This window comes from Lacinutrix sp. (genome assembly GCF_023299985.1).
GTDB lineage: Bacteria > Bacteroidota > Bacteroidia > Flavobacteriales > Flavobacteriaceae > Lacinutrix.
Window position 1 is genome coordinate 1 of record NZ_JALZVX010000080.1, and the last position, 43,881, is coordinate 43,881.

At 31.3% G+C, this 43,881-nt stretch carries 37 protein-coding genes, 1 tRNA gene and 2 rRNA genes; 13 read left to right on the forward strand and 27 right to left on the reverse strand.

Annotated features, from left to right (window positions below; genetic code table 11):
* Positions 1–50 precede the first annotated feature (50 nt).
* The 4 genes from Q0C58_RS04015 to Q0C58_RS04030 form a co-directional block, all read right to left on the reverse strand.
* Entirely contained in the window at positions 51–443 is a 393-nt protein-coding gene (locus tag Q0C58_RS04015) for a rhodanese-like domain-containing protein (RefSeq protein ID WP_290697853.1), read from the reverse strand.
* Positions 444–467: 24 nt separating this feature from the next.
* Complete coding sequence (locus Q0C58_RS04020; protein WP_290697856.1) at positions 468–779, reverse strand: rhodanese-like domain-containing protein; 312 nt, start codon at positions 777–779, stop codon at positions 468–470.
* A 114-nt stretch (positions 780–893) separates the two neighbouring features.
* A complete protein-coding gene (locus tag Q0C58_RS04025; protein ID WP_290697859.1) occupies positions 894–1,514 on the reverse strand; it encodes a thioredoxin family protein in 621 nt (206 codons plus the stop codon).
* A 6-nt stretch (positions 1,515–1,520) separates the two neighbouring features.
* Entirely contained in the window at positions 1,521–2,054 is a 534-nt protein-coding gene (locus Q0C58_RS04030) for a TlpA disulfide reductase family protein (RefSeq protein ID WP_290697862.1), read from the reverse strand.
* A 330-nt stretch (positions 2,055–2,384) separates the two neighbouring features.
* Here Q0C58_RS04030 and Q0C58_RS04035 point away from each other — a divergent pair, with 330 nt between their 5' ends.
* From Q0C58_RS04035 to Q0C58_RS04075, 9 genes are all read left to right on the forward strand, one after another.
* The gene (locus Q0C58_RS04035) at positions 2,385–3,782 is read left to right on the forward strand and encodes an anthranilate synthase component I family protein (protein ID WP_290697865.1); all 1,398 of its coding nucleotides are present in this window, start codon (positions 2,385–2,387) and stop codon (positions 3,780–3,782) included.
* A 294-nt stretch (positions 3,783–4,076) separates the two neighbouring features.
* Positions 4,077–4,640: an aminodeoxychorismate/anthranilate synthase component II gene (locus Q0C58_RS04040; protein ID WP_290697868.1), complete on the forward strand. Its 564-nt coding sequence runs from the start codon at positions 4,077–4,079 to the stop codon at positions 4,638–4,640.
* A 300-nt stretch (positions 4,641–4,940) separates the two neighbouring features.
* A complete protein-coding gene (gene trpD / locus Q0C58_RS04045; RefSeq protein WP_290697871.1) occupies positions 4,941–5,933 on the forward strand; it encodes an anthranilate phosphoribosyltransferase in 993 nt (330 codons plus the stop codon).
* Between the two features lie 79 nt (positions 5,934–6,012).
* Positions 6,013–6,798, forward strand: a complete 786-nt coding sequence (trpC, locus tag Q0C58_RS04050) for an indole-3-glycerol phosphate synthase TrpC (protein ID WP_290697873.1) — start codon at positions 6,013–6,015, stop codon at positions 6,796–6,798.
* 124 nt (positions 6,799–6,922) lie between these two features.
* A complete protein-coding gene (locus Q0C58_RS04055) occupies positions 6,923–7,561 on the forward strand; it encodes a phosphoribosylanthranilate isomerase (RefSeq protein ID WP_290697877.1) in 639 nt (212 codons plus the stop codon).
* Positions 7,554–8,732, forward strand: a complete 1,179-nt coding sequence (gene trpB / locus Q0C58_RS04060; protein ID WP_290697880.1) for a tryptophan synthase subunit beta — start codon at positions 7,554–7,556, stop codon at positions 8,730–8,732. Before Q0C58_RS04055 ends, trpB begins: the two co-directional genes overlap by 8 nt.
* A gap of 456 nt (positions 8,733–9,188) precedes the next feature.
* Positions 9,189–9,953 carry a tryptophan synthase subunit alpha gene (gene trpA, locus Q0C58_RS04065; protein WP_290697883.1) on the forward strand — a complete coding sequence of 255 codons (765 nt, stop codon included), beginning with the start codon at positions 9,189–9,191 and terminating at the stop codon, positions 9,951–9,953.
* 44 nt (positions 9,954–9,997) lie between these two features.
* The gene (locus Q0C58_RS04070) at positions 9,998–10,384 is read left to right on the forward strand and encodes a DUF805 domain-containing protein (protein WP_290697886.1); all 387 of its coding nucleotides are present in this window, start codon (positions 9,998–10,000) and stop codon (positions 10,382–10,384) included.
* Between the two features lie 109 nt (positions 10,385–10,493).
* Positions 10,494–10,949 carry a tRNA (cytidine(34)-2'-O)-methyltransferase gene (locus Q0C58_RS04075; protein WP_290697889.1) on the forward strand — a complete coding sequence of 152 codons (456 nt, stop codon included), beginning with the start codon at positions 10,494–10,496 and terminating at the stop codon, positions 10,947–10,949.
* A 59-nt stretch (positions 10,950–11,008) separates the two neighbouring features.
* On the opposite strand, the gene Q0C58_RS04080 is transcribed toward Q0C58_RS04075, so the two are convergent.
* The 3 genes from Q0C58_RS04080 to Q0C58_RS04090 all read right to left on the reverse strand — a co-directional run bounded on the left by Q0C58_RS04080 (position 11,009) and on the right by Q0C58_RS04090 (position 12,977).
* Positions 11,009–11,236 carry a VF530 family protein gene (locus Q0C58_RS04080; RefSeq protein ID WP_290697891.1) on the reverse strand — a complete coding sequence of 76 codons (228 nt, stop codon included), beginning with the start codon at positions 11,234–11,236 and terminating at the stop codon, positions 11,009–11,011.
* 125 nt (positions 11,237–11,361) lie between these two features.
* Entirely contained in the window at positions 11,362–11,568 is a 207-nt protein-coding gene (locus Q0C58_RS04085; protein ID WP_290697894.1) for a DUF6500 family protein, read from the reverse strand.
* A gap of 95 nt (positions 11,569–11,663) precedes the next feature.
* Positions 11,664–12,977, reverse strand: coding sequence for a DEAD/DEAH box helicase (locus tag Q0C58_RS04090; protein WP_290697897.1), 1,314 nt, complete (start codon positions 12,975–12,977; stop codon positions 11,664–11,666).
* Between the two features lie 229 nt (positions 12,978–13,206).
* Between Q0C58_RS04090 and Q0C58_RS04095 the strand changes: the two genes are divergently transcribed.
* Entirely contained in the window at positions 13,207–16,083 is a 2,877-nt protein-coding gene (locus Q0C58_RS04095) for a hypothetical protein (protein ID WP_290697900.1), read from the forward strand.
* 162 nt (positions 16,084–16,245) lie between these two features.
* Here the strand turns inward: Q0C58_RS04095 and Q0C58_RS04100 are convergent, their stop codons facing one another.
* The 7 genes from Q0C58_RS04100 to porU all read right to left on the reverse strand — a co-directional run bounded on the left by Q0C58_RS04100 (position 16,246) and on the right by porU (position 26,733).
* A complete protein-coding gene (locus Q0C58_RS04100; protein WP_290697902.1) occupies positions 16,246–16,941 on the reverse strand; it encodes an SDR family oxidoreductase in 696 nt (231 codons plus the stop codon).
* A 26-nt stretch (positions 16,942–16,967) separates the two neighbouring features.
* The gene (locus tag Q0C58_RS04105; RefSeq protein ID WP_290697905.1) at positions 16,968–17,981 is read right to left on the reverse strand and encodes a M20/M25/M40 family metallo-hydrolase; all 1,014 of its coding nucleotides are present in this window, start codon (positions 17,979–17,981) and stop codon (positions 16,968–16,970) included.
* Positions 17,982–18,099: 118 nt separating this feature from the next.
* A complete protein-coding gene (locus tag Q0C58_RS04110) occupies positions 18,100–19,716 on the reverse strand; it encodes a pyruvate dehydrogenase complex dihydrolipoamide acetyltransferase (protein ID WP_290697908.1) in 1,617 nt (538 codons plus the stop codon).
* Between the two features lie 3 nt (positions 19,717–19,719).
* Positions 19,720–20,721, reverse strand: coding sequence for a pyruvate dehydrogenase (acetyl-transferring) E1 component subunit alpha (gene pdhA / locus Q0C58_RS04115; protein ID WP_290697911.1), 1,002 nt, complete (start codon positions 20,719–20,721; stop codon positions 19,720–19,722).
* A gap of 178 nt (positions 20,722–20,899) precedes the next feature.
* Positions 20,900–21,382 carry a cytidine deaminase gene (cdd, locus tag Q0C58_RS04120; RefSeq protein ID WP_290697913.1) on the reverse strand — a complete coding sequence of 161 codons (483 nt, stop codon included), beginning with the start codon at positions 21,380–21,382 and terminating at the stop codon, positions 20,900–20,902.
* Between the two features lie 92 nt (positions 21,383–21,474).
* Positions 21,475–22,734 carry a type IX secretion system outer membrane channel protein PorV gene (gene porV / locus Q0C58_RS04125; protein WP_290697915.1) on the reverse strand — a complete coding sequence of 420 codons (1,260 nt, stop codon included), beginning with the start codon at positions 22,732–22,734 and terminating at the stop codon, positions 21,475–21,477.
* A gap of 126 nt (positions 22,735–22,860) precedes the next feature.
* Positions 22,861–26,733, reverse strand: a complete 3,873-nt coding sequence (gene porU, locus Q0C58_RS04130) for a type IX secretion system sortase PorU (protein WP_290697917.1) — start codon at positions 26,731–26,733, stop codon at positions 22,861–22,863.
* A 272-nt stretch (positions 26,734–27,005) separates the two neighbouring features.
* On the opposite strand from porU, the gene gldJ reads away from it, so the two are divergent.
* A complete protein-coding gene (gene gldJ, locus Q0C58_RS04135) occupies positions 27,006–28,670 on the forward strand; it encodes a gliding motility lipoprotein GldJ (protein ID WP_290697920.1) in 1,665 nt (554 codons plus the stop codon).
* Positions 28,671–28,776: 106 nt separating this feature from the next.
* Positions 28,777–30,060, forward strand: a complete 1,284-nt coding sequence (gene murF / locus Q0C58_RS04140) for a UDP-N-acetylmuramoyl-tripeptide--D-alanyl-D-alanine ligase (RefSeq protein WP_290697923.1) — start codon at positions 28,777–28,779, stop codon at positions 30,058–30,060.
* Positions 30,061–30,064: 4 nt separating this feature from the next.
* Here murF and Q0C58_RS04145 read toward each other — a convergent pair whose 3' ends face one another.
* The 10 genes from Q0C58_RS04145 to Q0C58_RS04190 all read right to left on the reverse strand — a co-directional run bounded on the left by Q0C58_RS04145 (position 30,065) and on the right by Q0C58_RS04190 (position 39,543).
* Entirely contained in the window at positions 30,065–30,877 is an 813-nt protein-coding gene (locus tag Q0C58_RS04145) for an alpha/beta hydrolase (protein WP_290697926.1), read from the reverse strand.
* Positions 30,878–30,978: 101 nt separating this feature from the next.
* Positions 30,979–31,053, reverse strand: a tRNA-Val gene (locus Q0C58_RS04150).
* Between the two features lie 64 nt (positions 31,054–31,117).
* Positions 31,118–32,335, reverse strand: coding sequence for a folylpolyglutamate synthase/dihydrofolate synthase family protein (locus tag Q0C58_RS04155; protein WP_290697928.1), 1,218 nt, complete (start codon positions 32,333–32,335; stop codon positions 31,118–31,120).
* 2 nt (positions 32,336–32,337) lie between these two features.
* A complete protein-coding gene (locus Q0C58_RS04160) occupies positions 32,338–33,216 on the reverse strand; it encodes an energy transducer TonB (RefSeq protein ID WP_290697930.1) in 879 nt (292 codons plus the stop codon).
* A 31-nt stretch (positions 33,217–33,247) separates the two neighbouring features.
* A complete protein-coding gene (locus Q0C58_RS04165) occupies positions 33,248–34,414 on the reverse strand; it encodes a hypothetical protein (protein ID WP_290697932.1) in 1,167 nt (388 codons plus the stop codon).
* Between the two features lie 88 nt (positions 34,415–34,502).
* On the reverse strand, positions 34,503–34,895 hold the full coding sequence (locus Q0C58_RS04170; RefSeq protein ID WP_290697935.1) for a biopolymer transporter ExbD: 393 nt from the start codon (positions 34,893–34,895) through the stop codon (positions 34,503–34,505).
* Positions 34,896–34,905: 10 nt separating this feature from the next.
* Positions 34,906–35,607: a MotA/TolQ/ExbB proton channel family protein gene (locus tag Q0C58_RS04175; RefSeq protein WP_290697938.1), complete on the reverse strand. Its 702-nt coding sequence runs from the start codon at positions 35,605–35,607 to the stop codon at positions 34,906–34,908.
* A 50-nt stretch (positions 35,608–35,657) separates the two neighbouring features.
* A complete protein-coding gene (nhaD, locus tag Q0C58_RS04180) occupies positions 35,658–37,085 on the reverse strand; it encodes a sodium:proton antiporter NhaD (RefSeq protein ID WP_290697940.1) in 1,428 nt (475 codons plus the stop codon).
* Between the two features lie 16 nt (positions 37,086–37,101).
* Entirely contained in the window at positions 37,102–38,328 is a 1,227-nt protein-coding gene (locus tag Q0C58_RS04185) for a Glu/Leu/Phe/Val dehydrogenase dimerization domain-containing protein (RefSeq protein ID WP_290697943.1), read from the reverse strand.
* Positions 38,329–38,478: 150 nt separating this feature from the next.
* On the reverse strand, positions 38,479–39,543 hold the full coding sequence (locus Q0C58_RS04190) for an anhydro-N-acetylmuramic acid kinase (protein ID WP_290697946.1): 1,065 nt from the start codon (positions 39,541–39,543) through the stop codon (positions 38,479–38,481).
* Positions 39,544–39,634: 91 nt separating this feature from the next.
* Here Q0C58_RS04190 and Q0C58_RS04195 point away from each other — a divergent pair, with 91 nt between their 5' ends.
* Complete coding sequence (locus Q0C58_RS04195; protein ID WP_290697949.1) at positions 39,635–40,774, forward strand: acyl-CoA dehydrogenase; 1,140 nt, start codon at positions 39,635–39,637, stop codon at positions 40,772–40,774.
* Positions 40,775–40,827: 53 nt separating this feature from the next.
* On the opposite strand, the gene Q0C58_RS04200 is transcribed toward Q0C58_RS04195, so the two are convergent.
* The 3 genes from Q0C58_RS04200 to Q0C58_RS04210 all read right to left on the reverse strand — a co-directional run.
* Positions 40,828–43,266, reverse strand: coding sequence for a helix-turn-helix domain-containing protein (locus Q0C58_RS04200; RefSeq protein WP_290697952.1), 2,439 nt, complete (start codon positions 43,264–43,266; stop codon positions 40,828–40,830).
* 213 nt (positions 43,267–43,479) lie between these two features.
* Positions 43,480–43,587, reverse strand: a 5S ribosomal RNA gene (rrf, locus tag Q0C58_RS04205).
* A gap of 132 nt (positions 43,588–43,719) precedes the next feature.
* Positions 43,720–43,881 (reverse strand): 23S ribosomal RNA (locus tag Q0C58_RS04210); the annotation flags it as partial.

The following is a 43,881-nucleotide window of genomic DNA, read 5'->3' on the forward strand; positions in this document are numbered from 1 at the left end:
CTAGAAATTAATTTCTAGAGGTGTTTTTTGTTTGAATTACATTAAGGTAATTATAACTTTAAATCTAAATTAATATGTTCCCATTTTGAAAAACCGCCTTCAAGATCGTAAATTAATTTGAAACCAGCTTTAGCCATTTCGTTTGCACATTTAGCACTCCTAGTACCTTTTTGACAATATAAAATGACTGGCTTTTCTTTATCTAAAGCTGCAATATCATCTTGAAAGCTTGGTGAATTAAAATCAATGTTTTGAGAATTTGCAATATGTCCTGCTTTATACTCTGCTGAAGTTCTAACATCTACTAACTGCACTTTATCTAAGTCTAATAATATTTTCTTTTCTTCTGTAGACACAACTGTAATACCTTGCTGTCTTTTTGGAATGCAATTAAACATGCTTATCACCATGAATAAAACTACTATAGTTACTGATTTTTTCATATTAAATTATTTTAATTGATTCAATTACTCCTCAATATCTCCAGTCCACTCAGAAAATCCACCCATTAAATTATAGGCATTATCAAATCCCATTTGATTCATAATTACACAAGCTTGACCACTTCTTACTCCTGCTTTACAATACACATAATAGTTTTTATTTTTATCTAAAGCTTCTAATTCATAGATAAAGGCTTGACCTTTAAAAATATTTAGATTTTTAGCATTAGGTATAAAGCCATCGGCTACTTCTTCTTCTGTTCTTACATCTAATATAAAAGCATTCTCATCTGCTTTAAGTTGTTGAGCCCATTGCTCTTGTGATAAATCTGACATTCTTAGTTTTTAAGGTGCAAAGTTAATTTATTTAACGTTTCCTTAAGATATAGACGTAAAAAAACCTGAAATGTTACAACTTCAGGTTTTTTTATTTAAATAATGTCTCTAATACTATACTTTTATAGAGCAACCAATCGCTTTTGTTTCGGTTACATCTATAGCTTTTCCATTTAACAATGCATTAACTGCATCTTCAACATATTTGTGTTTTACTTCATCTGCATTCTGAAAATTATCGTCTATTGCACCAACATACTTTACAACATTACCTTTATCTGTTTTTTCTACAACGTAGATATGTGGTGTTTTTGTGGCTCCAAATTGTGGATAAACACGTTGTCCTTTATCCATTAAATATGGAAAAGTAAATCCTTTTTCTTTAGCACGTTCTTGCATATATTTCATACCATCTTCTGGTTTCGCTTTAACGCTATTAGGCATTATTGCAATTACTGGATAACCTTTTTCAGCATACATTTTATTTAATGCTTCTACTCTATCTTCATATGCGACTGCATATGGGCAAGTGTTACAAGTAAACGTAATAATAAAGCCTTTAGCTTCATTAAATGAAGCCATAGAAACCATTTTACCATCTATATTCTCTAATTTAAAATCTGAAACAACGTCTCCTACTTTATATCCATCTTCTAATTTATTTTCTACTTTAGTGAATGACCATACACCAAAAACGATTGCTGTTAACAGCATTAATTTTACTACTTTTTTCATATTTATTTAATTTAAAAATTTATTAACTTCTGTTTTTAATTCTTCTAAGTTAAACGATTTCTCGTAAAACGCTCTTTTTTCGTTCTTATAAATAACTGTTGCAGGTATCGCTCCAGACCATTCTTTATCTACTTTAGGAATCCAAGTATTAGAATCTACATCATTTAAAGCTACCATTTTAGATTTCAATTGGCGTTTAATAATAAAAGGCTTCAATTTTGTTTCGTATTGCTTAGGAAAATCTAAACTCACTAAAACAACTTCAACGTTTTTAGACTTGTATTCATTGTTTAAAGCTTCAAAATACGGTAACTCTTTAACACAAGGTGCGCACCAAGTGGCCCAAAAATTTACAACATAAATTTTATCGTCCATTTTATTTAAAAGCGGTTCAAGTTCGTTAAAATTATATACGATTAAATCTAGACTTTCACCTTTTTCGACCTTGACTTCAACAATTTCAATATTTTTATTATCAACAACTACATCTTGTTTGCAAGCAGAAAACAAGACAATAAGTAATATTAAATATATTTTCATTTTATAAAAGTAATAACAGAATTCTGTTTGCAATATACATTTAACAAATATTTACATTAAAATTAATTTGTTTGTAGTTATTTGATTTCTATCTTTGATTTTTATAATAATATTACCGCTTTCGCGGAAAAACTATGAACAAAAATTTAAATCATACTTGGTGGTGGAACTTTCGAAACACAATTCGTGAATAAACTCTTAGTATATTTAATTAAAATATAAAAGGCTTGTCATTCACGACAAGCCTTTTTTTTATTCTGAACTTGTTTTAGAATCTTTACATAAAATAACATCTCTACAATAAGAGACACTGAAATAAATTGAGCACTAATGAAGACTTTTAGCCTTTACACAAATTATAAAAAAATACTAGCAGATACTATTACGCCTGTAAGCATCTATTTGAAAATTCGCGATAAATTCCCGAATAGCATCTTATTAGAAAGTAGCGATTATCATGCAAACGATAATAGTTTCTCGTATATCTGCTTTAATCCTATTGCTTCTATTAAAGTTTCTGGAGATACAATCGAGCAAACATTTCCAGATGGAAGCTCTCATAGAAACCGCACCAAAGATGTACCAAAAATGATTCACAAGTTTACTAAGCGTTTTAAAGTAAACTCAGAAAAAGATTTCAAATTTATAAATAATGGGATTTTTGGTTACACATCTTACGATGCTGTAAAGTATTTTGAAGATATTGACATTTCAAAAAAACCAAATTCTTTAGACATTCCAGATATATATTATGCAGTCTATCAAAATATTATAGCTATTAATCACTTTAAAAATGAAGCTTATATTTTTGCTCATTGCTTTAATGATAATGCCAGTAATATCGACGAGATTCTACATTTAATAAGATCAAATAATTTTGCTTCATATCAATTTTCTACAGATTCTGATATTGATTCTAATTTAACAGACAATGAATATAAAGAACATGTAGAATTAGCAAAACAGCACTGTGCAAGAGGTGATGTTTTTCAACTGGTACTCTCTAAAAAGTTTTCTCAAAAATTTAAAGGAGACGAGTTTAATGTCTATCGTGCTTTACGTAGCATTAATCCTTCACCTTACTTATTTTATTTTGATTATGGTGATTTTAAAATCTTTGGTAGTTCTCCTGAAGCACAATTAGTGGTTAACGAAGGTATTGCTGAAATTCATCCTATTGCTGGAACTTTTAAGCGTACAGGAAACGACGAAAAAGATGCAGAACTAGCAAAACAATTAGCAAGAGACGAAAAAGAAAATGCAGAGCATGTAATGTTAGTAGATTTAGCTAGAAACGATTTAAGCAGACATGGAAGCCAAGTAAAAGTAGAAACCTATAGGGAAGCACAATTTTTCTCGCATGTTATACATTTAGTAAGCAAAGTAACTGGAAAAATACATGACAACACTCCTACAATGCAAGTTGTAGCAGACACATTTCCTGCAGGAACTTTAAGTGGTGCACCAAAACATAAGGCTATGCAACTTATAGAAAAATACGAAAAAACAAGCCGTGCTTTTTATGGAGGAGCAATAGGTTTTATGGATTTTAGTGGTAACTATAATCATGCGATTATGATTAGAACATTCCTAAGTAAAAACCATGAATTGCATTGGCAAGCTGGAGCTGGATTAGTATCAAAATCTAATCCTGAAAACGAATTACAAGAAGTTTACAATAAATTAGGAGCATTAACAAAGGCTATCGAACTAGCTAAAGATATATGAAGTTAGTATTTAGTAAAAATTAAAAAAATAGGACGAAACACTAATTTTATAAAAATGTAAGTCCTTAAAATCAATTCATAAAATTGAATATCAAAAATTAAGAAATAATAAGCGGAGGAATGGAGATGCAAAGCGAAGCTTTAAGCACGTAATTCCGAAAGCAAATGGTGCTTTAGCAATTTCCTAAGTTTGATCGTGATTTTTTGGTTCGTTTTTCATCAAGGAAAAATGATCGGAAAGAACGAAAGAAAGAACGTTTAATTAATAAGATTCCCATTTACATGGGAAATAAACATGAAAGTATTAGTAATAGACAACTACGACAGTTTTACTTACAACTTAGTACATTATTTAGAAGATTTAAATTGTGATGTAACCGTAAAACGAAACGATAAATTAACTTTAGAAGAAGTTGATGCTTTCGAGAAAATAGTACTATCTCCTGGACCAGGTATTCCAGACGAAGCTGGACTATTAAAAGCCATTATTAAGCAGTATGCACCAACAAAAAGCATTCTTGGTGTTTGTCTAGGTCAACAAGCTATTGGTGAAGTTTTTGGTGGAAAATTAATAAACTTAGACACTGTTTTTCATGGTGTAGCAACCAAAGTAAATATTACTGTTAATGACGAAGCCTTATTTAATAATATGAACAAAACAATAGAAGTTGGCCGATACCACTCTTGGGTTGTAGATCCTAATTTACCTGAGCAATTAGAAGCCACTTCTTTTGATGAAAACGAACAAGTTATGTCTCTAAGACATAAAGTTTACGATGTAAGAGGCGTACAATACCATCCTGAAAGTGTGTTAACGCCTAATGGAAAACAAATTTTAGAAAACTGGATTAAAAATTAGCTAGCAATTAGCAAAAATTAAAAAAAACATAACGAAACACTAATTTTATAAAAATGAAAATCCTTAAAATCAATTCATAGAATTGAATATCAAAAATTAAGAAATAATAAGCGTAGGAATGGAGATGCAAAGCGAAGCTTTAAGCATGTAATTCCGAAAGCGAATGGTGCTTTAGCAATTTCCTAAGTTTGATTGTAATTTTTTGGTTCGTTTTTCATCAAGGAAAAATGAACAGAAAGAATTACATTAAGAAAAAAAGAAGTATAACTTAAAAGATTCCCATTGTCATGGGAAGTAAATATGAAACAAATACTAAATAGATTAATAAACCACGAAAACATCTCAAGCGAAGAAGCAAGAAATGTTTTGATAAATATTTCCGAAGGAAAATATAACCTAAGCCAAATAGCATCATTTCTAACTGTTTTTATGATGCGCAGTATCACCTTAGAAGAACTTCAAGGTTTTCGTGATGCACTTTTAGAGTTATGTATTCCTATAAATTTATCAGACTTTAACGCTATTGATTTATGTGGCACTGGAGGAGATGGCAAAGACACATTTAACATTTCGACCTTATCGTCTTTTGTAACTGCTGGTGCAGGAATAAAAGTTGCTAAACATGGTAATTATGGAGTATCTTCTGCTTCTGGATCTTCAAATGTTATGGAGGCTTTGGGTATTCACTTTTCTAATAAATCAGACTTTTTAAAATACGCCATAGATCAAGCTGGAATATGTGTGTTACATGCACCATTATTTCATCCTGCTATGAAACATGTTGCTCCTATTCGTAAAGAACTAGGTATTAAAACCTTTTTCAATATGCTAGGTCCAATGGTAAATCCAGCATTTCCAAAAAACCAGATGGTTGGCGTATTTAACTTAGAACTACAAAGATTGTATGGTTATTTATACCAAAATACAGATAAAAATTACAGCATAGTTCATGCATTAGATGGTTATGATGAAATTTCTCTAACAGGAAAAACTAAGATTATTTCTAACCGTTCTGAAACAATATTAAAACCTTCAGATTTAAATGTTCAACAAATAGAGCAATCAGATATTTTTGGTGGTTCATCTGTAAAAGAAGCTGCTAAAATTTTCAAAAATATTATTGAAGGCAAAGGAACAGAAGCTCAAAACAACGTTGTTTATGCCAATGCAGGATTAGCAATAGCGACAGTAAATAACACTTCGCATATAGAAGGATTTAATTTAGCAAAAGAAAGTTTAGAAAGCGGAAGAGCAAAAGAAAGTTTAGAACGATTAATAGAATTGAGTAAATAAAAAAGTCGACAGTATTCAGTAAACAGTCTTCAGTATTTATTCAAACTGTTACTGAAAGCTGCTAACCGAAGATTAAAACATGGATATTTTAACCAAAATAGTAAACGATAAACGCATCGAAGTTAACCTTCGCAAGCAACTCATTCCTACAAAACAACTAGAGCAATCTATTTTGTTTGAAAGAGAAACAGTTTCTTTAGCTAATAAATTAAAAAACAGTACAACAGGAATTATTGCAGAACACAAACGTCGTTCTCCCTCAAAACAAGTTATCAATCACGATCTAAATGTTTTTGATGTTGCCAAAGGTTATGAAGAAGCTGGAGTTTGCGGCATGTCTGTTTTAACAGATGGCAAATATTTTGGTGGCTCTCTGGACGACTTACTTACTGCGCGATCAAGCTGTAATTTACCTTTATTACGCAAAGAATTTATAATAGACCAATACCAGATAATAGAAGCTAAAGCTTATGGAGCTGATGTTATTTTATTAATAGCTGCAATACTAACTAAAGCCGAAATAAAGCAGTTTTCAGAATTAGCAAAAAGTTTAAATTTAGAGGTGCTTTTAGAAATCCATAATGAAGAAGAGTTAAACAAATCAATAATGCCTAGCTTAGATATGCTTGGTGTAAATAATAGAAATTTAAAAACGTTTGAAGTAAGTTTAGAAACCAGCAAACAGCTAAGCTCATTAATTCCAAACGATTTTGTAAAAGTATCTGAAAGTGGAATTAGTAATATTGAAGCTATCAAAACATTAAAACCTTATGGTTATAAAGGCTTTTTAATAGGTGAAAATTTCATGAAAACAGATAATGCTGGAAAAAGCGCAAAACAATTTATTGAAAGATTAAATAATTAAAAATAACTTTGTCACTTCGAGTGGTTTTTGAGGTATGAAAAAATTGTATCGAGAAGTCTCTAAAACTTCTCGATACAATTTCAAAAAAACTAAAATCACTCGAACTGACAGCAATTAAAACACTATGAAACTAAAAATATGCGGAATGAAAAATGAAAACAACATCCTTGATGTTGCTGAACTTAAGCCAAGTTATATGGGTTTCATTTTTTACGAAAAATCACCACGTTACTTCAATGGCGTAATTCCTGAAATCTCTAAAGACATTAATAAAATTGGAGTCTTTGTAAATGCTACTTTCGATTATATAAGAGGCAAAGTGGAAAAACACGATTTACAAGGCGTACAATTACATGGTGAAGAATCTCCAGAATTATGCGAGCGATTAAAAGCATTAGAGCTTACCGTTATAAAAGTGTTTTCTATTAAAAACCAGTTCAATTTTAAAGTTCTAGAACCTTTTGAAGACGTTTGCGACTATTATTTGTTCGATACTAAAGGCAAAGAACCTGGTGGAAACGGTTATACTTTTAACTGGAACGTTTTAAAAAAATACCCATCCATTAAACCTTACTTTTTAAGTGGTGGTATTGGTCCAAAAGAGATGGATTCAATATTACTATTCTTAAAGAGACCAGAATCACAACTGTGCTGCACATTAGACCTAAACAGCAAGTTTGAAACCGCTTCTAAAGTAAAAGACACAGCAAAAATTAAAGCATTTAAACAAGTACTTATAGACAAAAATTATTACTATGTATAATATTAATGATAAAGGCTATTATGGCGAATTTGGAGGAGCATACATTCCAGAAATGCTTTATCCTAATGTAGAGGAGTTACGTCAAAATTATCTAAAAATAATGGCAGAACCTTCGTTTAAGGAAGAGTTCGATCAATTATTAAAAGATTACGTTGGACGTCCTTCTCCACTTTATTTAGCTAAAAGATTAAGTGAAAAATATAATACAAAAATCTACTTAAAACGAGAAGATTTAAACCATACAGGAGCACATAAAATCAACAATACTATTGGCCAAATTTTAATGGCACAACGCTTAGGTAAAAAACGCATTATTGCCGAAACTGGTGCTGGACAACATGGTGTTGCAACTGCAACCGTTTGCGCATTAATGGGAATGGAGTGTATTGTTTATATGGGAGAAATTGATATTGCTCGTCAAGCTCCAAACGTTGCTAGAATGAAAATGTTAGGCGCTAAAGTTTTACCTGCATTATCTGGAAGTCGTACATTAAAAGATGCAACAAACGAAGCTATTAGAGATTGGATTAATAATCCTGTAAACACACATTATATTATAGGTAGTGTGGTTGGACCACATCCATATCCAGATATGGTTGCGCGTTTTCAAGCTGTAGTATCAGAGGAAATACAATGGCAACTACAAGAAAAAGAAGGCAAAAGCACACCAGATTATGTAGTAGCTTGTGTTGGTGGAGGAAGTAATGCAGCTGGTGCTTTTTATCATTATTTAGAAAACACAGATGTTAAGCTAATTGCTGTTGAAGCAGCAGGAAAAGGAATCCATTCTGGAGAAAGCGCAGCAACTTCTATACTAGGAAAAGAAGGGATTATTCATGGTAGCAAAACATTACTAATGCAAACAGACGATGGGCAAATTACTGAGCCTTACTCGATTTCTGCTGGATTAGATTATCCAGGTGTTGGACCAATGCATGCACACTTATATAAAACTGGACGTGCAGAATTCATATCCATTACAGATGATGAGGCAATGACTGCTGGTTTAGAATTAAGCCAATTAGAAGGTATTATTCCTGCTATTGAAACGGCTCATTCTTTAGCAATTTTTGATCATAAAAAATTTAAAGAAGACGACGTTGTCGTTATAAATTTATCTGGTCGTGGTGATAAAGATTTACAGAATTATATTGATTATTTTAAATTATAATCTTTTTTAGGCGTTACAATAAATGGTCAGGCTTACAAACCTCGGTATCAAAGATGAGCTCAAACAAACCTTTTAACTACGAAGTAATCACGATTTCTTCCAAAATAAAAATGAATGAGTAATCTTTAATGCAGTAAACGAAAATTAAAAAACTGAGGTTAAAAAACCATAATAAGTAAAAGAATCTCTAAATCAATTCGCAGAATTGAACGTCAAGGCGAAGAATAGACGAAGAAAAGCTCCGAAAACAGAAGTTCAGACATTTTTAGTCTGGACGACGCGGAGTTTTCAAATCGGTTTTCAGTTTTTACTGAAAAATTCCTTGACTTGGCCGTGATTTTTTGGTTCGTTTTTCATCAAGGAAAAATGAACGTGAATAAAAACATGGATTTCTGTACAAGTAAAAACAAAATTTAAGTTTAATTAATAAGATTCTCATTTTCGTGAGAAATGAATATGAACAGAATAAACCAAAAATTAAAAGAAAAGAAAAAGCTTCTTAGCATATATTTTTCAGCAGGATATCCAAGTTTAAACGACACCGTTTCAATAATAGAAAACCTAGAAAAAAACGGAGTTGACATAATTGAAATAGGCTTACCATTTAGCGATCCATTAGCAGATGGACCAACAATACAAGCTAGTTCTACCGAAGCTCTAAAAAACGGAATGACAACCGACGTGCTGTTTAACCAACTAAAAGACATCAGGAAAACAGTTTCTATTCCGTTAATTATCATGGGTTATTTTAATCCTATGTTACAATATGGAGTGGAAGACTTTTGCAAAAGATGTCAAGATATTGGTGTTGATGGCTTGATTATTCCAGATTTACCTGTAGATGTTTATAACGACCAATACAAAGCAATTTTCGAAAAACACGGATTAATAAATGTGCTTTTAATTACACCACAAACAAGTGTTGAGCGTATTAATTTTATAGATTCCATTTCTACCGGATTTATATACATGGTAAGTAGCGCAAGTGTAACAGGAAGCAATTCTGGTTTTGGAGAAGAACAAACTGAATATTTTAAACGTATTGCAGACATGAAATTAAAAAACCCACAAATTGTTGGTTTTGGAATTAGTGATAACGAAACATTTAGTCAAGCCACTGCACGTGCAAAAGGTGCAATTATTGGTTCTGCATTTATTAAACATTTAACCAAAAATGGTGTTAATAAAATTGATGCTTTTGTAAATTCAATACTAAAATAATAGAATATATTGCCCAAAAATTAATCAACTAAAAAACTAAATTTATGAAATGGTATTTAAAAGTCATTAAAGACAATTATGCGAATTTTGAAGGTAGAGCAAGACGTAAAGAATATTGGATGTTTGCTCTTTTTCATATAATATTCACTTATGCATGTTTAATTTTATTAGGCGTAGTAGCTTATGCAATAGAAAGTCCAGCCGTAGTTATAATAGTATATATTTATATTTTTGCAACATTAATTCCAGCAATAGCTGTTAATTGTAGAAGAATGCATGATGTTGGAAAAAGTGGATGGTATCAACTAATCCCAATTTACAGCCTTATCTTAACATTAACTGAAGGCGACAGAGGCTCAAACGAATATGGAGAAGACCCAAAAGGAAACTTAGAAGAAATAAATGAAATTGGAATAAAAGAGATTGAGTAATCTCAAACTTTAAAAGTAATTTTCAATTAGCAAATAAAAAACCTATTCTATATCGAATAGGTTTTTTACATTAGAAGAATATATTTTATAAAAAAATTACTAAAAAAAAATGACACTAAACATCGTTTTAATAGAACCCGAAATACCAAACAATACTGGAAACATTGGCAGATTAGCTTTAGCTTCTGGCTCTAACTTACATCTAGTAAAACCTTTTGGATTCGAAATTACAGATGCTAGATTAAAACGTGCAGGTTTAGATTATTGGCAACACCTCAACTTACACTATTACGAAAATATCGAAGAATTCTTCAGTAAAAATGAAGATAAAAAAATGGTGTTTCTTTCTAGTCATGGCACAAAAAAACATTGGGATATTAAGTATGAAGACGATTTATTTCTAGTCTTCGGAAAAGAATCTAAAGGCTTACCAAAATCGATAACTGAGCACTATTCTGATAAACTATTTAAAATTCCATTGTATAGCGAACATGTTAGAAGTTTAAATTTAGCAAACGCAGTAAGTATAATTGTTTATGAAGGTTTAAGACAGTTAGATGTATAAATTTTAGTCCTAAATCTTATAAAACAAACGTTATTTAAAAAGAATACTCTTAATTATAATTATTTAGAATTCTTCTTTAAATACTGTAAATACATATTCTCTACCTTAGTTCGAGCCCAAGGCATTCTACGTAAAAACTTTAAGCTTGACTTAATTGTAGGATTCTCGTTAAAGCATTTAATATTTACAACAGTTCCCATGTATTCCCAACCATAGTGTTCTTGCAAATCGGTAACGATTTTTTCAAGTTTTATACCATGAAGTGGATTGTTTGGTTGTGATTCCATTATAAACTCTTTTATTTTGTTGTCACTTCGAGTGATTTTTGGCAAAAAATTGTATCGAGAAGTTTTATAGGTTCTCGATACAAAATGCTTTTCAAGCATTTCACTCGAACTGACGAATTGTTTTATTACACCATGTTTTTAATTTTCACTGCTTTTTCAAAATGATCTAGTTGTTGTGTTTCAATCCACCAAGTAGCAGCTTCCATTAGTAATTTTGGATTATCATTTTTATTTTTAAAAAATGCGTAAAAAGACAATCCAACATTAGTTCCTTTTTGTGCGATTTTAGTATCGCATACTTGTATTATTTTATCTTTTAATTCTTGAGTCATTTTTTAAAGCACTTCTACAGGCTTGGTGAAGCATTGGTTTTCATAGTTGTAAATCGAAAAACGATACTGATTCGGTCTTCGTAATAACGTACTATTTAACTTCTAGAATTGTTCGAACGTCTATCGTTACCACCAGAATTTCTACTTTTATTTCTGTTACGGTTTCTTCCACCATTTCCAGAACCAGAATTACTCTTCGGTTTATCTCCAGAACCTTTTGATTTATTTCTAGGCTGTCTGTTTTGACCTGGTTTAATTGGTGCTGTTGATGCATTTGGATCTGGCTCGAAACCTTCCATAATTTCAACTGGTAATTTTTCGCCAATTAACTTTTGTATATCACGTAAAAAACTAGTTTCGTCTGCACTTACTAAAGAAATTGCTACTCCATTTGCTCCTGCTCTTCCTGTTCTACCAATTCTATGTACATAATCTTCAGAGATGTTAGGAATCTCGAAATTAATAACGTGTGGCAATAATGGTATATCTAATCCACGTGCTGCAATATCTGTTGCAACCATTACGCGAACCGTTCCATCCTTAAAACCTTTTAAGGCTTTAGTTCTTGCGCCTTGACTTTTATTACCATGAATAGCTGCTGCTGTAATACCAGAAGCAATCATTTTTTTTGTTAAATTATTAGCACCATGTTTAGTACGTGTAAACACTAATACTTGTTTCCAGTTACCTTCAGAGATTAATTTAATAATTAATCCTGTTTTTAAGCCTTTAGCAACACGATATACTTTTTGCGAAATCGCTTCCACTGCAGTATTTTCTGGAGTTGCTTCAACTTGTACTGGATTTTTAAGTATAGTAAAAGCTAGTTTTTTAATCTCTTTAGAAAACGTTGCCGAGAACATTAAGTTTTGTCTTTTCTCTGGCATAAGCTTCATTACACGCTCTATATCACGTAAAAAGCCCATATCTAACATTCTGTCTGCTTCATCTAAAACAAACATTTCTACGCGCTTTAATGAAATTGCTCCTTGATTACATAAATCTAACAAACGTCCTGGAGTTGCTACTAAAATATCGACACCGTTTCTAATGTTTGCTACTTGTGGTTTTTGGTTTACACCACCAAAAATAACTGTACTACGTAAATTTAAAAACTCGCTATATTCCTTAACATTAGCATACACTTGTGCAGCTAATTCTCGTGTTGGTGTTAATACCAACGCACGAATAGGTCTAAATTTTTCTTTTGGGTTTTCGCTTAATATATGAAGCATTGGCAAGGTAAAACCTGCTGTTTTTCCTGTTCCTGTTTGTGCAGATGCTAAAACATCGTAACCATCTAAAACTGGTGGAATTGCTTTTGCTTGAATTGGTGAAGGTGTTGTATATCCTTTTTTGGCAATAGCCTTAAGTATAGGCTCAGAAAGGCCTAGTAATTTGAATGACATAAATAAAGTTTATGAGATAAACTCTAATTAATTTTAGGTCATCTCTTTTTAATAAGCTGCAAAGGTAGTGCTATTTTATAGGTTATTGGTGTGTTTGGGGAATGTTTGTGTTTTCTAGGTTTGGGTTTGTGGGAAAAATAGGCGAACTTCGAATTTAAATTAATTACGAATATGAAACATTATTAACGATTTCATATCAACAAATAAGATCAGTACAAGCTAAAAAAATATGATAATTGAAACAACAGCACTAATATCAATTGGGACATGGTTAGGAAGTAAACTTTTAGATAAGGGTTTTGACTCAATACATGACAGAGTAACTTCTGAGAGTTTTAATGATAAATTTTATCAAAAAGTTAACAATGCATCAACCACATTACAAACTAAACACCCAGATGCATTAGGTGGTAACATCGAATTTTTTTTTAAGCACGAAGATGTATTTAATGAACTAATCAAATTACTATTCGTTAACTCAAAAGTTGATTTGAAAGTTATTGAAGAAAAGTTTGATATAAAAACATTACCTGACAACTTTATTCTAGAATTCATAAACCTTCTAAAAGAAGAACTTTATAAAGACAAGTACTTTTACCAAATATTATCCAACAAAGAAATCTATTTATTAAGTATCGGTATTAATAAAAAAATCGAAGATGTGCTAAAAATTTCTTCCTTATCATACGAGGAAATTAAAAAGTTAAAAAAGATAATTGAGTCTAAATTTAGAAGTGTTTTTTCTTTTACGGATTTTATCAATAAATATAAAATATGCTTAATAAATAATTATTCGCAATTAAACTTCATCGGTCTAGGATTAGACTTAAGTATAAAAAAAGGTAAAAGAAAAAAGCTTGAAGACCTATTTGTTAAACCAACATTCTCTACAGATGAGGCTAACTCAAAAATTCTACGTAAAATCAATCCTGATTATAATACTGAAGGCAAAATTTCACTTGCTGAAATATTCAATTTTGAAAAAAATTTAATAATACTTGGTAATCCAGGTAGCGGAAAATCAATTTTCACGAAGTTCGTATCATTAAAATTAATACAAAGTGAAAAATTAGTTTTCGAAAACAAAAAAATAACGGAAAGCATTCCTTTTAGAATAGAACTAAGAAAGTACCATGCTTTTAAAAAAGAACAAAACGAAGGCTTAATTAAATATTTAAGGTTCCTATTAGAAATTGAATATGGTTTTACTAGCCTCATTACTGAAGATATTCAAAAAATATTAAAAGAAAGAAAGACTGTTATAATATTCGATGGTTTGGATGAAATATTTGATCTTAATGATAAATTATTAATCAAAAACGACATTGAAAACTTTATTACGCAACATAAAAATGTTAGAACAATAGTAACCTCAAGAATAATAGGATATGATGATACAGCTTTAAAAGAAGCAGAAATGCTAAAATTAATAATAAATAATTTTGACGATAACCAAATTGAAAAATATATTAAGAATTGGTATTTAGTTGAAGAAGAAGATGAGCAAGTTCGTCAAAAGGAAATTAATGACTTTTTGACTAAAAGAAAACTAATTGATGATGAATTAATTTCTAACCCATTGCTGTTATCACTTATCGTTATTTTATATAGAAACAATCTAAAAGTTCCTGAATCAAAGCTTGAAATATATCAATCGTGTACTAAAACTTTAGTAGATAAATGGGATCAAAGTAAAGGAATGGAAATTAATATTTCTGATGATATTTACAAACGGAAAGACACCGTTTTTGCAGATTTAGCGTATTGGCAGTATAAGGAGTTAAGTAAAAAGGATGGTAAAGTAACATATCAAAGAGCAAAAAACACTGTTGCCAGCAGTTTAACTGAAAAACTAAAAATTGCTGATGACTTCACTTCAGACCTATATTCAGAACAATTTTTATTATATGCACAAAAACGATCATTATATTTTGACAACAATTTTACACATAAAACATTCCTTGAATATTTTACAGCTTTTTGGATATTTTCAAATATTGAAAAGAAACATAAAAAAAATGAAAGAGATAATTTAATAAAAGAATATATTATCAGCCCTTACTGGCATATAGTATTGGAGTTATTAATCAATTTAATAGATAAAGATCAAGCAGACAATGAGATAATTGATGATTTAATAAAACACCAATTGAAAGAGAATGTAGAATCTGCCACCTTTTTTCTACAAATTTATAATACCATTCAAAATGTTAGTATTTCTATATTTGAAGATATAGTAAAAGAATCAATTTATAGTCTTTTGAAAAAGCAATCAAAGACAGGTAATAATCAACGCTATAAAAACCAACTAAACTCTCCATTTTACTTGTTAACACAACATTTTGGAAACAATTCTTTAAAGGAATCAATTAAAAAGTGTATAACAGAAATTCAGTTAGATAAAAACAGTTTCTACGACGCAAGCCTTCTACTTTCTTTATATTTAGAAATAGGTGTCGAAAGTCGTGATTATAACAATAAGGAGGTTTTCAGTAAGCAAGATACTGTATATGAATTATTTTCTAAAAAAGTAAGAATTGAAGACCCAATAAACTATTTGATGCAAGAATTTCTATTTAACGAGACTAATTTTGATATTAATCCTGTACCATTTGCAGCTATATTTTTAGAAACATTCTCAAAAGAAGAATTTAATAATAATTTACAATCTAAGTTTGGAGAGTTTACATACATTCCTGTGAAAAACATATGTTTGAAGAACGTACTATTCAATTTAAATCAAAATATACTTAATGAATATATTTTATTAATTGAAAAACACAATATTTCAAAAGATGATTTAGTCAAAGATCTTTTTTTACAAAATTTTTACATGAAAAAGAAAGAAAGTTTTAAAAATTTAATAAACAACATAAATCACTTAAAGAACAAGAACTACTCGATATTATTAGTTCCAATTATTTATAAGTTAAGGTTTTACAGATCAAACAGAGATAAACCCGATTTTATTGAATTATTAGACAGGTTAGAAAACCTAAGACTTTCTACAAAATTAAAATTTATTGTAAATAATGCTAACAACAAGAAAAAAGTAAAATCTTATATTTGTGAAAATTTTAAAATTGACAAATTGTTAATCAAATAAAATCAATTTAAATTTATATTAAATATTACATTACTCTTAATCAACTTATTATTTTCAGGCTCATTAATAGAACTTTGGGATATATTAATTACAGAATTAATCTTACTTAAGAAAACTACTAATTGCAAGAACTTTTCTACTAAATTCTAACTCTAAAAAAAACTAAGGCGTAGAATTAGAAACCTGTAACATTTTCCCATTATAAAACTTATTACCATTCAAAGAAAAGTCCGCAATATATTCTGCCATTTCTAAAGCTGTTGTTGGTGCTTGATAACCAGGAAACGCTTCTTCTAGCATTTCAGTCTGTACAGCACCTAAAGCCAATACATTAAAGCTTGGTCCAGTTTCTTTATATTCTTCGGCTAAGAGCTCTGTAAGCGTTACTACAGCACCTTTACTAGAACTGTAAGCAGATAATCCTGGAAACTTAACGCTACCTTGTACTCCACCCATTGAGCTGATGGTAATAACATGACTTTCTTTTTTCATGAAAGGCAATACACGACGCGTCATTTCGGCAACACCAAAAACGTTAGTTTTATAAACGTGTTCAAAATCGTCCATTGTGGTTTCGGCAAATGGTTTGTTTAATAATGCACCTGCATTATTAATTAAAACATCTACTTGCTTCCACTCTTTAGTAACGTAAGCTTCTACTTTTTTATAGTCTTCTTCTTTACATAAATCGAAAGCAAAAGATTCTATATTATCAAAATGTAAATTACTAACAGGCTGTGCGTTTCTAGATAATGCTAATACATTGTGACCTTGATTGGCAAATAAATGTACCAACTCGAAACCTATACCTCTACTTGTTCCTGTAATGATTATGTTTTTTTTTACTGTATTACTCATATAATTATTGATGCCAATGGCATTTATTAATTCATTTTAATATCTCGTGTTGGCGCATTTACCATTTGTTCTAAAACTGGTGCTAACTTGTTTATTAATCTCGCCATAAAAGGATAGTCTAATTTATCGATCTCATCATCCACATGATGGTAGAAATCGAAGTTTGATAAATCGCAAGAGGATACTGTATGGCAAGGTGTTTTAAACGCTTGGTAAAACGCATAATTATCTGAACGTTTAAACAGTCCATATTTTTTAGCCACATCTGAAGCACCTATTAGTTTTTCGCCTGCATAACCATTCATTACTTCGGCTAAATTTGATAATTCGTGACCAGTAATAAAAGCTTCGTAATCTCTTCCTACAAATGGCACACCTATCATTTCTAGGTTTATCATGGTGTATAAATCTATGTTCTTTTCTTTTAGTTTTTCAGCTAAATGCTTTGAGCCTAACAATCCTTTTTCTTCAGCAGTAAAGGTTGCAAATATGATGCTTCTCTTATTACTTTTATTTTTAGAAAAATACTTTGCTAAAGATAATACACCACTTGTTCCTGCTGCATTATCGTTTGCACCATTAGCAATCGTGTCTCCATTAACGTCTTTGGCTGTACCAATATGATCGTAATGTGCACCAATAAGTATAAACTCGTCTTTTAATTTTGGGTCTGTACCTTCAAGGTAACCTACTACATTGTAGGCATCTATTTCTCCAATTGCAAAATTATCGCGATAGGTTTCAAAATATGGTTTTAAGCCATAGCCTTTAAACTTCGTCTCTATGTAATTTGCAGCTTCGTTTATACCTTCGCTTCCTGTGTCGCGACCTTTCAACTCGTCTGAAGCCAAGAAAGAAATAATGCCTTTTAATTCGTCTGGAGTTACTACTTCTTTTACTTCTATTGTTTTAGAAGTTGTTACCTCTTTTACTGCTTCTTTTGCTGCTGGTTGTGTACCAAGAGTTTCGGTTGTAGTTGTTTTGTTAGAATCGCAACCTATAAATAAGGCTAAAAGACTTAGTGTTGTTATTATTTTCATATAAAATATATTTGAGTTTAAAGATAAAAAAAACCTACTTCATTATAGTGAAATAGGTTTTAGTTTTATGAGATTCTTCGCTGCGCTCTGCATGACAGACTAGACTATTAATGACAGATTAAACTAACATTGTTACAGGATTTTCAATAAATCCTTTTAAGGTTTGTAAAAACTGTGCTCCAGTTGCACCATCTACTGTTCTATGATCACAAGCAAGAGTTAATTTCATTGTATTTCCTGCTACTACTTGTCCGTTTTTAACAACCGGTTTTGAAACAATTGCACCTACAGATAATATTGCTGAGTTTGGTTGATTTATAATAGACGTAAAACTTTCTATACCAAACATGCCTAAGTTAGAAATAGTAAACGTACTACCTTCCATCTCGTCTAAAGCTAGTTTTTTGTTTCTTGCTTTTCCAGCATACTCTCTAACAGCTGCACCAATTTGTGGTAAACTTTGCTCGTTGGCAAATTTAACTACTGGTACTAAAAGTCCGTCTTGTACAGCTACAGCAACACCAATATGTACATGGTTGTTTAATTTCATTCTATCGTCAAACCACTGAGAGTTAACTTGTGGATGTATACGTAATGCTAAAGCACATGCTTTAACAATCATATCATTATAAGAAATTTTTACATCTGGAATAGAGTTGTACTGCACTCTAAATGCCATAGCATTCTCCATATCAAACTCTACATTTAAGTAATAATGTGGTGCTGTAAATTTAGACTTCGCTAAATTTTTAGCAATTGCTTTACGCATGTTTGAGTTTGGAGTCTCGTCGAAATCTTCTTGACCTGTTGCTATAAACTTTGCTATTGATGCAGAAGATGTTACAGATGGTGTAAAGTTTTCGATATCACGCTTTACAATACGTCCATTCTCTCCAGAACCTTTTACTTGGTTTAGTTGAATGCCTTTTTCTTCAGCCATTTTCTTAGCTAAAGGCGAAATAAACAATCTACTTGAGTCTGAATTTGTATTTGATACTACTACCGCTGTTTTTGTTTTAGATTCTTCACTTACGCTCTGAATGACAGCTTTTGTTTCTTGTTTAGGTACTTCTTCTTTTTTAGCTGAATTTCCTCCAACTGCAAAGTTTTTAGCTATTGCTGAAACATCTGCTCCTGCAGGACCAATAATTGCTAAAAGCGCATCTACCTTAGCAGAATCTCCTTCGTCTAAACCTACATGTAGTAACGTTCCAGATTGAAAAGATTCGAATTCCATAGTCGCTTTATCTGTTTCAATTTCAGCAAGAATATCGCCTTCCTCAACAGTATCACCTATTTTTTTTAACCATGTTGCTACAGTTCCTTCTTCCATTGTATCACTTAAACGTGGCATAGTTACAACTACAACACCTTCTGGTAATGCTTCTGCTTCTTGAGGAGTTTCGCTTTCTGGAGCTGCTTCTACTTTATCTTCTGTAGAAGTTTCTGGTTCCTCTTTAGTATCACTTACGTTTAATAATCCAGAAATATCTTCACCTTCCTCTCCAATAATTGCTAAAAGGGTATCTACCTTAGCGGTATCTCCTTCTTGAATGCCTATATGAAGTAAAGTACCTTCGTTGAAAGACTCAAATTCCATAGTGGCTTTATCTGTCTCGATTTCTGCTAGAATATCGCCTTCCTCTATTTTATCACCTACTTTTTTAAGCCAACTTGCTACAGTGCCTTCTTCCATTGTGTCGCTTAAACGCGGCATGTTTATTACTTCAGCCATAGCTTATTTTATTTTATGCTCTATAAATGGATAATCTTCTTGTTCGTATACAACATCGTACATAACATTTTTATCGGGATATGGAGATTCATCTGCAAATTTCTCACATTCAGCTACTAATGCTTTAACGCGTTTATCTATAATTTTTAAATCGTCTTCGTTAGCATACTTCTTTTCAAGGATAATATCTTTTACTTGCTTGATAGGATCAATTTTCTTGTACTCTTCTACCTCAGATTTCGTTCTATAATGCTGTGCATCAGACATTGAATGCCCTCTATAACGGTATGTTTTAACCTCTAAAAATGTTGGTCCTCCACCTGTTCTTGCTCTAGTTATAGCTTCATCAAAAGCTTCTGCAACTTTAATAGGATTCATTCCATCTACAGGTCCAGAAGGCATTTCGTATCCACGGCCTAACTTCCATATATCTGTATGGTTTGCTGTACGTTCTACTGATGTTCCCATTGCATAACCATTATTCTCGCAAACAAATACTACAGGTAATTTCCAAAGCATTGCCATGTTAAATGTTTCATGTAAAGAACCTTGTCTTGCTGCACCATCTCCAAAACAACAAATAGATACAGCTCCTGTTTCATGATATTTATCTCCAAAAGCCATTCCTGCTCCTAAAGGTATTTGACCACCAACAATACCGTGTCCTCCGTAAAATCCTTTTTCTTTAGAAAAAATATGCATCGAGCCACCTAAACCTTGAGAAGTTCCTGTTGCTTTACCAAATAATTCTGCCATAACACGTTTAGGATCGACTCCCATACCAATAGGCTGAACGTGATTACGATATGCAGTAATCATTTTATCTTTTGTTAAATCCATTGCGTGTAAAGCTCCTGCTAACACTGCTTCTTGACCATTATATAAGTGAAGGAACCCTCTAACTTTTTGTTGGATATAAACTGCAGCAAGTTTGTCTTCAAACTTTCTCCAGAAATACATGTCTTCATACCATTTAAGGTAAACTTCTTTAGTTATTTTCTGCATTTTTGGTGTTTCTTTACGGTAAATTAAAAACCATTTTATTCAATAAATTTCAAATTATTAATAAGACACTAATCTTTCAAAAAAAATTGCAATAACAAAAGTAACACATTCATTTGGTATTGCAAAAGTGAAAATTGACTAAAATTACATGAATTTAGTCTTTTATTTTTCGAAAACGTTATAGATTAGAAGAATCGAAGCCAAAAGGCAATAAGTTTGCCAAAGAATTAGATTTCATTACTTTTCCTACTTCACCCATAAAATAAATTTCTATAGGTAAATTTTGTTTTGTTTCGTATTCTGCAATAGATTGCCTGCAGGCTCCACAAGGCGGTATTGGTGTTTTTGTTTTTTGATTTTGAGAAGCTGCAGTAATTGCTATTTTAACAATTTTAGCATTTGGATATTTAGCACCAGCATAAAAAATAGCAGTCCGTTCTGCGCACAGACCTGAAGGATAAGAAGCATTTTCTTGATTATTACCAGAAATAATTTCTCCGTTATCAAGTAATAATGCAGCACCAACATGAAACCTAGAATAAGGTGCATAAGCTTTATCCCTTGCCTCTATTGCATCTTGCATTAATTTCTGGATGTCTTTTGGTGTGTCTTCTAAATTATCGAAAACATAAAGTTTCGATTCTATTTTCAATTCTTTCATATCTATTGAAATACGGTAATACAGATTAATTTAGACAAAAAAACTACTGCTTTTTACGCAATAGTTTTTGTTTTTATAATTTTTAAAAAAAATTAATATTCTGTGTATTCTCCTTCACCTAAGTTAAACGTTAAAGAGAAACGCAATGTACTTTCTAATGGACTTTGAACTTGCGATGCTGAGAATAAGTAGGATAAATCTATATTAAGAACATTATATTTAAAACCAGCTCCTAATGCAAAGAATTTACGTGCTCCTTTTGTTTCGTGCTCATTAAAATAACCTGCTCTAAAAGCAAAGGAATCTTGATATAAGTATTCTAATCCTACTGCATAAGTAAACTCTTGAAGCTCTTCTGCTCCTCCTCCTGGCGCATCACCAAAAGATTGAAATACACCTGAAACAAAATCGACATTATTATCTTGACCATCTATAATAAAATTTTGTTCTGTATTTACTATTTCATCATCTAGAGTTGCTGGATCTCCATCAGGATCATCAAGCTGTCCGTTTCCATTATTATCAACAAACTCAACTCTATCACCTAAAACTGGTGGTGTTGGTACTAGTAACTTTGCAAATTCTACAGTCACACCCAATTTGTTATATTGATCGAAAATAAAGTCGAAACCACCTCCTAAACGCAACATTGTTGGTTGAAAATTTTCTTGTCCTCCTTCATCGTACACGAATTTAGGACCTAGATTTTGAATTGCAAATCCACCTCGCCAACGACCATTAAAGTCGTTATAAGCCTCTTCTTCTCCTTGATAATAACCTGTAATATCTACACCAAAAGTATTAGCTGTAGTAACATCATTATCTCCAAAATTTAATTTTAAATCTGAACGCAAATAACGCATTGCTACTGCCATACCAAACTGGTCGCTTAAACGTAAAGTATAAGATATATCTAATGTTAATTCGTTTGGAGACTGGATAAGTGGTGTTGAGTTTTCGTCTTCAACAAATTCAATATCTCCTAATGAGAAATATTTAAAACTAGCAGCAAATGCACTTTGTTCATTTATTCTATTGAAATACGTTACACTACCTAAGAAAATATCGTTTACCAACTGACTTAAATATGGTGTGTAACTTACTGCAACTCCAGATTTAACTGTCGAAAACACATATTTAGAAGGATTCCATTGTTGCGAAAAAGCATCTGGCGATGTTGCAACTCCCATATCTCCCATTGCAGCAGCTCTAGCATCTGGTGCTATTAAAAGAAACGGCACTCCTGTTGTTATTACTCGAGTATCCTGAGAAGGTTGGATTTCGAATAAATTTTGTGCAGTACTATTTAAGGCAAAAATTAGTACAATTACTATTAAAACATTCTTTTTCATGAGGTTTTTTTTATTGTTTTTTAACGATCGCATGTTAGTAGCAATTAGTCGTTTTTTTTTTAAGAGGCAATATCTTTATGGTGTTCGTTTTTTAATACTATTTTATTAGACAAATATAATTTTTTATTACAGGATAACAAGTTTCTCTATTTTTTCTACTGTTTTATTTGTAGCACTAGAATGTACTTTTAGCTTATAGACGTAGGTTCCTTTTCCTATTTTGTCTCCAAAGTCGTCTCTACCGTCCCAAACTATATCGCGAGATGTTGAGCTACTAGACTTAGAGCCTACTCCTGTAGTTTGCCCATTTAATGTTCTTACTAACTTTCCAGAAACTGTGAAAATTTGTACAGAGATATCTAAAACCTCTGAACTATTATGACTAAACCAAAACTCTGTATAATTTACAAATGGATTTGGATAGTTAAGTACATTTTCTATCACTAAATTTTCTTTTTCATCAAAAACTCTAAACTGTAACTCGCTTGTAGAAGAATTATTATAAACGTCCCAAGCTTTAAGTGTTAATGTATGTAATCCAGGTTCTAAGTCTCTATAAGGAAAACTTAAACTACCTCTAGTAAAGTCGTCTAATTCTGTTACATAAAAACTATTAAGCACAAATGGATTTACTTCATCTCCATCTAACAAAGCAACTATATCATGCCCTATTCCACTTGCAGTATTAATTCCATTTTCGTCTTGTAATTTAACTAATAATGTTGGAGAATCGTTTGTGATTCCTCCAGAAGCAAAGTTTTCGTCGTTCATGAATAAACTTATGTTTGGTCCTTGGTTATCTTCGGCTGCATTTTCATTTACACCACCTATTTGAAGCGTACTTGTTGTTGCTCCAGATTGATCTAATAGAGAATTTTCTGTAGAAGTATAGAAACTTACTTTTCCAAAACCAACAGGAACTCCTATATCTCTTGGCACAATAAAATCAAATTCAAACTCACCATTAGTTACTGTAGATTGACCTCTAAAAATAACCTCTCCTAAAGTTTCATATTGCAACTTAATTACAGATCCTCCAGAAAAAACATTATCGTTTGCTAGTGTTTCTCTTTGTATTGGTTTATCGTAAATTGTTGTCTCTACTGTTCCATTATAATTAGTTAAAAGGTTTCCTGCAACATCTGTAACTTCTCCAGATAGCTTAGCATAACTCAACGCTTCTAAAACCTCTGTATTTCCAGCAACAGGTGAGTCGTTTATTTTAGTTAATCTTACATTAGGCTGAGGAAAAGCTAATTTTAAAGCAGGATCTCCAATATAAAATACTAAGTATTTTTGAGAAATATTAGCTACACTGTTACTGTTTTTTGTAAGTCTTAAAGCTTCTGCCATTGATGGATATTCATTATCTTCATAAATATCTGTATCATTAAAAGAGAACAAGAATTCTTCTAATTTAATATTGAATTCTACTCCTACAGTTACAAAAATTTGACGCGTTGTAGATATTAACGAAATTGCACCACCATTTTTATTCCAGTACGCTAATTCACCAGCAGTAACACGTAAAGGATTATCAAACCTTGTATATTCACAAGTTACTGTAACAAAACAAGTTAATTTACAATCATTTCTTAGGTTTTGTACATCAGGCTTTTGAAACAATCTCTCGAATGACCAACCGTCTTCTCCTCCATGTCCAAAATAATTAACTACTAATGCTCCATTTTCAATAGCATTAGCAATAGCAGTATTGACTTCGGGATAACGCTCTCCTCCAGCTGATGCTTGTTGTTGAAATGCATCTGCATGAATTTTAACTGCGTTTAAAAATGGTTTTTCTGTTGTAATTTGATCGGCAATTTGATCTGTAGTAGCTTGAAGTACTGCTTCATAAGCTTCATCTACATCATCTGACACAGCAATAAAATTATTCCTCCAACTACCTAACGCTTCTTTAGAATAATAAACAGCCACTTTATCAACCATTTGATTAGCACGTTCTGGAGAATCTGCAAGAATTCTACCTACTGCAATGTCTAACCTGTCAGAAGAAACCATTGTACCTTCATTTATATCCATCATGCCATAAAAATCGTCTGACACAAATGAATTGGTTAAATTAAAACTATCATAAGCATGCCATGAAGGCGTGTTATAGGTGTTTGAAGAAATTCTGCCTTTATAATCGAATGAACTATCTCCAAAAAGACATAAGTATTTTACTCTATTTTCTGGAGCACTTGCGTTATCATATACATACTTTACCATATTTCTAATTGCCGAAATATCTCTGTTTCCAGTATTAAATTCCCTATATATAGATTCTAAAGTTACTACCTTAACATTAAAGTTATTTTGATTTCTATTTATTTGCGCTAAACGATTTGCTTGACCTACAAGAGAGTTAGGAGTTACAATAATATAATCTACATCTTGAAAATCTCCCTGACTATTATTAAAAATTGTTCCTTTAATATTTTGATTTGGCACAAAAGAACTCCCTGTGTTTATTGGTTGGTATAAATCTGATGCTGTAAATGCTACATATTCTTTTAAGCTACCTAAATTTGATTTAAAACTAAGTGTTGCTTCAGTATTTAATTTATTAGTAACATTATTTATATCTGTTACCTCCCAAACTTCTGAAACATTTGCAGCATTAGTTATAGTGTACATTCCAATGCCTGAAGTCTCCGCAGTAGCCCGATTAAAAAACAAAAACTGACTACCACTGTAGCTTAAATTCCTAGTTGCTTCTATTGAGATATAATCTATATATCCTGCAGCACTTGGGACTCCTAACTTATCGTAATCAACTTTTACACTAATATTTTCTGATGCAACAGCTATGTCTCCGGTGAAATTAGCACTTGATCCAAAATTATCGCCTTCTACACCTGCAGTTGTTAAGGATGCAACTTCACTATTATTTACACTAACAGTAAAATTAGCGGTATTACTAGATGTAGATGCTCCTTTAAATTCAAATTTCAAAGGCTCTGTTGTTATTATGTTTGGAAAATTAAAATCGAATATTTTTGTTGTTTCAATATCCAGTTCATCTCCAAACCATCTTCTACCTACAAAAGCAAGATTAAACTCATCTAATTCATGATATTGATAATCTTGAAACGTTGAGATATTGGTAGTAGCGTTTCCAGTTGGCTCAACCATATTTTGAATTCTTTTACCATTTCCAAATCCAATATTAACATAATAATTGGTTACACTATTATATGGGTTAACATTTGTGTTTACTAAGGGATCCTCTACAATACCTTTTGGTCCTACTCCATAAAATATAACATAATCACCGTCATTAAATATCCCGTCTTCTTCTCCAACTACTTTTATGGCATTCTCAATCGGATCAATTGGATAGTTATCATTATTTAAATAAGGAATCATTTGTCCTCCATTACCATAAATTCGTATTGTTCTTGGATCTAAAGCGTTAGTATTAACACCTAGACTATTAAGAAAACTCTTAGAAAGTCTAAAAACACCTGTTTTATCTATTCCAAATCTATACCATGAACCAGAACTTAAAATAGAATTAGTTATTGGTTGCCTATTACTTGTTCTAGAAGACACATTAGAGTTCTCGTAATCAACAGTAAAAGAAGTTACTTTTTTGTATGAATTATTTCCTGCTTTTACAATTGCAGAAACTATTAATAATACATATTTATTCTCTCGTGCTTGAGTGTTTTTTAAATTATATGTAATCGAAGATGGAATAGTTTTTAAATCTAAATCTTTTAAATCTGATTTAGAAACAGGAGCATATTTAACATTTGTTAGTCTTACACTACCTTCTTTAATACTAGAATTAGTATCCCACTGCGAAACAAAATTAATTCCAGTTTTTAAATTAAAATTAAAATTCTCTTTAGGTGAAAAATTTGGCACAGTTATACTGTGACTTCCTGTATTTAATGTTTTAGCATCATTCCAGGTAAGATTAAATTTCTTTTGTTGCGAATAGGCTATAGTACATAACAGCACTGTAATACCAAATAATATCTTTTTCATTGTTTTAAATAACGTGAATATTTCAATGTTATTATTACATTTTTAACATTTTCATAAAAACGTTTCAAAATTACAATAATAAATTAAAATAACCTGCGTTATATACGCTCTAAACGTCGTAAAAAAACAATTAATTTATCGATGTAAAGTAAATAAATAGGTTGAAATGCAATTTTTTTTAAGTTAATTTTACGAAATAACTTGTAGAGTTATGTAGAATCATTATATTGCGTCACCAAAAAAAAATAATTAGTTTACATAAACGTATCAATATGAAAAAAGTAATTGTATCAAGGGTTTTAATGCTATTAGCAGTTTCTTTAACCTTGGTTGGATGTGGTAGATCTGGAGGATCTAACGTAGATAGTGCCACTGGTTGGGAAATTAATGCTAAAGAAGGCGGTTTTCAATACAACACAAAATTTCAAGAACAAGAAACGCCTCCAGGAACCGTATTTATAGAAGGAGGTACTTTTACTAAAGGTAAAGTTCAAGATGATGTAATGCATGACTGGAACAATACGCCTAACCAACAACATGTACAATCTTACTATTTGGATGAGACTGAAGTAACTAATCAAAATTACTTAATGTATTTAGATTGGATTAAACAAGTTTATCCACCAGAAGATGAGAACTTTAGAAAAATATACGAAGGTGTTGTGCCTGATACTTTAGTTTGGAGAAACCGTTTAGGTTATAACGAGGTAATGACAGAAAATTATTTACGCCATCCTGGTTATGGTCAATATCCTGTAGTTGGTGTAAGCTGGATACAAGCTGTTGAATATGCTAATTGGAGATCAGACCGTGTTCAAGAAAAAGCATTACAAAAAGGAGGGTATTTAAAACAAAATAGTCAATACGAAGCTACTGCTGATGCAAACTTTAGTACAGATACTTACATTAACGCACCAACTCAAACTTTTGGTGGTAATGAGGATATATTAAGAGGTGGTAAATTAAAACCACAAACTGACGCTAATGGTGAAGAAATTAACGTATATGCTTCAAGACAAACTGGTATTATTTCTCCTAAATATAGACTTCCAACTGAGACGGAATGGGAATATGCAGCTTTAGGTTTATCTGAAATTAGAAGCTATAACGTATACAGAGGACGTAAAAAATATCCTTGGGATGGACAATATACTCGTTCTGGAAAGCGTAAAATTAAAGGAGATCAATTAGCTAATTTCAAACAAGGAAAAGGTGATTACGGTGGAATTGCTGGGTGGTCTGACGATGGTGCAGACATTACAGCTCAAGTAAAATCTTACGCAGCAAACGATTATGGCTTATACGATATGGCTGGAAATGTAGCGGAATGGGTTGCTGATGTATACAGACCTATTGTAGATGATGAATTTAATGACTTCAACTATTTTAGAGGAAATGTATACACTAAAAATGCAATTACAGAAGATGGTACAGTTAAAATTGTAACTACAGACGAGATTGTTTTTGATACACTTCCAAACGGAAAAGTTATAGCAAGAGATTTACCTGGTGAAATTGCTCAAGTCCCTGTTGACGAAGACGAAACTTATTTAAGAACAAACTTCGATAGAAGTGATAACCGTAACTTTAGAGATGGAGATAGACGCTCTTCTCGTGGTTATGATGATTTTGATGAAACAGAAAGTGACGAAAAGTCTACAACAGGAAAAATGTACAATTCGCCTAAGCATTCAACAGAAGTTGATTCTTTAGGAAACATGGTTAGAGAATGGGATAAGAGCACAAAAAGAACATCTTTAATTAACGATGAGGCACGTGTATTTAAAGGAGGTTCTTGGAGAGACAGAGAGTATTGGTTAGATCCAGCTCAAAGACGTTATTTTCCTCAAAATATGGCAACAGACTACATTGGCTTTAGATGCGCAATGTCTAGAGTAGGTTCTAAATCTAAGTCTAAAAACAAAACTAAGAACTAGAAATAGTTTTAAATAATATTTAAAGTCCTAACGTTTAGTTAGGACTTTTTTTATACTTTTATTTTATTATACGAGCCTATTAATAAGAGTTAAGAAAATATAATACATGAAAATACAAGAACTTCACACTTTGTTTTTAAACTGTAATGGTGTTTCTACAGATACCAGAAAGGTATCTAAAGACAATATGTTTTTTGCACTAAAAGGAGACAACTTTAATGGCAACACATTTGCAAATAAAGCCTTAGAAATAGGCGTCAAATATGTAATAATAGATGACGTTGAATTTAAAACTTCGGATAAAACAATTTTAGTAGAAAATGTCTTGGAAACATTACAAGCATTAGCATCGTATCACAGAAACCATTTAAAAATCCCAATAATAGCTTTAACTGGAAGTAATGGAAAAACAACTACTAAAGAATTAATAAACGTTGTGCTATCTAAAAAATATAACACAACAGCAACTATAGGTAATTTAAACAACCATATTGGAGTTCCATTAACGTTATTATCGATGTCTAGCGATACAGAAATAGGTATTGTAGAAATGGGAGCCAATCATATTAAAGAAATTGAATTTCTATGTACTATTACTAAACCAGACTTTGGTTATATAACTAATTTTGGTAAAGCTCATTTAGAGGGTTTTGGTGGTGTTGAAGGCGTTATTAAAGGTAAAAGTGAGCTCTATCAATTTTTAACCAAAAATAACAAACATGTGTTCTTAAATGCTGATGATCCAATCCAAAAAGAAAAACTAAGTGCGTATATTAAAAAGTTTGGTTTTTCTGAAACTGATTCTAATTACATTAAAATTGAATTTATTCAAGCAAATCCGTTTGTTAAATTTAAAATTGAAGACGTAAATATAGAGTCGCAACTTATTGGGAAATATAACTTCACAAATCTATGCGCAGCATCAATAATTGGCAAATATTTTAATATTAAATTGAATGACATAAAGAATGCTTTGGAAAATTATGCGCCAACAAACAATCGTTCTCAAATTATTAAAAAGGAATCTAATAAAATTATTCTAGACGCTTATAATGCCAATCCAACAAGTATGAAGGCAGCTTTAGATCATTTTAGTAATTTAAAAGATGAACATAAAATAGCTTTTTTAGGTGATATGTTCGAATTAGGTAAAGATGCGAAGCAAGAGCATCAAACTATTTGCGAATTGACCAAGACACTATCAATTGATACCGTTTATTTAATTGGAGAAAATTTTTATAAAACTAAAAATAATGCAAATAAAATTAGGCAATTTGCATCTTTCAAATCTTTAAAAGAAAACTTTAGTTCTATTGAAACTAAAAATGCAACATTACTAATTAAAGGCTCTCGTGGCATGGCCTTAGAACGCATATTAGATTTACTTTAAAAACCTATATCTTATCTAAAAAAGCTTTAAACATTTCTCTATACTCTTTATAACCTTTTGTAGAGTCCCAAAGTGCTCTAGAACCATGAATACCTTCTTCTTTAGGTTTATAATGAAAAAGATTGTTTGTTTTCATCTTACTTACTAGTGTTGTTAAGGCTTCCGTTTCTGAAAGAGAAGCTGTAACAAAAGTAGGTTTTGCTATGTCTTTTATCTCATTTTGAATACTCATACCTTTGTAGTATTCTCCTGGACTAAAAGCAGCAATGGCTTTAACTTTATTATTATTTTCACCTATTAACATCGCTAAAGTAGCAGAATAAGAACTTCCAACAAGTACTATTTGCAAATTACCATTGTCTTTATAAACATAATCGATTGCAGCAATAATGTCTGGTTTAGCATCTATATAATCTGTATTTATTTTTTTTGCCTTTGCTAATTTAGCCGTTTCATTTACAACACTATTAACACCATTACCAGATCTTTGATCTATTGCCATAACACTATAACCATAACTATTTAAAAGTAATGCTGTGTCTTTATATTCTCCTCTACTATAACCAGCCTGGTGACATAGTAGAATAGTAATTGGGTTGTTTTCTACTTTATAAACGTCTGCTGTAATAGTTAAACCATCGTGAGATGGAAAAGTTATGGTTTCCTTAGACATTTGTTTATTCCCATTCTTAATACTCCCTTCTAAACTAGCCAGTTTTTCATCTATAACAGAAGACTTATTATCAATAGTTTTTTTATCATTTTTACATGACATGATAATGAAGCATAAAGGCAATAAGAACAGTAGATTTTTCATTTTGTGATTTTATTTAAAGATAATAAAAAATAAGCAACGTATGAAAATGATAGACACAAAAAAAGCCTAATGAAATTTCATTAGGCTTTTTTAAATTTATGTGGGCGACAAGGGATTCGAACCCCTGACCCCTTGGGTGTAAACCAAGTGCTCTGAACCAACTGAGCTAGTCGCCCTTGTTATTAGGAGTGCAAATATACATGAGATTTTGATTACACAAAAGTTTTTTTGTAAAAATTTTTAAATAATTTCAGCAACTACGAAAGTACTTCCTCCAATAAAAATAACATCACGATTTTCAGCATTTTCTAAAGCCTTTTTATGTGCTTCACTTACAGAGTTATAAGTGTTAGAAATCAAGCTGTTTGAATCGAAATATTCTTTAAGTTTGTATTGATCTAATCCTCTAGAAATATTTGGTTTGCAAAGATAATATTGAGCTTTAATTGGTAATAAATCTATAATAGAATCTAAATTCTTATCATTTACTACTCCGAAAACGATATGTAAATTACTATATTCTTCATTTTGAAGTTGATTCATTACTATTGCTAGTCCTTCTCTATTATGTGCTGTATCACATATAACTTTTGGACCCTCTTTTAATATTTGCCATCTGCCTAGTAAACCTGTATTATGAACTACTTTAAAAAACCCATTTATAATATTTTTTTCAGATATATGAAACCCTTTAAGTTGAATTTCTTTGAGCGTTTGAACTACAGTTATAATATTTTTTTGTTGATAATTACCTATTAAATCGGTTTGGTATTTTTTTGTTTTAACTCTATCTGCGAAAATAATTTTTGTTCTACTATTCTTAACTATATCTTTAAATATTTCTTTAGTTTCCTTTTGAGTTTCTCCTATTACAACTGGAATATTTGATTTTATTATTCCTCCTTTCTCTTTAGCTATTGACTGGAGAGTGTTTCCTAAAAACTGCGTATGATCTAATCCAATGTTAGTGATTACACAAACTTCTGGAGTTATAATATTAGTAGAATCTAATCTTCCTCCCAGACCTACTTCAATAATAGCTATATCAACTTTTTGTTTTGAAAAATACTCGAAAGCTAAGCCAACAGTCATTTCAAAAAAGGATAATGAATTAGTCTGGAAAAAGTTTTTGTTTCGTTTTATAAACTGAATAACAAATTGCTTACTTATTTTTTTACCATTGATTTTTATACGTTCTCTATAGTCTTTTAAATGCGGAGAAGTGTACAGACCAACTTTGTATCCTTCTTCTTGCAGAATTGATGCTAGCATGTGACTAGTGGAACCTTTACCATTAGTTCCAGCTACATGTATTGATTTGAATTTATTTTCGGGATTATTGAGATGATTAGCTAATAGAATAGTATTACTTAAATCTACCCTGTAAGCACTCTTACCTTGTTTTTGATACATTGGAAGTTGAGAAAACATCCAGTTTACAGTATCGTGATAAGTCATTATTATTGTCCTAATTTGAAATCTATACTCACAAAACCTATTTGTCTTGTTGGCGCTTTAGAATCTGCTTTCCATTTATGAGATTTAGCAATTTTTATTGCAGTCTCTTCTAAACAAGCAGCAGTGTTTCTTGTTCCTTTTGTTCGCTCAGCCTTAACAACTTTACCAGACCTATCAACTTCAATTTTAATAACGACTAATCCAGACTCATTACAATCCTGTACTGTTGTTTGAAAAGAAGGTTTTCCTCTTCCGTTTAAACCATAACCAACTCCTCCATTACCTGTTCCTGCATCTCCAAAATAACTTGACGCATAAGGATTACCATCTAACTGACCTTTATCTCCTGGTTGATTATCGTCACCTTCACTTCCACTTGATTCTCCATTAGAATTATTCATTCCTCCCATCATGGCATCAATTTCCGCTTTTTTCTTTGCTTCTTCAGCTTTCTTTTTTGCTTCGGCTTCTGCTTTAGCTTTTGCCTTTTTTGCAGCTTCAATTTTCGCCTTTTCTTCGGCTTGCGCTTTAGCTTTTTTTACTGCTTCAGCTTTTTTTATTGCTATAGTTTCTTCAGTGTCTTGGGTTAAAACATCTTCTTTTTCTTCTTGAGAAGCTGAAGCTTCTTCAGCTTTATCTGGTTCTGTTTGTGCTTCTTGAGGTGTTTTATTTATATTTAAATCTTTAGATTTTACTGGTTTATCTGGTTGTACATTACCACTTCCAACTGGTGAATTACCAAAATTTACTGCAACTCCATATTCTTCTGGTGGATCTTGATAACTCTGACCTATTACAAAACATAGCAGTATTAGAATAACAACTATTAATGTTGTTATTGCAGCTGAATTTTGTTCGTGTTTAGTTTTTAAGTATTTCATCTTAATTCCGCTTTTATACGTTTATATAGATTTAATCAATTTTAATACTAAGTGGAAGATTAAAAGACACAGATGCTGGTCTTCCTTGTTGTTCTCCTGGTTTCATTTTAGGCAATAGCTTTACAACTCTTTTTGCTTCTGCTTCTAATTTAGCATCTGCTGCTTTTGCTCTAATTCCTACAATTGTTCCGTTTTCGTTTATTGTAAAACGAATGTTTATTTTTTGAATGCCATTTAACCCAATATCTGAAGCTAAAATTTTATTGAAATTATTATTTAAGAATTGTTTGATTTTATCATTCATACACTTTTTTCTCGCAACATTATTTCCAGATTCGCAACCTGGATATATTGGCGAATTCTCAATTAAAGCAAAAGAAACTGTTTCTCCACCACCTTGATTATTGTTTGCTGCTGAAGCTTTTGCTGCTGCTGCTTTATCCGAAGCTGCTTTTGCTGCGGCTGCCTTAGCTGCTGCAGCTTTTGCTGCTGCTGCTTTGTCTGATGCCGCTTTTTGTGCTTTTGCCTTAGCATCTGCTGCTGCTTTAGCTTTTGCATCTTTAGCTGCTTTATCGGCTTTAGCTTTTGCTACTGCTGCTACTTTTGCTGCTGCTGCTTTATCTGCTTTTTCTTTAGCGTCTTTTGCCTCTTTTGCTTCTCTTTCTTTTTTCTCTAATTTTTCTTTTACCTCTTTAGCTTCCTTCGCTTCCTTCGCTTCTTGAACTTCTTTTTCAGTTTTAATTTTTAAAGCCTCTTCTTCTTCTTGTGCTAATAATTTTTCTGCCGCAGCTTCAGCTTCAGCCTCTTTTGCTGCTTCTTCCTCAGCTGCTTCTACAGCCTCTGCCTCAGCTTTTTCTTCTGCTAATGCTTCTTCTGCTTGTTTTTCTTCCTCAGCTATTTCTTGAGCTGTTTCTTCTTCAACTATTTCTTCAGCGACTTCATCTTCTGCTGTTTCTTCTTCAACAACCTCTTCAGACTCTTCTGGTTCTGATTCTGTATCTTGAACATTTTCAGAATTATCAGGCTGAATATTATCGCTTACAAGATTTGCATCTCCAAAATTTATTGCAACTCCATATTCTTCTGGTAATTCTTGATAATCTTGACCTACTACAAAACAGAGCAAAACAAAAATAACTATTATTAAAGTTGTTATTTTTGCTGAATTTTTTTCGTGATTTGTTTCTAAGTATTTCATGTAAATTATAGTTGTAGAACGTTTAGCTCTATAAAATGCTTTAAGTATGATATTTTAAATTATGACCAAAGTTAGATGAGACAATATGTTACTGTGACTTTACTGCCAAAGATGACTTTATCTTATTTCTATTTGCAATGTCCATAATGTAAACGACATGTTTCATTTCTACATCTTGATCTGAACGAATTGTAATTGATGGTGCTTCTTCATTTCCTAGTTTTGACATTAGTTCTGCTTCTAAAGCATCTTTAGAAACTTTTTTCATGTCTATATAATAATTGGTATCCTTATCTACACTTACAGATATGTTTTTTGTCTGTGTGGTTTTACTTGTCGATTTTGGTAACAACAAATCTATAGCTTCGGCAGAAACTAGTGTTGATGCAATCATAAAAAAGATAAGTAGTAGGAATACAATATCTGTCATTGAAGACATATTGAATTCTGGTGTTACTTTATTTCTTCCGCGTAAATTCATGAATTAGTTTTTAAATTGGTTCGTTTAAAAGGTCTAAAAACTCTAACGAGTTTGCTTCCATTTTGTAAACTATTTTATCTGTTTTTACAACTATGTGGTTGTATGCAATATATGCAACGATACCTACTACTAGTCCTCCTACGGTTGTTGTCATTGCTGTATATAGACCATCTGCTAATGTTTTAATATCTATAGAACCACCAGAATTTGCTATTTCGAATATAGACAGTATCATTCCAATAACTGTTCCAAGAAATCCAATCATTGGTGCTGCACCTGAAATTGTTGCTAATACACTTACGTTTTTTTCTAGACTATAAACTTCTAAACGTCCTGCATTTTGAATTGCTGTATTAATATCGTCTAAAGGTTTCCCTATTCTAGAAATACCTTTACTAATTAATCTTGATACAGGTGAGTTTGCTTGAGAACATAAATTTTGAGCGGAATCAATTTTTCCATCACTTACGTAATCTTTAATTTGATTCATAAAGTTTGAATCTACTTTAGAAGCCTCTTTAATAGCAAGGAGTCTTTCAAAATAAATATATAATGCAATTACAAATAAAACAAATAACAGACCTATTATTACTATTCCTGCTGTTCCTCCAGTTGTTATTAATTCTATTATTGATAGTGTTTTTTCTCCTGTTTCTCCATCTAATAAAGCTTCTGTATCTTGAGCCGTTTCTTGTATAAAAGTGCTAATCATTTTGTGTGGTTTTATAAGTGTATAACGTTTTTGTTTTTAATTACGTATTTTTAAAATAGAGTTCTTGTAAATAGGAATACTAATGCTCCAGCTAAGAAACCTACTAATGCTAGCCAAGATATTTTTTTAAAGTACCAGAAAAAATCTATTTTTTCCATTCCCATTGCAACAACACCTGCTGCAGATCCAATAATTAACATACTTCCTCCTGTACCTGCTGAATAAGCTATAAAGTGCCATAATTGGTCGTCCATAGATTCTGTAAACATACCTAAACTTGCTGCTACTAATGGTACATTGTCTATTACGGCAGATCCAACACCTAATAAAAGAACTACTAAATCTGACACTTCTGTTCCTGCCATTTCTGTTCCCATTAACGGTATACCCTCTTTTAAAGTAGATGCAAAACCAAATAATGTGCCTAAAGATTCTAAAGCTGCTACTGCCATTAAAATTCCCAAGAAAAAAAGTATACTTGGTAATTCTATTTTAGATAACGAGTGGTGTACTGGACTATGGTGTGCATTTGCTTCGCTAACTTCATCGTCTATTTCTGTTAGGCTAAATTTAGATGAACTGTAAATCTCTGCGAAAATTGCTACGATTCCTAAAGATAACATCATGCCAACGTAAGGCGGTAAATGTGTAACAACTTTGAAGATTGGTACAAATATTATTGCTCCTAAACCTAAATATAGCATAGTGCCACTAAAACGACTTTTAGGCTTCTTGTTTGTTTCTTCTTCAATATCTAAATTACCTTTGAAAGCAGGTAAAAATGACGCAATAAAAGCAGGTACAATCATACATACTAATGATGGTAAAAATAAATACCCAAATAAATATCCTGTAGATACTTTATTACCAATCCAAAGCATTGTAGTTGTAACATCTCCAATTGGAGAGAAAGCACCTCCTGCATTTGCGGCGATTATTATTAACCCTGCATACCAAATACGTACGTTTCTATCTTTAACAATTTTTTGAAGTATTGATATTAAAACTATTGTTGCTGTTAAATTGTCTATAATAGCAGATAATACAAATGCTAAACCACAGAAAATCCATAAAATTTTAGATTTCTTTTTAGTTTTTATAAAGTTTTTTATTGTTGAGAACCCATCGAAATAGTCAATAATTTCTACAATAGTCATTGCTCCTAATAAAAACACTAAAATCTCAGCTGTTTTACCTAAGTGATGCAATAAGGTTTCTTCCATTATGTGCATTCTTCCATGTACAATATCTCCAGCAGTATTAGTTGTGTCTTCTAAACCTAAAGAAGTATAACCTTTAACCAAACCATGATTAGCCGAATCGAACCATTGTGTAAACGAGTCTAATCCTAAAGAAATTAATGCCCAACTAATAGCCATCATCACTAAAGCAGGAATTAATTTATCTATTTTAATACTGTGTTCTAAAGTAATGGCTAAATAACCAAATACAAATACAAGAATAATTACTGTTTCCATAGTTTACTATAAAGGTTTAAACAAGTTGAGTTAATGCAATTTCGAATGCTGTTTTACTAATTTCTGTTTTGCTTGGGTTTTTATTGTACGTATTTTGAATTGCTTTTTTTATAATACTTGATGTATCGTCAAATATGGCATCATCTGTCATTTGTACTTTACGTTCCATAAAATATGCGAATACTCTAGCCATACCACAGTTTGAAATAAAGTCTGGAATTAAACTTACTTTTTCGTCTGTAGACTCCATGATGCTTCCAAAGAAAATTTCCTTGTCTGCAAAAGGCACATTTGCTCCACATGATATAACCTCTAATCCTGTATTAATCATCTGGCTAATTTGGTCTTGAGTTATTAATCGTGAAGCAGCACAAGGTGCAAATATTTCTGTTTGTAGTGACCAAATGCGCTCATTCATTTCTGAGAATGGAATCATGTTTTCTGTAGCGAGTGTATTGCCATCTTTTGTTAAGAAGAAATTTGTGATTTCATCAAAAGAAAAACCGTTTTCGTTAATAACACCTCCTGATATATCAATAATTCCAACAATTTTAGCACCCATTTGAGCTAAGTAGTATGCTGCAGCAGATCCTACGTTTCCAAAACCTTGAACAACTGCTCGCTTACCAACTACACTTCCTCCATAAATTTCGTAATAATGTTTTACTGCTTCGGCAACACCATAACCAGTAATCATATCTGCGATTGTATATTTTTTAGCAACGTTTGGAGAAAAACCTGGATTTTCAATAACTTTAATAACACCTTGACGTAATTGTCCTATTCTATTAATTTTATCAGCTTCTGTGGGTTTAAAATGTCCATTAAAAACACCTTCTTGAGGATGCCAAACTCCAGATTGTTCTGTAATTGGAATTACTTCGTGAATTTCATCTACATTTAAATCTCCTCCTGTTCCATAATAGCTTTTAAGTAATGGTGAAACAGCTTTATACCAACGCTCTAAAACTCCTTTTTTTCTTGGGTCTTTAGGATCAAAATTAATACCTGATTTTGCACCTCCAATTGCTGGTCCAGAAACAGTAAATTTAACTTCCATTGTTTTTGCTAGAGATAAAACCTCGTTCATGTCAAGACCTTTTCTCATTCTTGTTCCTCCTCCTGCAGCTCCTCCACGAAGTGAGTTTATTACTGTCCAACCTTCAGCTTCAGTCTCTGCATCTTTCCAATTAAAGATTATTTCTGGTTCTTTATTTTCGTATTTTTTTAGTAGTTCTTTCATTTAAAGTGTCTTGAATCTTATTTAACTTTTAATTATTTTTTATCTTTAATTTAAGCTAAGCGTAGCTAAAGTTGATTCATTTTGAAAGTTTTATATTAGTTTAACAAATATAAAAAACTAAAGGTGCTTAATGTTAAAATTTTCGTTTTTTTAAGATGAAAAAATAACACCTGAAGAATGGTCTTTTTTTGCGCCTGTAACACTAGCTAAACAATTGTTTTCATTTCTAAGTTTTAAAACACCTAAAAAACCAAAAACTAAAGCCTCCTTAAACTCTATTATTTCTGTAGTAGGTGTTTTAATATTTGTATGGCTTAAATCTTTAATTCGTTCCATTAAAAAAACATTAAAAACACCACCACCAGAGACTAAAACTGAAGCTTTTTGTTGCTTATTAAGCACTTTAGAAATTTGAATAGCAATGTGCTCTACAAATGTTCTTAAAACATCTTTTATTGAAAGGTTATAACGCTCAATTAATGGAAATATAATTTGGTTAACCCATTCTAAACCTAAGGATTTGGGATAGCTTGCTTTATAGAAATCTAAGTTGTTTAATTCTTTTAATAAATTATTATCTAGTTCTCCTTCCTGTGCTAGTTTTCCTTTATTATCGTAAGCAAAACCTAATTTAGAAACATAATTATTAAGTACTATGTTAGCAGGACAAATATCGAAAGCAATACGCTTACCATTGATTTGAGTGGAGACATTTGCAAAGCCACCTAAGTTTACACAATAGTTATAATTAGAAAACAACAATGCGTCTCCTATTGGTACTAAAGGTGCTCCTTGACCTCCTAAAGCAACATCTTGTATTCTAAAATTACATACTATAGTTTTGTTTAATACTTTATGTAAAATAGGAAGGTTTCCTATTTGGTATGTTAATCTGTTTTCTGGTTCATGTAACGCAGTATGTCCATGAGAGCAAATAGCGTCAATTTCTAAAATATTATTACGTTTAATAAAGCTGTCTATAACTTCTACAAGATATAGTGAGTAATCTACATCTAATGGTTTTAATTCTTTCTTTGAGAAATTAACCAAAGTCTTTAACTTATCGATCCATTCTTCTGTGTAAGCTATAGTTTCTGCTTTAATAAGTTTGTAAGTCCAACTAATATCTAAATTAAAATTAATTAAAGCTAAATCTATTCCATCTAAAGAAGTGCCAGACATAACACCAATGACGGTGTATTCATTTTTTATCATATTCAGTAAAAATAGAAATATCTATTGACAAAAAGCCAATAAAGAGCTATATTTGTATTCAACTTTTATCAAATTAATAGTACTTATAAATATGGATTTTAGCTTAACAGAAGAACATATAATGATACGCGACGCAGCTCGTGATTTTGCGCAAACAGAATTACTACCTGGTGTTATAGAACGTGACAATAAACAAGAATTCCCTAATGAATTAGTAAAAAAAATGGGCGATTTAGGTTTTATGGGTATTATGGTAGATCCAAAATATGGAGGAAGTGGAATGGACGCAATTTCTTATGTTTTAATAATGGAAGAACTTTCTAAGATTGATGCTTCTGCTTCTGTAATTGTGTCTGTAAACAACTCGTTAGTTTGCTATGGAATAGAGGCTTATGGAAATGAAGAACAAAAACAAAAATATTTGACTAAACTCGCTACTGGTGAGTTTGTAGGTGCTTTTTGTTTAAGTGAGCCTGAAGCTGGTAGTGATGCAACTTCGCAAAGAACCACTGCAATAGACAAAGGTGATCATTACGTAATTAATGGAACAAAAAACTGGATTACAAGTGGAGGAAGATCTGATATATATTTAGTAATTGCGCAAACCGATAAACACAAAGGTTCTCATGGAATTAATGCTTTTATTGTAGAAAAAGGAACACCTGGTTTTGATATTGGACCTAAAGAAGATAAATTAGGAATAAGAGGAAGCGATACGCATACCTTGCAGTTTAATGATGTAAAAGTTCCAAAAGAAAATAGAATTGGAGCGAATGGTTCTGGATTTAGATTTGCAATGAAAACTATCTCTGGAGGACGAATAGGTATTGCAGCACAAGCATTAGGTATTGCTTCTGGAGCTTATGAACTAGCATTAAAATACTCTAAAGAACGTAAAGCTTTTGGCACAGAAATTTGCAACCATCAAGCTATTGCTTTTAAATTAGCAGATATGTATACTGAAATTGAAGCTGCAAGAATGCTTGTAATGAAGTCTGCCTGGGATAAAGACCAAGGTAATAACTATGATATGTCTAGTGCAATGGCAAAATTATATGCCTCTAAAGTAGCAATGGAACAAACAGTTGAAGCTGTACAAATTCATGGTGGAAATGGTTTTGTAAAAGAATACCATGTTGAGCGTATGATGCGTGATGCTAAGATTACACAAATTTATGAAGGTACTTCTGAAATACAAAAAATTGTAATTTCTAGAGGTGTTATCAAATAATAAATAACATTTAAAAATTATATAAAAGCTTCGGAATTTATTTCGAAGCTTTTTTATTTATTAGATAAATCGTCTAAAACCAAACGCAATTCTCCAAAAGTATATTTATTATCTATTTTATGTTTTAAATCTGAAATATTCTCAAACTTCTGTTTTGGAATAATAGCTTTTAGTTCTTTATAATGTTTTTCTGAAATTAAATCTAAAATTTTAACTTCTCCTGAAGTAATAAAACTGGCTAAATGCCCAATAATTGTATTTACATTTAAATCACGCTCCATAGCAATTTGCTCTACAGATTTGCCAGATTTAAATAATTGTAAAGAAGTTCTATTAGTATCTCCTCTTTTTCGCTTTGGTTTTGGAACTTCAAAAATCTCAACAATTTTAGACGTTTGTATATCATTTTCATCGCAATATTCCCTTATTATTTTTAATATATCGGTTCCATATTTTTTAACTCGTGTCTTACCAAAACCATTAACCTTTAATAATTCAGCTTTATTAGTTGGTAAAGTTTCACACATTTCATATAAAGATTTCTGATTAAAAATTTGATAATGAATTAAGTCTTTATCGTTAGCTATTGTGTTTCTTAATTCACGAAGCAACTCAAATAACTCTACGTTAGTAGTTCCATCAACTACTGTTTTTCTTGCTTTTTTTGGAGCTTCTTTAGCTAAGAAAACAGACTTGGCTCTTAATTCTAAGAAATTCTCAACTTTAAACCCATCAGCAAATCCTTTGAAATAAAGTAGCTTTATAGCTAATAATTCTTCAAATCCATCTAAAGCTTTAGTTAGATCATTTTCTATTGCTTTATTATCTGTAGTAAAGTTAAAAGTTTTATAAGGCTCAATAATTTTTATTTCAACTTCATTCCTATAGTAATCTAATGCCTTTATAAAACGCATTTGTATTTCTTTACTTGATTCTGGAATTAGTGTTATTTCAGAAAGCTCAGATAACTGAGTTTTAAAAGCATTTGCAACTTTAAGTAAATTTGTAATACAGTCTTTAATAGATAATAATGGAGCTTCAATTTCACCTTCAATACTTCCTCTATTTTTGTAATAAACATCTAAAACACGGTTTACAGGATATAAAAATTTATAGAAGTTAAAAATTTCGGAAATTAGATTAAGCTGAAAACTTGATTTTGATTGCTCTAAAATTTTTTCGTCAGGTTGATTTTCTTCTGCCTTTTTATTAAACGTAATTACGTTATCATCACTTATAATTTGATTAGAACTAATTTTACTTTTTAAAACTAGACCTTCTAAACTTTTACAACGACTCAGCGCTACATAAGTTTGTCCATGAGCAAAAGCTCCTTGAGCATCTATTATAGCTTTTTCAAAAGTTAAACCTTGGCTTTTATGTATTGTAATTGACCAAGCTAAACGTAATGGCATTTGTGTATAAGATCCAATTCTATTTTCAGTTATTTCTTTAGTATCATTATCAACGGTATAATTTATATTTTCCCATAATTCTGGAGTAGTAATAATATTGAAATCATCGTTTGGACATTTTACAACAACTTCATTCTTATCTAATAGAATCACTTTTCCAATTTTACCATTAAAATAACGTTTATCAGCAGAACTATCATTCTTAATAAACATAACTTGAGCACCAACTTTCAACATTAATTCCTCCTTATTAGGATATGAAAATTCTGGAAATTTACCGTCTATGGATGCTTTATAACAAAGCTTAAAACCATTTAATTTATCCAGCTCTGTTTTATTAGTTTTTTCTGCTTTATTATTATGAGTTGTTAAAGAAATATAACCTTCTTCTTCTTTAGGTGAAAAATCTGGTTCAAATCTTTTGTTTAATTCATCGGCAGAAGATTGAGTTAAAGTATTTGTTCTAATTTCATTTAAAATATCTATAAATTTAGGATTATCTTGTCTGTAAATATGTCTTAATTCAACGGTTACAGCATTACATTCTTTGTATGACAAACTACTAAAAAAGAAAGCATTTTTATAAAAAGGTTTTAATAAATGCCATTCATTTTCTTTTACAACAGGAGATAATTGTTGTAAGTCTCCAATCATTAATATCTGTACACCTCCAAAAACAAGGTCTCTATTCCTATATCTTTTTAAAGTTTTATCAATACCATCTAATAAATCTGCTCGAACCATACTAATTTCATCAATAACTAATAAATCCATAGATTTAATAATATTAATTTTCGTTCTACCGAATTTCCTATTAAATCCTACGGAACCATTTAGGTCATCATTAGGTAGTATAGGTCCAAATGGCATCTGAAAAAAAGAATGTATAGTTACTCCTTTAGCATTGATAGCTGCAACTCCTGTTGGAGCCACAACTACCATTCTTTTTAGAGATTTCATTTTTAACTTGTGTAAAAAAGTAGTTTTGCCAGTTCCTGCTTTTCCAGTCAAGAACACATTCCTGTCAGTATTATTAACAAAATTCCAAGCTAAATCTAATTCCTTATTTGTCGTCATTTATAGTTTTTGAATATAAACCCATAAGATAATTAAAATGAATATTTAATATGCTTCGTTTCTAATAAAAATAAAAACTTATTATTGGCTATGTTCTTTTTTTTATAAAAAAGAAACACAAAAAAGGATGCTAGTATTATCACTCACTAAAGCCAATACTAAAAAGTTTTAAACAAAAAAATCCTAAACAACTAAATGTTTAGGATTCTCTAAAAAAGGCGACGACCTACTCTCCCACAAGTGTAGTACCATCGGCGCAAATAGGCTTAACTTCTCTGTTCGGAATGGTAAGAGGTGAGCCCTATCGCTATAATCACCTTAAATTTTTCGGTGTGTGTAGTTTATATTTCATAATCTACTTACCGTATAAAATAACATATTGAAAAAAGGTCGATAATCAACTATTTACATGAAAACTTAAATATTATATTGTATTTAATAAAAAAACAGGCGTACAATAAGCCTATGGGTTATTAGTATCACTCGGCTATGACATTACTGCCTTTACACCTATGACCTATCAACGTGGTAATCTCCCACGACCCTTTAAAGAAATCTCATCTTGTGGTGGGTTTCGCGCTTATATGCTTTCAGCGCTTATCCCTTCCCAACGTA

Excerpts from the sequence above, each read along its gene's own strand:
- porU (WP_290697917.1), bottom strand. The coding sequence starts at position 26,733 with ATGAAAAAGATATTATTTGGTATTACAGTGCTGTTATGTACTATAGCC.
- Q0C58_RS04155 (WP_290697928.1), bottom strand. The coding sequence starts at position 32,335 with ATGACTTATCACGATACTGTAAACTGGATGTTTTCTCAACTTCCAATG.
- Q0C58_RS04090 (WP_290697897.1), bottom strand. The coding sequence starts at position 12,977 with ATGTCATTCAAATTACTAGGCCTTTCTGAGCCTATACTTAAGGCTATT.
- Q0C58_RS04070 (WP_290697886.1), top strand. The coding sequence starts at position 9,998 with ATGAAATGGTATTTAAAAGTCATTAAAGACAATTATGCGAATTTTGAA.
- Q0C58_RS04055 (WP_290697877.1), top strand. The coding sequence starts at position 6,923 with ATGAAACTAAAAATATGCGGAATGAAAAATGAAAACAACATCCTTGAT.
- Q0C58_RS04075 (WP_290697889.1), top strand. The coding sequence starts at position 10,494 with ATGACACTAAACATCGTTTTAATAGAACCCGAAATACCAAACAATACT.
- Q0C58_RS04175 (WP_290697938.1), bottom strand. The coding sequence starts at position 35,607 with ATGATTAGCACTTTTATACAAGAAACGGCTCAAGATACAGAAGCTTTA.
- Q0C58_RS04020 (WP_290697856.1), bottom strand. The coding sequence starts at position 779 with ATGTCAGATTTATCACAAGAGCAATGGGCTCAACAACTTAAAGCAGAT.
- Q0C58_RS04100 (WP_290697902.1), bottom strand. The coding sequence starts at position 16,941 with ATGAGTAATACAGTAAAAAAAAACATAATCATTACAGGAACAAGTAGA.
- trpB (WP_290697880.1), top strand. The coding sequence starts at position 7,554 with ATGTATAATATTAATGATAAAGGCTATTATGGCGAATTTGGAGGAGCA.
- trpC (WP_290697873.1), top strand. The coding sequence starts at position 6,013 with ATGGATATTTTAACCAAAATAGTAAACGATAAACGCATCGAAGTTAAC.
- Q0C58_RS04200 (WP_290697952.1), bottom strand. The coding sequence starts at position 43,266 with ATGACGACAAATAAGGAATTAGATTTAGCTTGGAATTTTGTTAATAAT.
- Q0C58_RS04165 (WP_290697932.1), bottom strand. The coding sequence starts at position 34,414 with ATGAAATACTTAGAAACAAATCACGAAAAAAATTCAGCAAAAATAACA.
- cdd (WP_290697913.1), bottom strand. The coding sequence starts at position 21,382 with ATGAAAGAATTGAAAATAGAATCGAAACTTTATGTTTTCGATAATTTA.
- gldJ (WP_290697920.1), top strand. The coding sequence starts at position 27,006 with ATGAAAAAAGTAATTGTATCAAGGGTTTTAATGCTATTAGCAGTTTCT.
- trpA (WP_290697883.1), top strand. The coding sequence starts at position 9,189 with ATGAACAGAATAAACCAAAAATTAAAAGAAAAGAAAAAGCTTCTTAGC.
- Q0C58_RS04095 (WP_290697900.1), top strand. The coding sequence starts at position 13,207 with ATGATAATTGAAACAACAGCACTAATATCAATTGGGACATGGTTAGGA.
- Q0C58_RS04190 (WP_290697946.1), bottom strand. The coding sequence starts at position 39,543 with ATGATAAAAAATGAATACACCGTCATTGGTGTTATGTCTGGCACTTCT.
- Q0C58_RS04185 (WP_290697943.1), bottom strand. The coding sequence starts at position 38,328 with ATGAAAGAACTACTAAAAAAATACGAAAATAAAGAACCAGAAATAATC.
- porV (WP_290697915.1), bottom strand. The coding sequence starts at position 22,734 with ATGAAAAAGAATGTTTTAATAGTAATTGTACTAATTTTTGCCTTAAAT.
- nhaD (WP_290697940.1), bottom strand. The coding sequence starts at position 37,085 with ATGGAAACAGTAATTATTCTTGTATTTGTATTTGGTTATTTAGCCATT.
- Q0C58_RS04035 (WP_290697865.1), top strand. The coding sequence starts at position 2,385 with ATGAAGACTTTTAGCCTTTACACAAATTATAAAAAAATACTAGCAGAT.
- Q0C58_RS04080 (WP_290697891.1), bottom strand. The coding sequence starts at position 11,236 with ATGGAATCACAACCAAACAATCCACTTCATGGTATAAAACTTGAAAAA.
- Q0C58_RS04085 (WP_290697894.1), bottom strand. The coding sequence starts at position 11,568 with ATGACTCAAGAATTAAAAGATAAAATAATACAAGTATGCGATACTAAA.
- Q0C58_RS04145 (WP_290697926.1), bottom strand. The coding sequence starts at position 30,877 with ATGAAAAATCTACTGTTCTTATTGCCTTTATGCTTCATTATCATGTCA.
- Q0C58_RS04040 (WP_290697868.1), top strand. The coding sequence starts at position 4,077 with ATGAAAGTATTAGTAATAGACAACTACGACAGTTTTACTTACAACTTA.
- Q0C58_RS04015 (WP_290697853.1), bottom strand. The coding sequence starts at position 443 with ATGAAAAAATCAGTAACTATAGTAGTTTTATTCATGGTGATAAGCATG.
- trpD (WP_290697871.1), top strand. The coding sequence starts at position 4,941 with ATGAAACAAATACTAAATAGATTAATAAACCACGAAAACATCTCAAGC.
- pdhA (WP_290697911.1), bottom strand. The coding sequence starts at position 20,721 with ATGCAGAAAATAACTAAAGAAGTTTACCTTAAATGGTATGAAGACATG.
- Q0C58_RS04025 (WP_290697859.1), bottom strand. The coding sequence starts at position 1,514 with ATGAAAAAAGTAGTAAAATTAATGCTGTTAACAGCAATCGTTTTTGGT.
- Q0C58_RS04105 (WP_290697905.1), bottom strand. The coding sequence starts at position 17,981 with ATGAAAATAATAACAACACTAAGTCTTTTAGCCTTATTTATAGGTTGC.
- murF (WP_290697923.1), top strand. The coding sequence starts at position 28,777 with ATGAAAATACAAGAACTTCACACTTTGTTTTTAAACTGTAATGGTGTT.
- Q0C58_RS04030 (WP_290697862.1), bottom strand. The coding sequence starts at position 2,054 with ATGAAAATATATTTAATATTACTTATTGTCTTGTTTTCTGCTTGCAAA.
- Q0C58_RS04195 (WP_290697949.1), top strand. The coding sequence starts at position 39,635 with ATGGATTTTAGCTTAACAGAAGAACATATAATGATACGCGACGCAGCT.
- Q0C58_RS04170 (WP_290697935.1), bottom strand. The coding sequence starts at position 34,895 with ATGAATTTACGCGGAAGAAATAAAGTAACACCAGAATTCAATATGTCT.
- Q0C58_RS04160 (WP_290697930.1), bottom strand. The coding sequence starts at position 33,216 with ATGAAATACTTAAAAACTAAACACGAACAAAATTCAGCTGCAATAACA.
- Q0C58_RS04110 (WP_290697908.1), bottom strand. The coding sequence starts at position 19,716 with ATGGCTGAAGTAATAAACATGCCGCGTTTAAGCGACACAATGGAAGAA.